Origin of the sequence: Pseudodesulfovibrio hydrargyri, from assembly GCF_001874525.1 — a bacterium.
GTDB lineage: Bacteria > Desulfobacterota > Desulfovibrionia > Desulfovibrionales > Desulfovibrionaceae > Pseudodesulfovibrio > Pseudodesulfovibrio hydrargyri.
The window spans coordinates 2,182,275-2,239,127 of record NZ_LKAQ01000004.1 but is presented as its reverse complement, the minus strand read 5'-3'; the positions used below and the strand labels follow the sequence as shown (position 1 = coordinate 2,239,127).

Annotated in this window: 53 protein-coding genes and 2 tRNA genes (1 of these 55 cut by a window edge); 41 read left to right on the top strand and 14 right to left on the bottom strand. The window is 62.3% G+C overall.

The features are described 5' to 3' along the window. Positions 1-332: the 5' portion of a bifunctional lysophospholipid acyltransferase family protein/GNAT family N-acetyltransferase gene (locus BerOc1_RS14555; RefSeq protein ID WP_071546382.1), read on the bottom strand. The gene continues 1,516 nt to the left of window position 1, outside the view; 332 of the gene's 1,848 nt are visible here — the first part of the coding sequence; it begins with the start codon at positions 330-332; its stop codon lies beyond the left edge, outside the window. Positions 333-566: 234 nt separating this feature from the next. Between BerOc1_RS14555 and BerOc1_RS14550 the strand changes: the two genes are divergently transcribed. From BerOc1_RS14550 to BerOc1_RS18925, 6 genes are all read left to right on the top strand, one after another. Further along, positions 567-1,001 (top strand): bacteriohemerythrin, encoded by a 435-nt coding sequence (locus BerOc1_RS14550; RefSeq protein WP_071546381.1) that lies wholly within the window; start codon positions 567-569, stop codon positions 999-1,001. A 169-nt stretch (positions 1,002-1,170) separates the two neighbouring features. Next, positions 1,171-1,458 carry a co-chaperone GroES gene (gene groES, locus BerOc1_RS14545; RefSeq protein WP_071546380.1) on the top strand — a complete coding sequence of 96 codons (288 nt, stop codon included), beginning with the start codon at positions 1,171-1,173 and terminating at the stop codon, positions 1,456-1,458. 57 nt (positions 1,459-1,515) lie between these two features. Continuing rightward, entirely contained in the window at positions 1,516-3,168 is a 1,653-nt protein-coding gene (gene groL, locus BerOc1_RS14540) for a chaperonin GroEL (RefSeq protein ID WP_071546379.1), read from the top strand. Between the two features lie 210 nt (positions 3,169-3,378). Continuing rightward, the gene (locus BerOc1_RS14535; protein WP_071546378.1) at positions 3,379-3,948 is read left to right on the top strand and encodes a DUF2975 domain-containing protein; all 570 of its coding nucleotides are present in this window, start codon (positions 3,379-3,381) and stop codon (positions 3,946-3,948) included. A 9-nt stretch (positions 3,949-3,957) separates the two neighbouring features. Further along, complete coding sequence (locus BerOc1_RS14530; protein ID WP_071546377.1) at positions 3,958-4,173, top strand: helix-turn-helix domain-containing protein; 216 nt, start codon at positions 3,958-3,960, stop codon at positions 4,171-4,173. 235 nt (positions 4,174-4,408) lie between these two features. After that, entirely contained in the window at positions 4,409-5,215 is an 807-nt protein-coding gene (locus BerOc1_RS18925; protein WP_071546376.1) for a DUF3800 domain-containing protein, read from the top strand. Positions 5,216-5,297: 82 nt separating this feature from the next. Here the strand turns inward: BerOc1_RS18925 and BerOc1_RS14520 are convergent, their stop codons facing one another. Both BerOc1_RS14520 and BerOc1_RS14515 read right to left on the bottom strand, forming a co-directional pair. Continuing rightward, entirely contained in the window at positions 5,298-5,672 is a 375-nt protein-coding gene (locus BerOc1_RS14520; protein WP_071546375.1) for a PH domain-containing protein, read from the bottom strand. Between the two features lie 252 nt (positions 5,673-5,924). Continuing rightward, complete coding sequence (locus tag BerOc1_RS14515) at positions 5,925-6,815, bottom strand: LysR family transcriptional regulator (protein ID WP_071546374.1); 891 nt, start codon at positions 6,813-6,815, stop codon at positions 5,925-5,927. 139 nt (positions 6,816-6,954) lie between these two features. Between BerOc1_RS14515 and BerOc1_RS14510 the strand changes: the two genes are divergently transcribed. Together BerOc1_RS14510 and BerOc1_RS14505 are read left to right on the top strand one after the other, a co-directional pair. Continuing rightward, a complete protein-coding gene (locus tag BerOc1_RS14510) occupies positions 6,955-7,377 on the top strand; it encodes a hypothetical protein (RefSeq protein ID WP_071546373.1) in 423 nt (140 codons plus the stop codon). A 139-nt stretch (positions 7,378-7,516) separates the two neighbouring features. Next, positions 7,517-8,104 carry a hypothetical protein gene (locus BerOc1_RS14505; RefSeq protein WP_071546372.1) on the top strand — a complete coding sequence of 196 codons (588 nt, stop codon included), beginning with the start codon at positions 7,517-7,519 and terminating at the stop codon, positions 8,102-8,104. A 6-nt stretch (positions 8,105-8,110) separates the two neighbouring features. On the opposite strand, the gene BerOc1_RS14500 is transcribed toward BerOc1_RS14505, so the two are convergent. Further along, complete coding sequence (locus BerOc1_RS14500; protein WP_071546371.1) at positions 8,111-8,965, bottom strand: tetratricopeptide repeat protein; 855 nt, start codon at positions 8,963-8,965, stop codon at positions 8,111-8,113. 200 nt (positions 8,966-9,165) lie between these two features. Here BerOc1_RS14500 and BerOc1_RS14495 point away from each other — a divergent pair, with 200 nt between their 5' ends. Together BerOc1_RS14495 and BerOc1_RS14490 are read left to right on the top strand one after the other, a co-directional pair. Next, positions 9,166-10,404, top strand: a complete 1,239-nt coding sequence (locus BerOc1_RS14495) for a M48 family metallopeptidase (protein WP_071546370.1) — start codon at positions 9,166-9,168, stop codon at positions 10,402-10,404. A 165-nt stretch (positions 10,405-10,569) separates the two neighbouring features. Next, positions 10,570-12,249 (top strand): bacteriohemerythrin, encoded by a 1,680-nt coding sequence (locus BerOc1_RS14490; RefSeq protein ID WP_071546369.1) that lies wholly within the window; start codon positions 10,570-10,572, stop codon positions 12,247-12,249. Between the two features lie 296 nt (positions 12,250-12,545). Here BerOc1_RS14490 and BerOc1_RS14485 read toward each other — a convergent pair whose 3' ends face one another. Then, positions 12,546-14,969 (bottom strand): tetratricopeptide repeat-containing diguanylate cyclase, encoded by a 2,424-nt coding sequence (locus BerOc1_RS14485; RefSeq protein ID WP_071546368.1) that lies wholly within the window; start codon positions 14,967-14,969, stop codon positions 12,546-12,548. Between the two features lie 202 nt (positions 14,970-15,171). Between BerOc1_RS14485 and panC the strand changes: the two genes are divergently transcribed. From panC to metK, 3 genes are read left to right on the top strand one after another with little or no spacing between them, the layout of a single operon-like run. Continuing rightward, positions 15,172-16,020, top strand: coding sequence for a pantoate--beta-alanine ligase (panC, locus tag BerOc1_RS14480; RefSeq protein ID WP_071546367.1), 849 nt, complete (start codon positions 15,172-15,174; stop codon positions 16,018-16,020). 4 nt (positions 16,021-16,024) lie between these two features. Further along, positions 16,025-16,405, top strand: a complete 381-nt coding sequence (panD, locus tag BerOc1_RS14475; RefSeq protein WP_071546366.1) for an aspartate 1-decarboxylase — start codon at positions 16,025-16,027, stop codon at positions 16,403-16,405. A gap of 31 nt (positions 16,406-16,436) precedes the next feature. Continuing rightward, positions 16,437-17,606, top strand: a complete 1,170-nt coding sequence (gene metK, locus BerOc1_RS14470) for a methionine adenosyltransferase (RefSeq protein WP_071546365.1) — start codon at positions 16,437-16,439, stop codon at positions 17,604-17,606. An 82-nt stretch (positions 17,607-17,688) separates the two neighbouring features. Here the strand turns inward: metK and BerOc1_RS14465 are convergent, their stop codons facing one another. The 3 genes from BerOc1_RS14465 to BerOc1_RS14455 all read right to left on the bottom strand — a co-directional run bounded on the left by BerOc1_RS14465 (position 17,689) and on the right by BerOc1_RS14455 (position 20,781). After that, a complete protein-coding gene (locus tag BerOc1_RS14465) occupies positions 17,689-18,921 on the bottom strand; it encodes an EAL domain-containing protein (RefSeq protein WP_242653016.1) in 1,233 nt (410 codons plus the stop codon). Positions 18,922-19,051: 130 nt separating this feature from the next. Further along, a complete protein-coding gene (locus BerOc1_RS14460) occupies positions 19,052-19,384 on the bottom strand; it encodes a P-II family nitrogen regulator (protein ID WP_071546363.1) in 333 nt (110 codons plus the stop codon). A 38-nt stretch (positions 19,385-19,422) separates the two neighbouring features. Then, complete coding sequence (locus tag BerOc1_RS14455) at positions 19,423-20,781, bottom strand: ammonium transporter (protein ID WP_071546362.1); 1,359 nt, start codon at positions 20,779-20,781, stop codon at positions 19,423-19,425. Positions 20,782-21,331: 550 nt separating this feature from the next. Here BerOc1_RS14455 and BerOc1_RS14450 point away from each other — a divergent pair. From BerOc1_RS14450 to BerOc1_RS14390, 14 genes are all read left to right on the top strand, one after another. Further along, positions 21,332-22,129: a 2-amino-3,7-dideoxy-D-threo-hept-6-ulosonate synthase gene (locus BerOc1_RS14450; protein ID WP_071546361.1), complete on the top strand. Its 798-nt coding sequence runs from the start codon at positions 21,332-21,334 to the stop codon at positions 22,127-22,129. A 10-nt stretch (positions 22,130-22,139) separates the two neighbouring features. After that, on the top strand, positions 22,140-23,123 hold the full coding sequence (locus tag BerOc1_RS14445) for a 3-dehydroquinate synthase II family protein (RefSeq protein ID WP_071546360.1): 984 nt from the start codon (positions 22,140-22,142) through the stop codon (positions 23,121-23,123). 269 nt (positions 23,124-23,392) lie between these two features. Further along, on the top strand, positions 23,393-24,496 hold the full coding sequence (gene pheA / locus BerOc1_RS14440; RefSeq protein WP_071546359.1) for a prephenate dehydratase: 1,104 nt from the start codon (positions 23,393-23,395) through the stop codon (positions 24,494-24,496). Beyond that, complete coding sequence (gene aroA / locus BerOc1_RS14435) at positions 24,493-25,833, top strand: 3-phosphoshikimate 1-carboxyvinyltransferase (RefSeq protein ID WP_071546358.1); 1,341 nt, start codon at positions 24,493-24,495, stop codon at positions 25,831-25,833. The genes pheA and aroA overlap by 4 nt, the downstream gene beginning before the upstream one ends. 20 nt (positions 25,834-25,853) lie before the next feature. Then, positions 25,854-26,624 (top strand): prephenate dehydrogenase, encoded by a 771-nt coding sequence (locus BerOc1_RS14430; RefSeq protein WP_071546357.1) that lies wholly within the window; start codon positions 25,854-25,856, stop codon positions 26,622-26,624. Positions 26,625-26,869: 245 nt separating this feature from the next. Then, on the top strand, positions 26,870-28,327 hold the full coding sequence (locus BerOc1_RS14425; RefSeq protein WP_071546356.1) for an anthranilate synthase component I family protein: 1,458 nt from the start codon (positions 26,870-26,872) through the stop codon (positions 28,325-28,327). Continuing rightward, entirely contained in the window at positions 28,308-28,880 is a 573-nt protein-coding gene (locus tag BerOc1_RS14420; RefSeq protein ID WP_071546355.1) for an anthranilate synthase component II, read from the top strand. The genes BerOc1_RS14425 and BerOc1_RS14420 overlap by 20 nt, the downstream gene beginning before the upstream one ends. A gap of 4 nt (positions 28,881-28,884) precedes the next feature. Continuing rightward, positions 28,885-29,892, top strand: a complete 1,008-nt coding sequence (gene trpD / locus BerOc1_RS14415; protein WP_071546354.1) for an anthranilate phosphoribosyltransferase — start codon at positions 28,885-28,887, stop codon at positions 29,890-29,892. Beyond that, positions 29,882-30,649: an indole-3-glycerol phosphate synthase TrpC gene (locus tag BerOc1_RS14410; RefSeq protein ID WP_071546353.1), complete on the top strand. Its 768-nt coding sequence runs from the start codon at positions 29,882-29,884 to the stop codon at positions 30,647-30,649. Before trpD ends, BerOc1_RS14410 begins: the two co-directional genes overlap by 11 nt. A 4-nt stretch (positions 30,650-30,653) precedes the next feature. Beyond that, positions 30,654-31,280: a phosphoribosylanthranilate isomerase gene (locus BerOc1_RS14405; RefSeq protein WP_071546352.1), complete on the top strand. Its 627-nt coding sequence runs from the start codon at positions 30,654-30,656 to the stop codon at positions 31,278-31,280. A 9-nt stretch (positions 31,281-31,289) separates the two neighbouring features. Beyond that, positions 31,290-32,453 carry a tryptophan synthase subunit beta gene (gene trpB, locus BerOc1_RS14400; RefSeq protein WP_071546351.1) on the top strand — a complete coding sequence of 388 codons (1,164 nt, stop codon included), beginning with the start codon at positions 31,290-31,292 and terminating at the stop codon, positions 32,451-32,453. A 107-nt stretch (positions 32,454-32,560) separates the two neighbouring features. Beyond that, the gene (gene trpA / locus BerOc1_RS14395; RefSeq protein WP_071546350.1) at positions 32,561-33,322 is read left to right on the top strand and encodes a tryptophan synthase subunit alpha; all 762 of its coding nucleotides are present in this window, start codon (positions 32,561-32,563) and stop codon (positions 33,320-33,322) included. 227 nt (positions 33,323-33,549) lie between these two features. Continuing rightward, positions 33,550-34,470, top strand: coding sequence for a hypothetical protein (locus BerOc1_RS18920; protein ID WP_129586548.1), 921 nt, complete (start codon positions 33,550-33,552; stop codon positions 34,468-34,470). 423 nt (positions 34,471-34,893) lie between these two features. Further along, entirely contained in the window at positions 34,894-35,874 is a 981-nt protein-coding gene (locus BerOc1_RS14390) for a hypothetical protein (protein WP_071546349.1), read from the top strand. Positions 35,875-35,920: 46 nt separating this feature from the next. Here the strand turns inward: BerOc1_RS14390 and BerOc1_RS14385 are convergent, their stop codons facing one another. Together BerOc1_RS14385 and BerOc1_RS14380 are read right to left on the bottom strand one after the other, a co-directional pair. Next, the gene (locus tag BerOc1_RS14385) at positions 35,921-36,922 is read right to left on the bottom strand and encodes a hypothetical protein (RefSeq protein WP_071546348.1); all 1,002 of its coding nucleotides are present in this window, start codon (positions 36,920-36,922) and stop codon (positions 35,921-35,923) included. Positions 36,923-36,924: 2 nt separating this feature from the next. After that, the gene (locus BerOc1_RS14380; RefSeq protein ID WP_207503312.1) at positions 36,925-37,866 is read right to left on the bottom strand and encodes a DNA-methyltransferase; all 942 of its coding nucleotides are present in this window, start codon (positions 37,864-37,866) and stop codon (positions 36,925-36,927) included. Positions 37,867-38,141: 275 nt separating this feature from the next. On the opposite strand from BerOc1_RS14380, the gene BerOc1_RS14375 reads away from it, so the two are divergent. Beyond that, complete coding sequence (locus tag BerOc1_RS14375; RefSeq protein ID WP_071546347.1) at positions 38,142-39,200, top strand: IS1595 family transposase; 1,059 nt, start codon at positions 38,142-38,144, stop codon at positions 39,198-39,200. Here the strand turns inward: BerOc1_RS14375 and BerOc1_RS14370 are convergent. Further along, entirely contained in the window at positions 39,125-39,616 is a 492-nt protein-coding gene (locus BerOc1_RS14370; RefSeq protein ID WP_071546346.1) for a hypothetical protein, read from the bottom strand. The two genes, BerOc1_RS14375 and BerOc1_RS14370, sit on opposite strands and share 76 nt — an antisense overlap. On the opposite strand from BerOc1_RS14370, the gene BerOc1_RS18915 reads away from it, so the two are divergent. From BerOc1_RS18915 to BerOc1_RS14360, 3 genes are all read left to right on the top strand, one after another. After that, positions 39,615-39,956 (top strand): hypothetical protein, encoded by a 342-nt coding sequence (locus BerOc1_RS18915; protein WP_129586547.1) that lies wholly within the window; start codon positions 39,615-39,617, stop codon positions 39,954-39,956. The two genes, BerOc1_RS14370 and BerOc1_RS18915, sit on opposite strands and share 2 nt — an antisense overlap. 195 nt (positions 39,957-40,151) lie before the next feature. Further along, positions 40,152-41,735 carry an ArnT family glycosyltransferase gene (locus BerOc1_RS14365; RefSeq protein ID WP_071547138.1) on the top strand — a complete coding sequence of 528 codons (1,584 nt, stop codon included), beginning with the start codon at positions 40,152-40,154 and terminating at the stop codon, positions 41,733-41,735. Between the two features lie 226 nt (positions 41,736-41,961). Then, positions 41,962-42,753, top strand: a complete 792-nt coding sequence (locus tag BerOc1_RS14360) for a BON domain-containing protein (RefSeq protein ID WP_071547137.1) — start codon at positions 41,962-41,964, stop codon at positions 42,751-42,753. A 112-nt stretch (positions 42,754-42,865) separates the two neighbouring features. Here the strand turns inward: BerOc1_RS14360 and BerOc1_RS14355 are convergent, their stop codons facing one another. After that, the gene (locus BerOc1_RS14355) at positions 42,866-43,648 is read right to left on the bottom strand and encodes a prepilin peptidase (RefSeq protein ID WP_071546345.1); all 783 of its coding nucleotides are present in this window, start codon (positions 43,646-43,648) and stop codon (positions 42,866-42,868) included. Between the two features lie 131 nt (positions 43,649-43,779). Here BerOc1_RS14355 and BerOc1_RS14350 point away from each other — a divergent pair, with 131 nt between their 5' ends. From BerOc1_RS14350 to BerOc1_RS14315, 7 genes are all read left to right on the top strand, one after another. After that, entirely contained in the window at positions 43,780-45,069 is a 1,290-nt protein-coding gene (locus BerOc1_RS14350) for a phenylacetate--CoA ligase family protein (RefSeq protein ID WP_071546344.1), read from the top strand. A gap of 11 nt (positions 45,070-45,080) precedes the next feature. Then, positions 45,081-46,946, top strand: a complete 1,866-nt coding sequence (locus BerOc1_RS19470; RefSeq protein ID WP_341349796.1) for a sialidase family protein — start codon at positions 45,081-45,083, stop codon at positions 46,944-46,946. A gap of 237 nt (positions 46,947-47,183) precedes the next feature. After that, on the top strand, positions 47,184-47,447 hold the full coding sequence (rbp, locus tag BerOc1_RS14335) for an RNA-binding regulator (protein WP_071546343.1): 264 nt from the start codon (positions 47,184-47,186) through the stop codon (positions 47,445-47,447). A gap of 93 nt (positions 47,448-47,540) precedes the next feature. Continuing rightward, positions 47,541-47,759 (top strand): translation initiation factor IF-1, encoded by a 219-nt coding sequence (gene infA, locus BerOc1_RS14330; RefSeq protein ID WP_071546342.1) that lies wholly within the window; start codon positions 47,541-47,543, stop codon positions 47,757-47,759. A gap of 199 nt (positions 47,760-47,958) precedes the next feature. Next, positions 47,959-49,614 carry a DEAD/DEAH box helicase gene (locus BerOc1_RS14325; protein WP_071546341.1) on the top strand — a complete coding sequence of 552 codons (1,656 nt, stop codon included), beginning with the start codon at positions 47,959-47,961 and terminating at the stop codon, positions 49,612-49,614. Between the two features lie 105 nt (positions 49,615-49,719). Beyond that, complete coding sequence (locus tag BerOc1_RS14320) at positions 49,720-52,290, top strand: PAS domain S-box protein (protein ID WP_071546340.1); 2,571 nt, start codon at positions 49,720-49,722, stop codon at positions 52,288-52,290. 188 nt (positions 52,291-52,478) lie between these two features. Then, positions 52,479-53,201: a hypothetical protein gene (locus BerOc1_RS14315; protein WP_071546339.1), complete on the top strand. Its 723-nt coding sequence runs from the start codon at positions 52,479-52,481 to the stop codon at positions 53,199-53,201. A gap of 103 nt (positions 53,202-53,304) precedes the next feature. On the opposite strand, the gene BerOc1_RS14310 is transcribed toward BerOc1_RS14315, so the two are convergent. Both BerOc1_RS14310 and BerOc1_RS14305 read right to left on the bottom strand, forming a co-directional pair. After that, the gene (locus tag BerOc1_RS14310) at positions 53,305-53,700 is read right to left on the bottom strand and encodes a YybH family protein (RefSeq protein ID WP_071546338.1); all 396 of its coding nucleotides are present in this window, start codon (positions 53,698-53,700) and stop codon (positions 53,305-53,307) included. Positions 53,701-53,809: 109 nt separating this feature from the next. Further along, positions 53,810-53,886, bottom strand: a tRNA-Arg gene (locus BerOc1_RS14305). A gap of 234 nt (positions 53,887-54,120) precedes the next feature. On the opposite strand from BerOc1_RS14305, the gene BerOc1_RS14300 reads away from it, so the two are divergent. The 3 genes from BerOc1_RS14300 to BerOc1_RS14290 all read left to right on the top strand — a co-directional run bounded on the left by BerOc1_RS14300 (position 54,121) and on the right by BerOc1_RS14290 (position 56,843). Further along, positions 54,121-55,518, top strand: a complete 1,398-nt coding sequence (locus BerOc1_RS14300) for a Do family serine endopeptidase (RefSeq protein WP_071546337.1) — start codon at positions 54,121-54,123, stop codon at positions 55,516-55,518. Positions 55,519-55,570: 52 nt separating this feature from the next. Beyond that, positions 55,571-56,437 carry a 4-(cytidine 5'-diphospho)-2-C-methyl-D-erythritol kinase gene (ispE, locus tag BerOc1_RS14295; protein WP_071546336.1) on the top strand — a complete coding sequence of 289 codons (867 nt, stop codon included), beginning with the start codon at positions 55,571-55,573 and terminating at the stop codon, positions 56,435-56,437. 331 nt (positions 56,438-56,768) lie between these two features. Next, positions 56,769-56,843: transfer RNA gene (locus BerOc1_RS14290), tRNA-Gln, on the top strand. Positions 56,844-56,853: the final 10 nt, after the last annotated feature.

Sequence of the window (56,853 nt, the reverse complement as noted above, 5' to 3'; positions counted from 1 at the left end):
TCCGTGCGGACCTCGCGCAGGATGCGCACCAGCAGCAGCCCCTCGATCACGCCGAAGGGATGGTTGCACACCGCGACCAGCGGCCCGGTGCGCGGCACACGGTTGACGGGCTGGCCGTCCACCGAGAAGCGCACCCCGAGCAGGTCCATGGCCTTGTCCACGAAACTGCCGCCGCACTCCCCTGCCCGCAGGGCCGAGTAGAGCGAGTTCAGCGTGTCGAGTCGGAGCACTTTGGCCAGCGGGCGCCTGACCATGGAAAAAAGGGTGTGGCGGACAGGGTCGTTGAAGGGCGAATCCAGATTGAACAGCGGACCGGCTAAGCGATCTTCCATTTCCTTCCTCCTGATATGGTTGCCGGACTGTACGCCCTGACGCGCCGTTGTTCGCGCCGCCTCCATGACGATTTGGCGATTTTCGGTGACGCCTGATCGGCGACTGTGTGACGCCCGCCGCCTCTTGCCCGAACCGCCTCCATTTCCCTGAAAAAATCCCGGCCGGGGGTGACAGGCATCGGGATTCCCGGTATATGATGCCTAAAAAAGCAACCCGCGTTACAGGAGAAACGCATGTCAGCCAAACCGAACCCTGCCGGATATTCGCCCGAACTCGCCCTGGGCATTCCCGAACTCGACGACCAACACCAAGGCCTTTTCACCCTGCTCGGCCGCATCGACGCGGTGTCGCCGGACATGTACCGCCAACTCGACGATGACGAGACCGACGAGATGCTCGACATCATGAACGATCTCAAGGACTCGGCCATGCAGCACTTCAGCTTTGAGGAAAACCTCATGGGCGAGGCCGACTACCCCGGGCTGGACGACCAGCAGGACGCCCACGAACGGTTTCTGGACGACATCACCCGCATGGAGGCCGAACTGATGAACGGCACCTCGGTCCCGCCGGTGAAGATCCACGGATTCCTGGCCGACTGGTTCGACGGGCACATCCGGGAGATGGACCTCCCGTTTGCACGATTCCGCAAGGATAACGCCGGGTAGGGCTTCCCCGCCGCCGTTTCCGCCGTCAGCTCCGCCACCTGGGCGCGCCCCCGATTTTTTTTGATTGCCCGGGTTGACACCCGGCATGCCGTGTTTATGTATCAGCAAGCCGGGCGGCACTTGTCGTCCGGCGTACAAATTCAAAAATCCATTTTGGAGGTATAAGAGGATGAAATTGAAACCGCTGAACGACCGCGTCCTGGTCAAGCGTCTGGAAACGGAAGAGAAAACCGCTGGTGGCATCTACATTCCGGATTCCGCCAAGGAAAAGCCCATGAAGGGTGAAGTCGTGGCCGCGGGCCCCGGCAAGCTGGACGAAGCCGGAAAGCGCGTGAAGCCCACCGTCAAGGCGGGTGATCTCGTTCTGTTCGCCAAATACGCGGGCACCGAGATCAGCATCGACGGCGAAGAGCACCTGGTCATGCGCGAGGACGATATCCTCGCCATCGTCGAATAGCTCCATCACGGCACGATCCAACAAAACACCATTCCAAATTCTTAAGGAGAATACACCATGGCGAAAGATATTCTTTTCGATGCCAAGGCCCGCGAAAAACTGAAAGCGGGTGTGGACAAGCTGGCCAACGCGGTCAAGGTCACCCTCGGACCCAAAGGCCGCAACGTCGTGATGGAGAAGTCCTTCGGCTCCCCCGTCATCACCAAGGACGGCGTGTCCGTCGCCAAGGAAATCGAGCTGGAAGACAAGTTCGAGAACATGGGCGCCCAGATGGTCAAGGAAGTCGCCTCCAAAACTTCCGACGTCGCCGGTGACGGCACCACCACCGCCACGGTCCTGGCCCAGGCCATCTTCACCGAAGGCGTGAAGCTGGTCGCCGCCGGCCGCTCCCCCATGTCCATCAAGCGCGGCATCGACAAGGCCGTCGAAGCCATCGTCGAAGACCTCGAGAAGGTCGCCAAGCCCACCCGCGACCAGAAAGAGATCGCCCAGGTCGGCACCATTTCCGCCAACAACGACGCCACCATCGGCAACATCATTGCCGAGGCCATGAACAAGGTCGGCAAGGAAGGCGTCATCACGGTTGAGGAAGCCAAGGGTCTCGAAACCACCCTCGACGTCGTCGAAGGCATGCAGTTCGACCGCGGCTACCTCTCCCCCTACTTCGTGACCAACACCGAGCGCATGACCTGCGAGATGGAAGAGCCCCTGATTCTCATCAACGAGAAGAAGGTCTCCAACATGAAGGAACTGCTGCCCGTGCTCGAGCAGTGCGCCAAGATGTCCAAGCCCCTGGTCATCATCGCCGAGGACATCGAGGGCGAGGCCCTGGCCACCCTGGTGGTCAACAAGCTGCGCGGCACCCTGAACGTGGTCGCCGTCAAGGCCCCCGGCTTCGGCGAGCGCCGCAAGGCCATGCTCAAGGACATCGCCACCCTGACCGGCGGCCAGGTCGTTTCCGAAGACCTCGGCATCAAGATCGAGAACCTGACCGTCAACGACCTCGGTTCCTGCAAGCGCATCGTCGTGGACAAGGAAAACACCGTCATCGTCGACGGCGCGGGCAAGCCCGCCGAGATCAAGGGCCGCATCCAGCAGATCCGCGCCGAGATCGCCGACTCCACCTCCGACTACGACCGCGAGAAGCTCCAGGAGCGTCTGGCCAAGATCGTGGGCGGCGTGGCCGTCATCAATGTCGGTGCCGCCACCGAGACCGAGATGAAGGAGAAGAAGGCCCGCGTGGAAGACGCCCTGAACGCCACCCGCGCGGCTGTCGAGGAAGGCATCGTGCCCGGCGGCGGCGTGGTTCTGGCCCGCTCCGGCAAGGCCTGCGCCAAGGTCAAGGCCGCCGACGACGACGAGCAGGCGGGTATCAACATCATCGCCCGCGCCGTGGAGGAGCCCCTGCGCCAGATCGCTGCCAACGCCGGCCTGGAAGGCTCCATCGTCGTGGAGAAGATCAAGGAAGGCAAGGGCGGCTTCGGCTACAACGCCGCGACCGACAATTACGAGGACCTGATCAAGGCCGGTGTCATCGACCCGAAGAAGGTCACCCGCACCGCCCTACAGAACGCCGCCTCCGTGGCCGGTCTGCTGCTGACCACCGAATGCGCCATCGCCGACAAGCCCGAGAAGGACAGCGGCGCCCCGGCCATGCCCGGCGGCATGGGCGGCATGGGTGGAATGGGCGGCATGGGCGGCATGTACTAAGCCTCCCCGCGCTTCTAACCAAGCCAATATCAAACCGGCCTCGGTCCACACGGACCGGGGCCGTTTTTTTTGTTGCCTTGGAGACCCAAGGCATCCCCCTGGCCGCTCTGGGAAGTCGCCGACACACTCGGCCCGTTTCCCAGGAAATAATTATTGACAAACAATAATAAATCATCGCAAAAGGGAATCTCCAAACAAAAGGAGTTTACCATGGAACAGCGCATACAACGGTTCGCCCGGGTGTTCCGGGTCATATTCGCGGCGGCGTTCGTCCTGAGTCCGGTGATCGTGGCCACCCTGTGGCTTACGGGCGGAGACATCATGTTCAAGGACGGCGGGTCGGCGACGGTCATCGGGCTGGTCAGGGACAACGTCAGCCTGGACGCGGCGCACGCACCCGCATTCCCCCTGGCCTGGAGCCAGCGCTGGCTGGGGCTTGCGGTCAGCCTGATCCCGCTGGGGGCGACCATGCTCTGCCTGTGGTGGCTGGCCCGCCTGTTCGGGCTGTTTTCGGCGGGCGAAATCTTCACCGGCAACACGGTCAAATACATCCGCCGGACCGGCTGGACCATGCTCGCGGGCGTGGCCCTCATGCCGATCCACGAGGCCCTGCTGACCCTGGTCCTGACCATGCGCAACCCGCCGGGCGAGCGGCTGATCTCCATCTCGCTGGAATCGGGCGACATCCGCGACCTGCTCATCGCCGGGATCATCATCCTGGTCAGCTGGATCATGGACGAGGGCCGCAAACTGCGCGAAACCGACGAACTGACGGTCTAGGGGCGCGTCATGGGCATCATCATCGACCTCGACGTCATGCTGGCCAAAAAAAAGACCAGCTCCAAGGAACTGGCCGCCGCCGTGGGCATCACCCCGCAAAACCTGTCCATCCTCAAAACCGGCAAGGCCAAGGCCATCCGCTTCACCACCCTGGACGCCATCTGCCGGACCCTCGACTGCCAACCCGGCGACATCCTCCGCTATGAGGCCGACGAGTCTCACTAGATCGGCAGGTTGGAAGGCACAACGCCTCCCAATACTTTCTCTTTAACAACCAGCCAGCCTCGGTCCAACGAACTCAGGTCTACTTTCTAGAAGCCTCATTTGCCTGCTCTCTTATCATAGCCTCTCAACGCAATAACATTGCTCCCTAAGTGTTAAGCTGCCAGCCTTTTATCGCTAGATATATCATCAAATACAGGCTATCAAACACACAAACTCATTTCCCAAGGAGGAGACTATGTACTTAATGTTTGGCGATGAGGCAGATCCAGAATACACTAAAAATGCTCGTTTTTTCCTTTATGGAGGTGTTTATATTCCTTCAAGGAGGGCTAATCGATTGGACGCTGCAATTCGCAGTATAAGGCGAAATTACGGTTTCAACACTACGGATTCATTAAAATTTTCTGCAAAAGATTGCCCTAATGAGCTTTGTAAAGAAGACTTTGCGAAGGCAAAAGAAGAAGTTCTTCAATCTGCACTAGATAATGATGTCAAGTTTTGTGCCTATGTTGTTTTGCATGAAATCGCGCAAGCACAAGAAATACACACACGAATTCGATGGGGAATGAATTCGATTATAGGTAACTATAATAAATTCCTACGAAATAAAGATAGCCATGGAATCGTATACTTAGACAGATTGTCAGACCCCAATATTTTTAATTACTTTACGGAATGGAACTCTAAAGGGCTAAGTCTTCGAAATAACAACTATCTATACTTAGATAGGATACTGTCATATGGACTTACATGTGATAATGCATCATCATTTGCATCTGTGTCTGATATTGTTCTTGGTTCTTTCAGACACTGTGTGAATGAGGAGCAACGCGATATTGTCGGTAAGAAACTCTTACCGAAAGTCGTAAAACTCATGTGGACAAATACACAAAACAACAAATTACTAATTAGGGAATTTGGACTACTATTAAGGCCAAAAGCAGCAGTAACTAACCCCAAATATGAAGCTCAATATGCCGAGCTTATTGCCAGACTTAACGAATGGCTTCAAGAAGGCAAACAAGAAGTAGATCAGTCATAATTGGCTCTCATTCGCCCCCCATCTGGGTACAATTTAACTAAATCACAAATAGCCAGTCCCCATAGCCAATTACTCCCTATTACTACAGAACCTTGTTCGCCAGCAGCTTCTGAATCCCCACTACATCACTGCCCTTTTTGAGTTCCTTCGTGATGGGTTCGTGCAGGCCGGAGACGTGGAGGGTGAGTTCGGAGTCGAGGTCGAAGTGTCCGGCGGTCTCCACGGAGAAGGCCTTGATGGAACCGTAGGGGAGGGAGAGGTAATCGACCTTTTTGCCGGTCACGCCCTGCTTGTCGATGAGCAGCAGACGGCCGGTGGTGAAGATGTACATGTCGCGGATGACCTTGAAGGCCCGCTCTATGCGCTCGTTGTCGCCCAGGATCGGGGCCAGCTCCTCCTGCACGTCCTCCAGCGAAACCTCGGTCGCGTTGCCTATCAAGCCGTCAAGAAATCCCATGATACTGCCTCATTGTTGCGGTTTACCGAATCCATATCCTTTAACTGAGCAAATCCCCTATCATATCCCCTCCCCTCCCCACAATTGAACCACCCCACAAAAACTCCGTACTTCCGCCCCCGCACCCCGCGAAGCGGCACAAAAAGTTTAGGAAGGGAGAGGGGATGGGGGTCCGGGGGAAGGGGAGAGGGAAACCCTTTTCTCAAAGGGTTTCCCTCTCCCCTTCCCCCGGCCGCCGGAGGCATGCCTTTATCATTGCACCTCGCGGAATTCGCGGGCGACGTCGAGGAACTTCTGGAGGATGACGGACTGGTTCTTCTTTTTCCAGAGGGCGGTGATTTCCCATTGGGGCAGGTCGCCGGTCAGGGGCCGGAAGGCGACGCCGGACCGGTAGCTGGAGGCGCTGGAGGCCGGGACCAGGGCGCAGCCCAGGCCGGTGGCGACCAGGGCCACGGTGGACTGTTCGGTGTTCACTTCCTGGACGATGTTGGGCATGAACCCGGCCTTGTGGAACGAGCCGATAAGCGAACGGTAGAGCGCGGGCTGGGCGATGCGCTGGTTGAAGATGAGCGGCTCGCCCTCGAGGTCGGCGATGTCCAGGGTCTCGCGGTCAGCGAACCGGTGATCCTCGGGGATGGCCAGCACATAGGGTTCGCGAAGGAAGAGCAGCGAGTTCAGGCCCGAGGTGTCGTGGCCGAACAACCGGACAAAGGCGATGTCCAGCCGGTCGCCGCGCAGCAGCGGCAATTGCTCGGATGTGGACTGGGCCGAAAAATCCAGGCGGATGCGCGGGTTACGCTCGCGGAAGGCGCGGATGGCCCGGGGCAGCTTGGACAGGGACGCCGGGCCGATGAAGCCGACCCGAAGCTGGCCTTCCAGCCCCTTGGCCATGTCCTGGATGCAGATCACGGCCTCGTTCAGGCGGTCGCGCACGTCCTTGCAACGTTTGAGGAACTCCTTGCCCTCCGGAGTCAGGACGACCCTCCGGCTGGTCCGCTCCAAAAGCGTCACCCCGAGTTCCTCCTCAAGGCGCTTGATCTGCTGCGATAACGGCGGCTGGGCGATGTGGCACCGCTCGGCCGCCCGCCCGAAATGCAGCTCCTCGGCCACGGCAATGAAATAGGTGATCTGTCTGAGTTCCATTATTCAGAGCTAATGCATATTGATCTTCGTGTAAATATGTATTGGACATATTAATACCGCATTTCTACCGTGTCCTCCAACACAAAGGAGGCACGACATGCAGGGTTGTTCGCGTATTCGATTGTATTTTCTAGGTGTTATGATAACCGCCACGCTCCTGGGCGCAACGGGTGGCCCGGGCCGGGCCCAAGGGGGGCCGAGGGTCGTCGGCACCGGCCTGGCCGGGACCGCCGGGCTGGTCCTGGACGTCCGGGGCTATGCCTACACCGCGGACCGCGCGGCCGGAAAAATCCTGTGCGTGCCGCCGGGCGGCGAGCCCATGGTCTACGCCCGGGTGGACTCCCCCACGGCTCTGGCCGTGGACCGGCTGCGCACGCTGTTCGTGGGCACGGCGTCCGGGGACATCTTTGCGGTCACGCCGGACGGCGCGGTCAGCCGGATATTCCGTTGCGGCAATCCGGTGTCCGGGCTGGACATCGACCGGGACGGCAACCTGCTCGCGGCCACGGGCAAGGGCGCGATCATCCGGGTGACGCGCGACGAGTTCCGCTTTTCCCGCTAGTCCTCCACAAACCGGGCGGGGCCGGAGCTTGCCCGATGCACACTCCCGGCCCTGTCCGCCCTCCTCCGCCGCCCGGTTCCGGGCATGCCCTTTGCACGGATTCGGCCACCGGAAAAAACTGCCGGACAAGGAGGAGAGGATGATCAATCCAGTGGCGCAGGGGTACGGCGTGCAGCCGCTCCAGCCCCCCGCCGAGCGATCGCAGGCGGCCTCGAAGCGGCCCGACCGGGAGGCCGGAGGCGACACGGTGTCCTTCTCCGAGGAGGCGCTGCAACTGAGCAGGACGATTTCCTCGGAACCGGCCGAGCCGGCCGGGGGCGACATCAAGCTGATCGCCCGGGGAATTCCCATGCTCACTCCCGAGGAACTGGCGGACAAGACCGAAAAGGTCGGCAGCCGGGTCACGGCCCTGCTCCTGGAAAACGACATCCCCACCGACCCGCCCGTCGAGCTGTTCGTGGATGAAGCGGGCGCGATCCGGGTCCAGGGGGACCATCCATACAAGGACGAGATAGAAGAGGCCCTGGCCGGGGATGCGTCACTGGGCAACGACTTCAGACAGATCAGCGCCCAAGCCTCTCTCCAAAAGGCCATGGAGGAGCACACCGCCTTTGCCGAGGCCTACGAAGAGGACCCGGATGCTGCGGTGGCCCGGTTTTCTTACCTGTTCGACCAGTCGCCGGACAAGCCGTACACCATGACCATCGGCGGGGAAGAGGACGCCTAGGCCCGCCTAGAAATTGAGGTCGTGGGACTTTTTGCCCCCGGCCTTGCCCGAGGTGAATATCTTGGGCTCCGCCTGCTTCATGAGCTTGGCCGCCTCGGTGTTCAGCGGGTTGCGGTCGTAGGCGGCCTTGGCGTTGTTGAAGACCTCGCCCCACTCGCGTTTTTGCAGGTGCAGCTTGGCCACGCGGAGATAGAGGTTCTCGCTGGGGCCGAGCCAGCGCATGGCGTCCTTGATGGCGGCCATGGCCTTGTCCGGCTCGTGCATGCCCTCATAGCAGAGGATCAGCGCGTTGTGGGCGCGCGCGTCGTTGTTCTGGATCTCCAGGGCCTTGTTCAGGTAGGGCACGGCCTCGGCGAACAGGCCGAAGGAGGCCATGCGGTTGCCGATGTCCGAGTGGATGCCCTCGATGTCCTGGAAGTATTCGGCGATCTTGCTGTACAGCTTACGGGCCTCGAGGGGCTGCCCCGCGTGGATCAGCTGGGCCGCCTTGATGAGGTTGTCGTCCAGCACGCCCAGGCGCTTGCGCAGCTTGGCCACCCGCGCCTTTTCCATGGCCTCGCCCAGCTTCTTGTGCAGCCGCATGAGGGTCTGGTAGAACGCCTTTTCCTTTCCCTTCCGGTAGTTGAGCCCGTCAGGAAAAAGCTTGCGGATCATCTTCATCTTGTTCAGGTCGCGCAGAGCCTCGTCGAGGTGGGCCTGAATCTGGAACTTCTCCGCTCCGAAGACCTGGCTGGTGACCATCCCCCGGATGGCGTTGGCCAGGTACTTGAGGGTCCGCAGGTAATCGCTTTTCTTGGCATAGGCGCGGGCTCGCGCGATGTCTTCGCGGATTTCCTTGGCGGTCATGGGACTTGTTGACATGGCGTCCTTTGTCTCGAAAAAAACACTAAAAGACAACGGCAAATTAATACAGGCCCGGAAAATTGGCAAGCTCCGACCCGATTGTTCCGCATTTCCGGACAACTAGGCCATATGGCCGCCTCCCCGGTTGACGCGCCCGAACGAAACCGTATAGCGTAACCGCGCATTGCGGTCCGTCTCATTACCCCTTGGAGTGCCTCTTGAACATCTATCTCGCCATCATCATCGCTTCCCTGCTCGCGACCTGGTTCCTGGGCGTGCTGTCCGACCGGTTGTCGGCCAAGGCCATGCTGCCCGCCCCGCCCAAGGAGCTGGCCGACGTCTTCGACGAACAGACCTACGCCAAGTCCCAGGCCTACACCCTGGCTTCCATGAAACTGTCCGCGGTGTCCGAAACCTTCAACACCCTGGTGCTGACCCTGGCCATCCTGGCGGGCGGATTCAACCTCCTGGACATCGTGGTCCGCGCGGCCGGTTTCGGGCCGCTGCTCACCGGACTGGGCTACATCGGCGGGCTGGCCCTGATCAGCGGGGTCCTCGGCCTGCCGTTCGAGATCTACCACACCTTCGGGCTGGAGAAACGGTTCGGCTTCAACACCACCACGCCCGGCACCTTTGTCCTGGACCGGATCAAGGGGCTGGTCCTGGCCGCGATCATCGGCAGCGTTCTGGTGGCGGGCCTGCTGCTCTTCCTGCGCGGGACCGGACAGTACGCCTGGCTGCTGTGCTGGGGATTCGCGGTGCTCCTGTCACTTGGCCTGACCTACGTGGCCCCCACCTGGATACTGCCGCTGTTCAACAAATTCACGCCCCTCGGCGAGGGCGAACTGCGCGACAAGCTGGAGCGCTTCGCGGACAAGGCCGGATTCGAGCTGTCCGGCATCTTCGTCATGGACGGGTCCAAACGGTCCACCAAGGGCAACGCCTTTTTCACCGGACTGGGCAAACGAAGGCGCATCGCCCTGTTCGACACGCTCATAGAGGAAATGGACGCCGACGAGATCGTGGCCGTGCTGGCCCACGAGGTGGGCCACGCCAAGCTCGGGCACATCAAGAAGCGGCTGGCCATGGGCATCCTCAAGACCGGCGCGGTCTTCTATCTCATGTCCCTGTTCCTGAATTCCCCGGGGCTGTTCGCGGCCTTCGGCATGGAGCACATGTCCCTGTACGCGGGGCTGGTCTTCTTCGTCCTGCTCTACACCCCCCTCTCCCTGGCCCTGTCCCTGATGGTCAACGCCGTCTCCCGCAAACACGAGTTCGAGGCCGACGCCTTTGCCGCCCGGACCACGGGCCGCCCCACGGACATGATCTCGGCCCTGAAAAAATTGTCGGCCACCAACCTGGCCAACCCGACCCCGCACCCGTTCACGGTCTGGCTCGAATACAGCCATCCCCCGGTCCTGGCCCGCATCCGCGCCCTGGCCGCCCATACCAACTGACCCGACCGGCCACCGGCGAGCGCCCTGTTTCGCCCTACCGTTTTCCACGACAGACCGCAGCGTCGCCCGCAGCGCCGCCGATTACCCGTGCCGAGGAGAATTATCATTTCTCCGGCCACGGCCGTCAGGTACGATTTCGGCAAATTCGGATTTCGGGAGGGATGCATGCGAGTCAAGTACAAGGTAGCCGCTCTCGGCGGCGGCGTGGCCCTGGCCTGCGCCGTCGGCTTCATCGCCGCCATCCATTGGAAGGCCGGCGCGCTCCTGGACGCGGCCGGAGACGGCGCGAACGCCGGAGTGACCGAAAGCATCGCCTCGCTGAAGCTGTGGGCTTGGTCCGTGGGCATCGCCGGACTGATCCTGTCCGCCCTGGCCGGACTGTGGCTGGGCAACCGGTTCAGGAGCGCGGCCCTGCGCGTGGCCGACGTCCTCAAGCAGTTCAACCGGGGCAACCTCGACGTGGAACACATACCCATGGGCAAGGACGAGTTCGAGGAACTCGGCTTGGGCCTGAACGCCATGGGCGGCCGGCTGCGCACCCTGGTCGGCGACATCCGGGCCTCGGCGGCCGACGTGGCCGCGGGCGGCGAAGCGCTGTCCGACTCGGCCGAGGACATGAACTGCGGCTCGTCGGCCCAGGCGGCCGACATAAAGGAAGCCATGGCCTCGGTGGAGGAGATGACCGCCAACATCCGGCACAATGCGGACAACGCCAAACGGACCTCGACCGTGGCCTCCAAGGCCGCCGCCGAGGCCACCGAAAGCGGTAAATCCGTGGCCCGCGCCATGGAGGCCATGCACGTCATCGCCGAGAAGATCACCATCATAGAGGAAATCGCCCGGCAGACCAATCTGCTGGCCCTGAACGCGGCCATCGAGGCGGCCCGGGCGGGCGAACACGGCAAGGGGTTCGCCGTGGTCGCGGCCGAGGTGCGCAAGCTGGCCGAAAAAGCCGGACAGGCCGCCGCCGAGATCGGCGAGGTCTCCCGGGAGAGCCAGGCGATCGCCATCAGCGCGGGCGAAATCCTGGACAAGATGGTCCCGGACATCGCGGCCACGGCGGCGCAACTCGAGGAAATATCGGCCTCCAGCGACGAACAGCGCAGCGGCGCGGACCTCGTTGCCCGGGCCATTCGCCAGATGGACGGCGCGGCGCAGCGGAACACCATGACCTCCTCAGCGCTGGCCTCCACCGCAGAAGAGCTCTCGGCCCAGGCCTCGCGGATACAGAAGGCCATCGGCTCTTTCCAGGCCAGCCGGGAGCACGCCCCGCGCCGGGCCCCGGCTTCCACGCCCCCTGCCCCCGCACCGACGCGCGCCTCGGTGGTCCGCCGTCCCCCGCCCAGGCTGCAACCCGCAGCCGCGCCCAAGCTCCCGACCGCACCGGCGGCCGCCCCCGCTCCGGCGAAACCCGCCTTCAAAGCCTCCGGTGACCGGAAGGACCTGGTCATCTGGGACGACTCCTTTGTCCTGGGTATCGAGAAGATAGACAGCCAGCACCACACCCTGGTGGACATGGTCAACAACCTGTACCACGCCATGCAGGAAGGGAGGGGCCGGGACTACCTCGGCGAGCTGCTGGAACAGTTGAAGAACTACACCGTGACCCACTTCGGCACCGAAGAGGAATACTTCCGCCAGGTAGGCTACAAGGGGGCCGAGTCGCACGAGAAGATTCACAAGGAGCTGGTCCAGACGGTCCTGGACTTCGAGGCGAAGTTCAAGAGCGGCGAAGCGACCGTCACCCGCGAGCTGATGACCTTCCTCCGCGACTGGCTGCAGAACCACATCAAGAAAATCGACAAGAGCTACGTAAAGACGCTGAACGAAGCGGGCATTCGTTGATTCCAAAACCCCTCTTCTGGGTCGGACCATTGTCCTGAGAGCGCCTCCGGCGGCCCCTTCGGGGAGACCAGGGGACCTTTTGAAAAGGTTCCCTGGACCCTCCAAAACTTTTTGTCGCGCCTTCGGCGGATACGCACTCGCATAAACCCCACACGCCCAAACGACCGCCTACGCACCCCGCGCAGCGGCAATAAAAAGTTTAGGAAGGAAGAGGGGATGGGGGTCCGGGGGAAGGGGAGAAGGGAACCCTTTGAGAAAAGGGCTCCCTTCTCCCCTTCCCCCGGCCGCCGGAGGCGCTACCCCGCCGCGCGGGCGGCGACGATGGCGGCTTCCTCGCCCTTGCCCTGGGCTTCGAGGGCCTCGACCAGGGTTTCCCAGTAGGCGGCCGCGCCCGGGGCCAGGGCCGAGGACTGGCGGGCCAGGACCTCGGCGATCTGCGGGTCCTCGCCCTGGTCGAGATAGAGCTTGGCGAGCATGTGCATGGCCTGGTGGTCGTTGTGGTCGGCGTTCAGGGCCAGGTGCAGGTATTCGCGGGTGGCCTCGATGTCGCCCTGGCGGTAGGCCACGCGGGCCAGCGGGCGCAGGACCATGCGTTCGCCGCCGGGCTGGTCGGCGGCCTTCCCGTAGAGATTGGCGGCCTTCTTGAGGTGGTTGGCCTTTTCCTCGATGGAGCCCAGGCGCATGAGCGAATAGACGTGGCCGGGCTCGGCCTTGAGGCACTGGCGGTAGGCCTTTTCAGCGGACTTGAGGTCCCCCAGGCGGTGGTTGGCCCAGCCCAGGTTGTACTGGGCAAGGACATCCTTCTTGTCCAGTTCCACCACGTGTTCGAACTCGTGGCGGGCCTCCTCGAACCGGCCGAGCTGAGCGTAGCAGATGCCGAGCGAGTTGCGGGCCAGGAGGTTGTTGTCGTCGTCGAGCAGAGCCAGCTTGAACTCCTCGATGGCCCCGTAGATGTCGCCGTCCATGAAGCGACGGTCGGCGGAAAGGTTGAGCGAGATGGAGTCGAACACGGCCACGCGCGGGTCGGGCAGGAGCAGGGCGTGCTCCAGGGCCTTGCGGCAATTTTCGAGCATGTCGGCCCGGTCGAAATTCAGGAACGGGTAGCGCGCGGACCCCACGGAAATCTTGAGGCCGAGATTGTCGGCCACGGCCCGCTCGAGCTCCAGGGTACGGTCCATGAGAGTCTGCCGGTCCACGCCCTCGGTGAAGAAGATCATGCCGTTGAGGCCGAACCGGCCGCCGGTGGCCGCGTCGCCGAACACGCCGCGCGCCAGCCTGGCCACGTCGCGGGCCATGTGGTCCATGCCGTCCTGGTAGCGGTCATTCTCCTCGGGTTGGTCCAGGATGCGGACCAGGGACAGGCCGAAGGACTCGGGCTTGAGCCGGGCCTTGGCGAACCAGGAGACGAATTCGCCGTATCGCAGAAGCTGTGTCGCGCCGTCGTGGCTCGGCATGGTGTCGTCCTTTATTTCCTGCTCGGGCGAGAACAGGCTTTCGTCGCCCTCGATGAGATTCAGCCGGTCGCCGGGCTCCACGGCCCAGGCCGCGTCGCCCAGGTGCAGGGCCTCGGCAAAGGCCATGTCGTCCTGGACCTCGACCAGGACCACCTCGCCCTTGTACAAGGCCGGATAGCGGCCGGACAACCGCTCGTCCTCGGTCAGGGAGGCCGAGGCCACCCCGCCGGACTTGGGCGAACGGACCAGGAACCGCTGGCCCACCTTGGCTCCGGAGGCCTCGCCCAGGGACACGACCATGCGGTTCATGGGCAGGGTCTCGAGGACCCGGCCGCCCTTGGACAGGATGTCCGCGTAGCCGAAGACCCGGTTGCGCCCCTGGTCCTTGGCCACGGCCACGCCCTTGCGGGCCTTGCGCACGATCATGCGCGCCTGCTCGGACGGGGTGCGCCGGAACTGCGCGCCCTCCAGCCCCTGCGGGTAGCAGACGTAGCCCAGGCTGCCGGTGACGGAGATGGTGTCGTTGGTGATGTCGTCGGTGAACGAGAGCTTGCTCAGACCCGAGCGGATGACCTCGGACAGCTGGAAGCAGGCGTGCGGCTTGGCGTCGGGCACCAGGATGGCGAACTTGTCGTTGGCGAAGCGGGCCACGGTGGTGTACTTGGGGCAGACCAGGCTGAGCAGCCGTCCGACCTCGCCCAGGATGTCGTCGCCCTTGAGGTAGCCGTAGCGCTCGTTCACGGGCTGGAAGGTGTCGAGGTCGAGGAAAATGACACCGAAGGTCCCGGAAAAGGCCATCTCGGGCTCGCGGGCCTCCACCCCGGACCGGCAGGACCCGGTGGCCAGGCATCCCTGCACCTGGTCGATGGCCTGCTCCAGTTCCTCGAAAAAGAAATTGCGCGAATACAGGCCGGTCAGCGGGTCGGTGACCGCCTTCTTGTACAGGGCCAGCTTCTCGAGCACGGACGCGGCCAGGGCCATGAGGTACTTCGGGGCCGTGGCCGGAGCCTTGAGGCGCACGCCCTTGGCTATGAAGTAGCACATCATCTCGCCCTTGAAGACCAGGGGCAGGATCAGTTCGCTGTCCTCGGCCCGGAACTCGGGCTCGGGAATCCCGGCCGACCGCTCCCTGGGAAAGAACAGGCTGTAGGAGGTGAAGGGAACGAACTCCGCCATGCAATCCTTGATGGTGTGTTCGAAATCGATCAACTCCTGGGGAGTGAGCGACACGGCCCTGTCCGAGAAGATGTCCTTATTTGTCCTCATAATGCGCCACGGTACAACGAGGCCCGTTTTTTCTCAAACAAAAGTTTGGGTAATGGTCCGTGACAACACCGGTTTTTTCACCCTGAACCGCCTCATTCCGGGTCGTTCCCGCCAAACTATATCAATACATCCAGATATAAACATTTTGTTTGACTCCCCCGGGTAAATCTGTCAGGTGTTCAACCAAGCTTCGAGGCGAACCATGAATATCATCACCGATCCGACTGAATTGCAGCGCCAGTGCCTTGCCTGGCGCGGGCAGGGGCACTCCATCGGCCTTGTGCCGACCATGGGCTACCTGCACCACGGCCACACCTCCCTCATCGACCGGGCGCGGCCCGAGTGCGACCGGCTGGTGGTCTCGGTCTTCGTCAACCCGGCCCAGTTCGGCGAGAACGAAGACCTGGACAGCTACCCGCGAGACTTTGAAAGCGACCGCGCCAAGGCCGAGGCCCACGGCGTGGACCTGCTCTTCGCGCCCGAGCCCGGGGCCATGTACGAGGACAACCACGCCACCTGGGTGGAGGTCCCCCGGCTGGGCGAGAACCTCTGCGGAGCCACCCGGCCCATCCATTTCCGGGGCGTGTGCACGGTGGTCACCAAGCTGTTCATGCTGACCCAGGCCGAGGTGGCCGTGTTCGGCGAAAAGGACTGGCAGCAGTTCGCCATCCTGCGCCGCATGGTCCGCGACCTGAACATGCCGGTCAAACTCATCGGCCACCCCATCGTGCGCGAGGAGGACGGCCTGGCCTTAAGCTCCCGCAACGCCTACCTGACCGAGGAGGAGCGCGCCGCGGCCCCGAACATCCGCAAGGGGCTGCTCAAGCTTGCGGACAAGGCCAGGGGCGGGGAGCGCGACTGCGCGGCCCTGAAGCGCTTTTTGGCCGACGAGTACGCCGCCGCCCTGCCCATGGGCCAGGTGGACTACATCGAGATCGTGGATCCGGACGAAATTTCGCCGCTTGGAGCCATCGCCCGCTCCGCACTGGCCGCCGTGGCCGTGCGCATGGGCAAGGCCCGGCTGATAGATAATATACTGATAGAGGTTTAGACCCGTGGCTCAAAGATGTTTCCTGAGCGCCAAGATCCATGGCGCGACCATTACCTGCGCGAACCTGGAATACCGGGGGAGCATTTCCATCGACACCAGGCTGATGAAGACGGTGGGACTGCTGCCCTACGAACAGGTGGACGTGTACAACCTGGACAACGGGGAGCGGCTGACCACCTACGCCATCCCCGGCCAACCGGGCGAGATCTGCCTGAACGGAGCCGCCGCGCACAAGGGCGGCGTCGGCCAGCGCGTGATCATCGCCGCATACATGTGGCTGGACGAAAACGAAGCGAAGACCCGCAAACCCAGGGTCGTCATCGCAGGCAAGAACAATACCGTCGACGAAATCCTCGAGTGCGAACTCATCAACCCGGATTTCTAGACGACATCAAGCATCCCTGAAGGAGGGCCCGATGCAGATCGAAGGCAAATACCTTTTCACTTCCGAGTCCGTGACCGAAGGCCACCCCGACAAGGTGGCCGACCAGATTTCCGACGCCATCCTGGACGCCATCATCGGCCAGGACGCGAACGCCCGCGTGGCCTGCGAGACCCTGGTGACCACCGGCATGGCCTTCATCGCCGGTGAAATCTCCACCACCGCTTTCGCCGACTTTCCGGAGATCGTCCGGAACACCATCAAGGACATCGGCTACAACAGCTCCGACACCATGGGCTTCGACTGGCAGACCTGCGCGGTCATCTCGTCCATCGACAAGCAGTCCCCGGACATCGCCCAGGGCGTGGACCGGGTCAAGCCCGAGGACCAGGGCGCTGGCGACCAGGGCATGATGTTCGGTTTCGCCACCAACGAGACCCCCACCCTCATGCCCACCCCGATCTACTACGCCCACAAGCTGTCCCGCCGCCTGACCTACGTGCGCAAGGAGGGCATCCTCGATTTCCTGCGCCCGGACGGCAAGACCCAGGTCTGCGTCCAGTTCGACAGCGGCAAGCCCGTGCGCATCGACAACGTGGTCGTCTCCTCCCAGCATGACGAGAACATCGCCTACTCCGACCTGAAGGAGGCGATCCTCAAGGAAGTCATCATGCACACCCTGCCCGAGGACCTGATCGACGACAGCCTGAAGACCTACATCAACCCCACCGGCCGGTTCGTCATCGGCGGCCCGGTGGGCGACTGCGGCCTGACCGGACGCAAGATCATCAACGACACCTACGGCGGCGCGGGCGCGCACGGCGGCGGCGCCTTCTCGGGCAAGGACCCGTCCAAGGTGGACCGCTCCGGCGCGTACATGGCCCGCTACGTGGCCAAGAACGTGGTCGCCGCCGGCCTGGCCGACATCTGCGAGGTGCAGATCGCCTACGCCATCGGCGTGGCCGAGCCCGTGTCCGTGGTGGTCAGCGCGCGCGGCACCGGCCAGGTTTCGGACGAGCAGCTGACCAAGGCCGTGACCGAGGTCTTCGACATGCGCCCCTACTTCATCCAGGAGCGCCTCAAGCTGCGCCGCCCCATCTTCCAGAAGACCACCAACTACGGCCACTTCGGCCGCGAGCTGCCCGAGTTCACCTGGGAAGCCACCGACGCCGTGGACGATCTGCGCACCGCCTGCAAGATCTAGCTCCGCGCACCGCCCCAAATATAAACCGCCCGGTCCGGCATATGCCGGACCGGGCGGTTCCCTTTTGAGCGCGCGGCCAACCCTATCGGGGGCCTCCCTCTTCGGCCCGTGACATGTCAACGCACAGGATGCGGTGACGGCCGCTGCTCTTATGGTAAAACATATGGGAGATGGTGATGCACAGATTGCCCGAGGCCAGCGAGATGTACGGCCGGGTGGTGAACTTCTCCAGGCCCGCCTGGATGGGCAGGAAGTATTCCTTGAGCGAGTGGTCCGCGCCCACCTCGGCGGGCTCGTAGAGAAAACGCTTGCTGGTCTTGAGCCGACGCGGGTCGCACACGGTGTCGGTGATCTGGTTGCCGCGCATGTCCAGGACGTACAGGCACTCCACGCTGTCGTAGGTATCGACGAATTTGGCCAGGACCTGGCCCATGTCCTTGGCCTGGGTCTCGGCCAGCTCCTGGCACATGGTCAGCACGGTCAGGTCGTAGCTGGAATACAGCCGCTTGTCGTCCGCGATCTGCTGGGTGCGGTTCTCGCGGTGCCGCTCGGCCAGGGCGTCCACCTTGCTCGCCATGCCGGGCACCGCGTCCAGCCCCGGCGCGGGCCGGGCGAAATAGTATCCCTGGAACACGTCCACCCCGTTGGACAGCAGGCACATGGCCTCCTCCGCGGTCTCCACGCCCTCGGCCAGGACCAGGCAGCCGAGGCGGTTGGACATCTGGACGAAGCTGCGGACCACTTCGAGCTTGTGGAAGTGCTTGTCCACGCCGCTGATGAGCGTGCGGTCCAGCTTGATGACGTCGGGCTTGAGCAGGGGGATGCGGTCGAGGTTGGAAAAACCCGCGCCCACGTCGTCGAGCGCGATGAGAAAGTCGTTTTCCCGGTAGAACTTGACGAAGGCCATGAGGGCGTCCATGTCCTCGCACCGGGATTCGATGATCTCGATGATCACGTTGCTCGGGCTGATGCCGCAGCGGGTGACCAGGTTGAGCACGTGGCAGGAACCGCGCGTCTCCTCGTTGATGCAGGAGGCGTCGATGTTCATGGAGAGCATCATGCTCTTGTCTTTCCTGTGCAGCGCGGCGAAGGACTCCGCCGCGTTGGTTCGGCAGGCCCGGTCCAGGGCGAGCCGGGATGCCCTGTCCCGGGCCTGCTCGAACAGCAGGGTTGGAGGTATGATTTCTCCGCTCTGGGGGTCGAACCCCCTGCTCAGCGCCTCCAGCCCGACAACCGCCTTTCTCTTCAGGGAGACTTGGGGCTGGAAGTGCGTGATCAGCGAACGATTTTCAATGATCTTGCGTATGTCTGGCACTGCGGTCAACACTGAAATACCTTGCCTGTCGGCCGTTACGTTTATCAACCAGAGTGCCTTGACTTAAGCCTAAGGCCGGGGCGGCGGTGGTCGACGCCGCCCCGGCGCCTATATGCTTTCGCAATCCGTTCTAGAGGATGCCGTCCTCACCGGTCCTGATGCGCATGGCCTTGGTCAGTTCGGAGACGAAGATCACGCCGTCGCCTTCGGAACCGGTCTGGCCGGAGGTCAGGATGGCGTCGATGGCCTTCTGCTCGAAGTCGTCGTTGACGCCGATCTCGAGGCGGACCTTCTTGAGCAGGTTCACTTCCATCTGCACGCCGCGGTAGGTCTCGGTGAAACCTTTCTGGCGACCCGAGCCCAGGATGTTGGTCACGGACAGGGAGTAGATCTCCTTGGCGTAAAGGGCCTGCTTCACGTCGTTGAGCTTTTCGGGCCTGATGTATGCTATGATGAGCTTCATTTTATATTCTCCTTGAATGATCTCTGGTTACGCTTCGACTACTCGTTGCTGAAGAGCTGGAAGCCGTTGTAGGACTCGGAACCGTGCTCGGCGATGTCCAGGCCCTTGAGTTCCTCTTCCTTGGTGACGCGGATGCCGAAGACGCCCTTGACGATGTTCATGAGGATGAAGCCGGCGCCGAAGGCCCAGACGAAGAACACGCCCACGCCGATCAGCTGGACGCCGAGCTGGCCCATGCCGCCGCCGTAGAACAGGCCGCCGTCGACGTTGAACAGGCCGCAGGCGATGGTGCCCCAGGCGCCGCAGACGCCGTGGACCGAAGACGCGCCGACCGGATCGTCGATCTTGAGGACCTTGTCGATGAACTCGATGGCCAGGACAACCAGCACGCCGGCGACCAGGCCGATGATGATGGACGGGCCGGGGGTGACGGTGGCGCAGGGCGCGGTGATGCCGACCAGGCCGGCCAGGCAGCCGTTCATGGTCATGGAGATGTCGGGCTTGCCGAAACGGAACCAGGAGAAGATCATGGCACCCAGGGTACCGCCGCAGGCGGCCAGGGAGGTGTTCATGGCGATCAGGCCGATGGTGTCGTCGGCGGTGGTGGTGGAGCCGGGGTTGAAGCCGAACCAGCCGAACCAGAGGATGAAGACGCCCAGACCGGCCAGCGGGATGTTGTGGCCCGGGATGGCGTTGGCCTTGCCGTCCTCGGAGTACTTGCCGATGCGCGGGCCGAGCACCAGGGCGCCGGCCAGGGCGATCCAGCCGCCCACGGAGTGGACCACGGAGGAACCGGCGAAGTCGCAGAAGCCCAGGGCTTCCAGCCAACCGGCGCCGTCATCGCCCAGCCACAGGGAACCCCAGGCCCAGTGGCCGGAGATGGGGTAGATCAAACCGGAAATAACGATGGAGACGACGACGTAGCTGCCGAACTTGGTGCGCTCGGCCATGCCGCCCGAGACGATGGTGGCGGCGGTGGCGGCAAACACGGACTGGAAGAACCAGAAGGTGTAGGTCCACATCATGTCGCCTTCGGCCACACCGCCCAGGGCGAAACCGGAGGTACCCATGAACCCGCCCGCGTCCAGGCCGAACATGACGCCGAAACCGAACAGGAAGAAGACGATCGACCCGGCGGCGAAGTCCAGGAAGTTCTTCATCATGATGTTACCGGCGGATTTGGCGCGGGTGAAACCGCACTCGACGCAGGCGAAGCCGGCCTGCATGATCATGACCAGACAGGCGGCGATCAACGTCCACAGGATGTTGGCGTTGGACTGGGTGAGGACCTCCACTTCCTGGGCGTAGGCGAAGGTGGGGGCCAGGGCTGCTACCAAAGCGGCCGCGCCGATGGCGAGCCTCTTGGAAACATGGGTCGGGGACTTTCTCGAAAACATTGCAATACTCCTCTTTGAATGGAATGCGTTTCTAACCTGCGCCTCTCTTATCAAGAGTCGTGCCAATCACGGTTTTTATTGCTATTGGCGTAAAATCAAGCCTTTCTCCTCTGTTTTCATAGTCTGATTTTATCATTTTTGTGATAAATTACATTTTTGCAGGATGAAATTTACCCCAAAATTGTCAATATGTAAAAAATTGTCAAAAATAGCTAAAAATGACCGCCGGTCGCAAGAATATAATGCATCATAGGCTATCTCCTCGAAATCGTGACAAAAGTTTTAGTTGACAGCATCGCCTTGAGAGTGTAGCTCTATTTGCCATGAACTGCACCACCGTTTCCAACGCATACTTTTCCAACTTTTACTTTTGGTATTGGTTTAGCCACGCCTGCGGGCTTGGAAGAGGTGCTGTGTAACCAAACGGTGGATCACGGGATAGCAAGAACTTCTTCAAGGGCCGCAGGCGAAAGCCGGCGGCCCTTGTTTTTTCCCGGCCGCCGACCATGAGTCGGCTCCTTGAGGCAAACAACTTCAAAGGAGAGAGAACATGCACATCGGTAAAGCCATCAGGTTGGAGCGCATCTTCAACCGCAACACGGGCAGGACCATCGTGGTCCCCATGGACCACGGCGTGACCGTCGGCCCCATCGACGGGCTGGTCGACATGCGCGAGGCCGTTGGCCGGGTCGTGGACGGCGGGGCCAACGCCGTCATCGAACACAAGGGGCTGGTCCGCTGCGGCCACCGGGCCCAGGGCAAGGACATCGGGCTCATCGTCCACCTGTCCGCCTCGACCACCCTTTCCCCCTTCCCCAACGCCAAATCCCTGGTCGCCTCGGTGGAGGACGCCATCCGGCTGGGCGCGGACGCCGTGTCCATCCACTGCAACCTCGGCGACGAGACCGAGGCCGCCATGCTGGGCGATTTCGGCAGGATGTCCTCCGAGGCCGCCAACTGGGGCATCCCGCTCCTGGCCATGGTCTACGCGCGCGGCCCCAAGGTGAAGAACGAGTACGACCCCGAGATCGTGGCCCACTGCGCCCGCGTGGGCACCGAGCTGGGCGCGGACGTGGTCAAGGTCAACTACACCGGCGACAAGGAGACCTTCGCCCGCGTGTGCGACGCCTGCTGCATCCCGGTGGTCATCGCGGGGGGCCCCAAGCTCGACAGCACCGAAGCCTTCCTGCGGATGGTCCACGACTCCCTGGAAGCGGGCGGCGCGGGCCTGTCCGTGGGCCGCAACGTCTTCCAGCACGAGAACCCCACCCGCCTGGTGGAGGCCCTGAACATGATCGTCCACGGCGACGAGTCCGTCGAGGCCGCCCTCAACCACCTTAACGCATAGCGGAACCATCATGAAAAAAGTCATCTTCAAATCCGTGCCCTTCGACAAGACCCTGGTCACCCTGGCCCTGGAATCCGGCGTGGACGCCGTCATGGTCGAGAAGGACAAGGCGGACGCCGTCCGGGCGCTCGGCCGGGTCACCGTCATCACCCCCGAGGACATGCCCGTGGTCGAGCTGACCAAGAAGGCCGACGAGGACGTGGCCGTCAAGGCCATCCAGGCGGGCAAGAACGTGGTCCTCAAGAAGGGCTGGGAGATCATTCCGGTGGAGAACATCCTGGCCCAGGTGGACACCCTGGCCCTGGAATGCGAATCCCTGGACCGGGCCCTGCTCGCCGCGGGCATCCTGGAGCGGGGCTGCGACACCATCGTGGTCCTGCCCGAGGGGGCCGCCGACCTGAAGCGAATCGTCGCCGAACTCAAACTCTCCCAGGGGACCATGGAACTTTCCACCGCCACCGTCACCGCCATCGAATCCACCGGCCTGGGCCACCGCGTCTGCGTGGACACCATCTCCATGCTGAAGAAGGGCCAGGGCATGCTCATCGGCAATTCCAGCGCCTTCTCCTTCCTGGTCCACGCCGAGACCGAATCCAACCCCTACGTGGCCGCCCGCCCCTTCCGGGTCAACGCGGGCGCGGTCCACGCCTACGCCCAGATGCCCGGCGACAAGACCACCTATCTCGAGGAACTCTCCTCGGGCACGGACGTGCTCATCGTGGGCGCGGACGGGGCCACCTCCCTGGCCACCGTGGGCCGCGTCAAGGTCGAGGTCCGGCCCATGCTGCTGATCTCCGCCGAGGTCAAGACCGCCGGCGGCGTGAAGAGCGGCCAGGTGTTCCTGCAGAACGCCGAAACCATCCGAGTGGTCTCGGACAAGGGCGAACCCGTGTCCGTGGTCACCCTCAAGGTCGGGGACAAGATTCTCGTGCGCACCGACGAGGCAGGACGCCACTTCGGCATGCGCATCAAGGAAGACATCAAGGAAGGGTAGCGCCTGCGGCGCTCCCGGGGGAAGGGTTTCTCCCTCCCCTTCCCCCGGCCCCCCATCCCCTCCCTCTTCCTAAACTTTTTATGCCGCTTCGCGGAGGGTGGGGGTTGAGAAAATGCGGTCAATGAAGCATGACAATAATAAAATGAGCGAAAACCACCGCGCTCAAACGGCCCCGCCGAAGGCGCGATAAAAAGTTTCGGATGGGGGTCCGGGGGAAACCCTATTCAAAGGGTTTCCCCCGGCCGCCGGAGGCTTTCCCTGGAGACAGTATGGCTGACACGAAAGACCAGAACGACATCCCCGATCTCGGGGAGCTGCGCGAATCCATCGACGAACTCGACAAGCGGATCGTGGACCTGCTCAACAAGCGGGCCGAGGTGTCCCTGAGCGTGGGCCGGTACAAGGCGGCCACGGGCGAGGCCATCTACAAGCCGTTCCGCGAGCAGGAGGTCATGGACAAAATCGCCAACTCCTCGCCCGGCCCGCTGCCGGACAGGCACCTGCGGACCATCTACCGCGAGATCATGAGCTCGTCGCGCCATTTGCAGCGGCCCGAGCGCGTGGTCTACCTCGGCCCCGAAGGCACCTTTTCCTATTTCGCGGCCATCGAGCACATGGGCTCGTCCGCCTCGCTGACGCCCAAGTCCAATTTCGAGGAGATATTCCGGGCCGTGGCCGAGGAAGGGGCCGAGCTGGGGGTCATCCCGCTGGAGAACTCCATCGAGGGCACCGTGGGCCAGGTGGTGGACCTGTTCATGAAGTACAAGGTCTACATCCAGGCCGAGGTCTTCAGCCGCATCAGCCATTGCCTCATCTCCCACGCCGACAAGGTGGACGACGTGGAGGTCATCTACTCCCACCCGCAGCCGCTGGGCCAGTGCCGCGACTGGCTGCACTCGAACCTGCGCGACGTGCCGACCATCCCCATGGAGTCCACGGCCGAGGCCGCCGAGGTGGTGGCGGGCAAGAAATCCGCCGCCGTGATCGGCCACCGCAAGCTGGCGGACATGCACGGCATGAACGTGCTGGCCGAATCCATCGAGGATTTGCCGGACAACTGGACCCGCTTCGTGATCATCGGCGCGGCTCCGTCCCGGGAGGACCGGCGCGACAAGACCTCGATCCTGTTCACCACGCCCAACCGCCCGGGCGCGCTGGCCCGGGTGTTGACCACCCTGGCCCACCAGGGCATCAATGTGACCAAGCTCGAATCCCGTCCCTTCCGGGGCGAGAAGTGGAAATACGTCTTTTTCGCCGACCTGGCCTGCGACCTGGGCGGCGGCCGGTACGAGGACGTGCTGGAAGACATCCGCGAACAATGCCTGACCCTGCGCGTGCTCGGCACGTACCCCACCCAGGAGGAACTGCAATGACCAAGGACCCGATCATCATCAACGCCCCGGCCAGCAAGTCACTCTCCCACCGCACCCTGATCGCGGCCGCCCTGGCCAAGGGGGTGTCCGAGATATCCTCGGCGCTCGACTCCGATGACATCACCCGCACCCGGGGCTGCCTGACCGCCTGCGGCGCGTCCATCGTGGAAAAGGACGGCGTGCTCGTGGTCACGGGCATGGAGGACGGACCCGAGGGGGGCAACGCGGACGGCAAGCGCAAGGACGAGGCCCCGCACGAACTGTTCATGCACGAGTCCGGGACCACCTGCCGGTTGATGACCGCCGTGGCCGCCGCGGGCAAGGGGACCTTCCGGGTCCACGGCGCGCCGCGCATGCACGAGCGGCCCATGGCCGAGCTGACCGGCGCCCTGTCCGGACTGGGAACCAAATTCGACTTCGAGGGCGAGAAGGGCTTCCTGCCCTTTGTCATGACCGCCAACGGATACAAGAAAAAAAATGTGGAAATCACCCTGGAGGAGAGCAGCCAGTATTTGTCCGGCCTGCTCCTGGGCGCACCCATGGCCGACCATGAGGTCACCATCACCGTGACCGGCAAAAAGGCCGTGTCCTGGCCCTACGTGGCCCTGACCCTGCGGATCATGGAGGACTTCAAGGCGGGCTTTTCCGTGGAGGTCCTAGAAGGCAGGGAGTGGAAGCCCGTACCCTGGCGCTCCATCAAGCACGTGACCCCGGGCCACGTCCGGTTCATCGTCCGGCCCACCGGGTACCAGAACACCGGCTACGCGGTGGAGGGCGACTGGTCCAACGCCAGCTATTTCCTGGCCGCCGGGGCCGTTGGACCGCGCCCGGTGATGATCAAGGGGTTGGCCGCCGACTCCCTCCAGGGCGACCGGGCGATCATGGACATCCTCAGCCAGATGGGGGCGTCCATCAAGGTCAATTTCGACGGCATCCTGGTGGAGCCGGGCAGGCTGCGCGGCGTGGAGGTGGACATGGGCCGCTGCCCGGACCTGGTGCCCACCGTGTCCGCCGTGGCCGCCTTCGCCTCCTCACCGACCACCATCACGAACGTGGCCCATCTGCGCATCAAGGAGACGGACCGGCTGGCGGCCTGCGCCGCGGAAGTGGCCCGCACCGGGTGCGAGACCGAGACCACCGACGATTCGCTGATCATCCGGCCCAGCGCCCTGCCGCGCGGCCGCGAAGTGGAGTTCAAGACCTACAACGACCATCGGCTGGCCATGTCCATGTCCCTGTTCGAGCTGGCCGACATGAAGGTCTCCCTTGACAATCCGGCCTGCGTCGGCAAATCATTCCCGGGCTTCTTCGACGAGTGGAAGAAGATCACCGGCTAACCTGAACGAACCGGAAGACCATGGCAAAGGCAATCGACCATATCACCATCGTGGGTGCGGACGGGCAGATGGGCAGCCGCTTCTCGGCGGACTTCGCCGGACTCGGCCTGACCGTGACCGGGCTGGGCCGCAAGTCCTCGGACGAGGACGTGCGCTCGGCGCTCGTTGGCTGCGACATGCTCCTGCTCAGCGTGCCGGTCACGGCCATGGACGCCGTGCTCGACCGCGTCTCGCCCCACCTTGAGGCCCCGACCATCCTGTGCGACGTGGGCTCGGTGAAGGTCAGGCCGGTCAAGGCCATGGTCAAACGCTACCAGGGACCGGTGGTCGGCACCCACCCCCTGTTCGGCGCGGTCATCCCCGAGGGATTCGAGCCCAGGGTGGCGGTCATGCCCGGCCGCGACCGGGACAAGGGGGCGGCCTCCCTGGTCGCCGACCTGTTCACCCGCTGCGGCTACACCTGCTTCGACTCCACGCCCGAGGGCCACGACCGGGCCATGGCCTACATCCAGGGGCTGAACTACACCTCCACCGTGGCCTTCCTGGCCGCGGCCCGCGACGTGGACGGCATCCGGGATTTCGTCACCCCGTCCTTCAAGCGCAGGCTCGACGCGGCGGCCAAGATGCTCACCCAGGACACCGAGCTGTTCGAGATCATCTCCGAGGCCAACCCCTTTTTGCAGGAAGTCAGCCGCAAGTTCATGTCCTACCTCAGCCTGGCCGCCGGCGGCGATCTCGACCTGCTGGCCGACCGGGCCCAGTGGTGGTGGCGTAACGAAGAATCATATTAATGGGGTGCGGCGATCACGCCAGGCACACGATTACATCAGTAACCGGAGCCGCACCCCGACCCAGGGTGCGGCTTCATTTTTTCAAGGAGAACGCAGATGAACGGTACGTGAAGGAAATCGGAAAACCGCAAGAAGATCAAGGGATGGCAGGTCATCCCCCGGCCATACAATTAATAACACGTTTTAACGAACGCCGCAGCGCGCAGGGCCCGTTGCCCGCACGCAACCGGTGTGAAGGATAGACAATGCAGAAAATCACCCTCACGCAGCACGGCAAATGGTTGCCTGCCGACGTGCAGACCACCATCTCCCTGTACATGGGACTGGTGGGCGACCAGCCCGGCATCCTCCTAGAATCCGCCGAGGTGGACGGGCGGCTCGGCCGCTACTCCCTCATCGCTTTCGACTACCGGCTCATGCTCCACCCCGTGGACGGCAAGCTGGTGGTGGACATCAAGGACGACCGCCTGGCCCCGCTCAAGGAACTGGAGGGCATGGACTACCTCCCGGGCCTGAAGGAAGTCCTCAAGAATCTGACCATCGAACAGCGCACCACGGGCGGCAATCCCAGGGACGGCCTGCCCGGCCTGACGCGCGGCCTGTACGGCTACTTCGGCTACGGCACGGCGGGCATGTTCGAACGCAAGCTCAAGGACGTGTGCAAACCCGAGGACGCCGAAGCGTGCCTGATCCTGCCCGGCCAGCTGGTCCTCTTCGACCACCTGCGCCACTCCTGCTGCTACCTGAGCCTGGACGAAGGCGCGACCCCAAGGCCCGCCCCGGTCCAATGGAGCGCGGACCTGAACGCCCCGGAGGCGGGCGAGCCCACGGTGTTCCCCGGCAAGGAGGCGCACATGGCCACGGTCGAGCGCTGCAAGGAGCTCATCACCGAGGGCGAGTGCATCCAGGTAGTTCCGTCCATCCGGTTCTCGGTGCCCCTGTCCGACGAGCCGTTCAAGATCTACCGCAGGCTCCGGCAGGCCAACCCCTCGCCGTTTTTGTTCTACATGAAGTTCCCGGACAGCCCGACCATGGGCAAGACCCGCAACACCACCCTGCTCGGCTCCTCTCCCGAGATGATGGCCCGCAGCGCGGCCGGCCAGCTGGAAGTCCGGCCCATCGCCGGGACCCGGTGGCGCGGCGAGACCGAGGAGGAGGACAACCGGTTGGAAGCCGACCTCCTGGCCGATCCCAAGGAGCGGGCCGAGCACGTCATGCTCGTGGACCTCGGGCGCAACGACCTGGGGCGCATCTCCAAGCCCGGCACCGTGACCGTGGAGAAGTTCATGAACGTGGAGCGGTTCTCCCATGTCATGCACCTGACCTCCTACGTCCGGGGCCAGCTCAAGGACGGGCTGGACGCCATCGACGTGCTCCAGGCCACCTTCCCGGCGGGCACCCTGTCCGGCGCGCCCAAAATCCGGGCCATGGAGATCATCGCCGACGTGGAACCCCAGGAACGCGGCCCCTACGGCGGCTGCATCGGCTGGCTGGGCCTGGACGACGACGTGGTCTCGCTGGACACCGGCATCACCATCCGCTCCATGTGGATCCGCGACGGCCAGTGCCATTGGCAGGCCGGCGGCGGCATCGTCTACGACTCCGATCCCGAGGCGGAATGGAACGAATGCAACAACAAGGCCCGCGTGATCCTCGAGGTCATCACCGGCAAGGGAGGCACCGATGTTTTTGCTGATCGATAATTTCGACTCCTTCACCTTCAATCTGGTGCAGGCCTTCCAGCAGCTCGGCGCCGACCCGGTGGTCATCCGCAACGACCGCGAAAAGGTCCTGGAACTGGCCGGAAGCGGCGAGCTCGAACGCGTCTGCCTGTCGCCCGGCCCGAGCAACCCGCAGAACGCGGGCTTCTGCCTGGAGTTCCTGGCCCGGCTGCCCAAGGAGGTCCCGGTGCTCGGCGTCTGCCTGGGGCACCAGACCCTGGGGCACTTCGCGGGCGCGCCGGTTAAGCGCGCCGAGCGGATCATGCACGGCAAGACCTCCGAGGTCTTCCACGAGGGCCAGAGCGTGTTCAAGGGACTGCCCTCGCCGTTCACGGTCTGCCGCTACCACTCGCTCATCGTCCCGGCCGAGAAGGCCGCGGACAGGATCGAGGTCACGGCCCGCACCGACCAGGGCGAGGTCATGGGGCTGCAGTACAAGGACCGCCCCTGGCACGGCGTGCAGTTCCACCCGGAATCCATCCTCACCCCCGAAGGCCCCAAGCTTCTGCAAAACTTCCTGAACATCAAAGGATAAGATCATGACCATATCCGAAATACTCGACACCCTGGCCCAGGGCAAAGCCCTGCGCGACGACCAGGCGGACTTCATGTTCGCCGAGCTCATGGGCGGCAAGATGACCGAGGCCCAGGCCGGGGCCTTCCTCATGGGGCTGCGCGCCAAGGGCGAGGACTCCACCGATCTGGCCGCGGGCGTGCGCGCGGTGGTCTCCCACGCGCGCAAGATCCCCGGCTTCGACGGCAACCGGCCCGAGCCGGTGGTCGACACCTGCGGCACGGGCGGCGACGGCCAGTGCTCCTTCAACTGCTCCACGGCCGTGTCCCTGTTCCTGGCGGACATGGGCTACACCATCGCCAAGCACGGCAACCGCGCCCTGTCCTCGTCCTGCGGCTCGGCCGACGCCCTGGAGGCCCTGGGCATCCCCCTGGAGCAGACCCCGGAAGAGGCCGCAGCTGGGCTTGAGAAATACCACTTCGCCTTCCTGTTCGCGCCCGCCTACCACCCGGCCTTCAAGTACATCATGCCCGTGCGCAAGCAGCTCGGCATCCGCACCCTGTTCAACTTCATGGGCCCGCTGACCAACCCGGCCCGGCCCTCGCACCAGCTGCTCGGCGTGGGCGACGCGGAACGCCTCTTCCTCATGGGCGAGACCCTGCTGCTGACCGGCGTGAAGCGGGCGCTCATCTTCGCGGGCGCGGGCGGCTTCGACGAGCTGACCACCTGGGGCGTGAACCGGGGCTACGTCATCGACGACGGCCGCATGGACAAGGCCGTGGTCGATCCGGCCGCCCTGGGCTTCCCGCGCCACGCCCCCGAGGACGTGCGCGTGGACGGCAAGGACGACGCCGTGGCCAAGCTCCGGGACATCCTGGCGGGCAACGGCCCGGAACCCATGATGGACATGGTGGCCCTCAATCTGGCAGGCTGCCTCAACCTGTTGGACAAGGGCACCATGGCCGAATGCGCGGACATCGCCCGCGACGTGGTTCACGAAGGTTTGAAGAAAGGACTTCCCTATGCTGGATAAATTCAGAGAAGCCAAGCGGCTCGAGATCGAGTCGCTGCACAAGGACTTCGCTGCCGGACGCATCCCGGCCGCCTACCAGGGCGAGCGCCCCTCGTTCGTCGAGGCCATCCGGGCCAAGGGCCCGGGCGCGATCATCGCCGAGTTCAAGCCCGCCAGTCCCAGCCGGGGCGTACTCGGCGAGAACCTGAACCCCCTCGACTATGCGGACACCTACGCCGCCAACGGGGCCGCGGCCATCTCCGTGCTGACCGAACACGTCTACTTCAAGGGCTCCCCGGACTTCCTGTTCATGATGAACGGGCCGGGCCTGCCCCTGCTGCGCAAGGACTTCATCTTCGATCCGCTCCAGGTGGCCATGACCGCCTCCAGTCCGGCCTCGGCCGTGCTGCTCATCGCCCGCATGTGCGACGACGCCGCCCACCTCAGGCAGCTCATCGACATCGCCCGCATGCCCGGCCTGGCCCCGGTGGTCGAGATATTCGACCAAGCGGACCTGGACCGGGCCCGCGAGGCCGGGGCCGACATCATCCAGGTCAACAACCGCGACCTGGACACCCTGACCACCACCCTCGACCAGGGCCGCCGCTTCATCAAGCAGAAGCGCGAAGGCGAGCTGTGGATCTGCGCCAGCGGCGTGGACACCCGCGCCCAGGTCGAGGAAATGGCTGCCCTGGGCTTCGACGCCATCCTCATCGGCACCTCCCTGATGGAGGCCGACGACCCGGGCGCCAAGCTGGCCGAACTGACGGGGGTTTAGCAGAATGGCACGCCCCCTGGTCAAGGTCTGCGGCATGACCCGCATGCAAGACGTCGAGCTCTGCGTAAGCCTCGGCGTGGACCTGCTCGGGTTCATCTTCCACCCCAAGAGCCCCCGCAACGCGGACCCGGACTTCGTGGCCTCGGTCAAGACCGGCAGGGCCTCCAAGGTCGGGGTGTTCGTCAACCAGACCGCCGAAGAGGTCCTTGAGACCATGGACCGCTGCGGGCTGCACGCGGCCCAGCTGCACGGCGGACAGGACGTGGACTTCTGCTGGAAGATCGGCCCGGACCGGGTCATCCGGGCCTTCTGGCCCGACACCTACCCCTCGCCCCAGGCCCTGCTGCGGGACCTCGAGAACTACTCCGAGACCTGCGGCCACTTCCTCCTGGACGCGGGGACCAAAGGCCAGGGCGGCACCGGCAAATCCATTGATCTTGCGATGCTGCAAGACATTGAAATACAAACACCTTGGTTCCTTGCGGGCGGCCTCGGCCCGGACAATATCCGCGAGGCCCTGGCCGTGAACCCATCCGGCCTGGACATCAATTCCGGCGTGGAAAAGACGCCGGGCATCAAGGACGAGACCAAGCTGCGGGAAGTCTTCCGGATTCTCGCGGAAATGGAATAAGGATTCATCATGAAGAAAGGATACTTCGGCGATTTCGGCGGGCAGTTCATCCCCGAGCTGCTCATGCCGCCGCTCATCGAGCTCGAAGAGGCCATGAAGACCATCCTCCCCAGCGAGGAGTTTCAGACCCGCTTCACGAACATGCTCAAGGAAAACGTGGGCCGCCCGTCGGCCATCACCTACTGCCCGAACCTGTCCAAGGACCTCGGCCTGGACCTCTGGCTCAAGCGCGAGGACCTCAACCACTCGGGCGCGCACAAGATCAACAACACCCTGGGCCAGGGGCTGCTGGCCAAGATGATGGGCAAGGACGTCCTCCTGGCCGAGACCGGCGCGGGCATGCACGGCGTGGCCACCACGGTCGCCGCCGCCATGCTCGACATGAAGGCCGTCATCTACATGGGGGCCACCGACGTGGTCCGCCAGGCCCCCAACGTGGGCCGCATGCGCCTCATGGGCGCGGAGATCGTGGCCGTGGAGTCCGGCACCAAGACCCTCAAGGACGCCATCAACGCGGCCCTGCGCCGCTGGCTGTCCGACCAGGAGACCACCCACTACTGCTTCGGCACCGCCGCCGGGCCGCACCCCTTCCCCACCCTGGTCCGCGAGTTCCAGCAGATCATTTCCAAGGAGGCGCGCGAACAGTTCATGGCCCGCAATGAAGGCAAGCTGCCCGACGTGGTCGTGGCCTGCGTGGGCGGCGGGTCCAACGCCATCGGCATGTTCCACAACTTCGTCCCGGACGAATCCGTCAGGATCGTGGGCGTCGAGGCCGCCGGAACCGGCGAGCCGGGCTGCTACAGCTCCGCGCCCATCGACCACGGCACCGACGGCGTGCTGCACGGCATGATGACCAAGCTGCTCCAGACCAAGGACGGCCAGATCGAGCCGTCCCACTCCATCGCGCCCGGGCTGGACTACCCCGGCGTGGGCCCGGAACACGCCCACCTCGACGCCATCGGCCGCGTGGACTACACGACCATCAACGATTCCCAGGCCATCAACGCCTTCAAGGTCCTGTCAAGGCGCGAAGGCATCATCCCGGCCCTGGAATCGTCCCACGCCGTGGCCTACGCCATCGAGAACCGGGAACAACTGCAAGGCAAGTCCGTGCTCGTCTGCCTGTCCGGACGCGGCGACAAGGACCTGGGGATACTCGACCAGATTCTGTAAAGAATGCCTCCGGCGGCTTAAGAACCTTTTGGAAAAGGTTCTTAAGAATCTCCAAAACTTTTTGGGTGCGCTTCGCGCAAGCGGGTGCGCCGGGAAAAGGATAAAAAATGAATAAAATGCAAGTGAAGATAGAAGAGGCCCGGAGCCAAGGGAAGGTCGGGCTCATTCCGTTCCTGCCCGCCGGGTTTCCGGACCGCGAGCAATTCTGGAAGGAGATGGAGGAGCTCGACGCGGCGGGCGCGTCCGTCATCGAGATCGGCATGCCCTTCTCCGACCCCGTGGCCGACGGCCCGGTGGTCGAAAAGGCGTCTCTCCAATGTCTTGAGGACGGCATCAACCTGACCTGGATTCTGACCGAGCTCAAGAAGCGCAAGGGCCAATTCAAGGCCGCCCTGCTGCTCATGGGCTATCTCAACCCGGTCTACCAGTACGGCCTGGACAAGTTCGGCGCGGACTGCGAAGCCGCCGGGGTGTCCGGACTGATCATCGCGGACATGCCCCTTGAGGAATCCCAATTCGTCAAGGACGCGATAGAACCCCACAACGTCGCCCTCGTCCCCCTGGTCGGCCTGAACACCACCAAGGAGCGCATGAAGCTCTACGCCGACGGCGCCCAAGGGTTCTGCTACTTCGTGTCCGTGCTCGGCACCACCGGCCAGCGCGAGTCCCTGCCCGCGCGCATCAAGGAAAAACTGGCCGAGGCCAAGGAAGTCTTCGACATCCCCGTCGCCCTCGGCTTCGGCATCAAGCACCCGGACCAGCTCAAAGAGTTCGACGGCCTCATGGACGCCGCCGTGTTCGGCTCCGCCCTCATCTCCCACATCGAATCCGGCCACTCCAGCGACTCCTTTATGGAGCCGTGGAAGTAAGAAGGCCTCCGGCGGCCGGGGGAAGGGGAGAGGGAAACCCTTTGAAAAGGGTTGTCCCTCTCCCCTTCCCCCGGACCCCCATCCTCTCTCCCTTCCTAAACTTCTTATAGCCGCTTCGCGGGTGAGCTCACTCCCTAATCCAACACAAATTCGCCATACCTTTACACAGCAACGCTTTGTGTATAAAATATAATAATTATTTCTTAATAACTTTTTAGGGAGTATGTATGGATCCCTCGACCCAAGCAGCTATTATTGGTGCAGGAGCAGCGATACTTACGACTTTAGTAAAAGACATCTCCCTACCGTATTTAAAACATAAAAAATCAAAAGCTGAGGAAATTAAATCTCTAACAGAACGATATTCTTACCCCTTGGCAAACTCTGCACTTAGTCTTTTCTATAGATTGCGTGAAATGATAGTAGACCAAAGGCATGACTATCTTAAACAAGTTAATAGAACTAATACATTTAATGAATACAAATTCAATAGCTCTGTATACAGATTAGCAAGTCTTATTGGTTGGATTAGAGCACTAAAGTTAGAACAATCTAGCATCTTACTAAACCATTCCACCAGAGACTCCACACTAAGTCATCTTGTTGCAAAATTTGAATCATCTCTTGCAGACGGTCCACATGTTGAAGTTGCTATTATTAGAGGCTTATCCTCGCTTTGGGCAATCGATTTACCCAATGAACCGGGCGAATTAGCTTCGATTGCTAGAAAATGCGACCAAGCCAGAAATCTCATTTTTGGCAATACCCTTCGAGATAGCAGCAAAACAGAATTAAAAGAATCTATCCGCGATGTCGCAAACGCTCTATGTTCTTGTACTAGATCACAATTCTTGTCTGATGAAATACTTTTTGAGACCATAGAACGAGCTAAAAATATTTTATCACCAAAGCAAGCTCTGATTTACAGAGATTGGCAAAGCGCAATTGGTGATACTGTTATTTATGAAGTTAAACGGTATTATGTAGGATTCACACAAATCAATGATGACGGCAGGTTGCCGCCTATTTTTTTCCCATTTCCCACCAATACGACCCTAGCTCGACAAGAAAAAAGAGTCGAGCAAAAAACAGGATCAGTGAGCGATTACAGGCTGTTCCGCCCTATCGATGGGAGATCAAGCCCCTGATATATGCCTAGCCGGGACATCCGCAAAGGTGGGGCGCAAGGAGGACTGCATCCTGTGACATGAGTCAACCCTGATGCCCTGCTTGCAAGGCCGTTGAAGTTCATTTGGCTCTGACCACATTGAAAGCGTTCGCCGGGACAATCGGGATCAGGCCCACCTGATCTTCGACGGTCGGGAAGACCGGCTAGGGAAGTAGCAAGAACGCCCCGGAAACGGTGCGTTCTTGCTATATGACTACACTTTCTATTCGACCGTCATCTTAAAGCAGAACATCTCGTTTTTCTTGATAAATTCGCCATTTCAAAACTTGCTTTTCGCTTGTTCGTAATGCGAAAATAGACATAGTGGCCGAACGATTCGACCACCATCGTCTTCACTTTCCTTTTCGGGCGGGAAAGGAACAACACACCGCAGGAGTTTCCTATGCGAAAAGCCATTTCCCTTTGTCTGATGCTGGTCATCATCATGACCATGGCAGTCTCCGCCCAAGCTGAAAAATACTCCCCTGGGGACAGGCCGGAGTTCATCCTTACTCACGATTACAAATACGCAATGAAACACTTCCTCGTCGAACCCAAGCTCTCCGGTGTGGTCAAGGACGGGACCAAATATTCCCTGATGAAGGGGTATTTTGAAAGTGACGGCCCCCCCACCATGGTTTTGGGCATTTTCCCATACCACAAGGTCGTCATGGAAAACGGAGACGTGCTGTATTACAAAATGACTCTGGATGCCGATATCGACAGCCTATTCACGGAAGACCAGATCCAGTGGTATTCCGACTATAAGGCTGCCATGGACGAAAAAGGCAAACCGCTCGTTCCCGGAAGCTCCGTCGTGATCAAGGATTACAACCCCCATTGGAGGATGGTGATTCTCGCCGACGGCACGAAACACGGACTTGAAAAAATTACGCAAATCCGCCGTTTCGTATCCACGCTAAAAAGGAATCAAGTCAGGATCGCCGAAGCCCTCCTCGCCTACGACCTCGAATACCATAAGTTCGACGACAAGTTCTTCATTAAGGACAATACCGGCTACAAGACAAACGTGTCCGTCTACTTGGGCAGGATGGGCAATGACGTGTGGGGCCGCCTGAAAATTCGCTACCATGCCGACAGTTGGCTCTTCATCGACCAGTTCGGCGTCTTGGCCGACGATTACCGCTATACATCACCCGTCGGGGCCTTCGAGCGATTCAACAGCGACAGTATATGGGAATACCGGGACGAAAGCCTGGAAGGCGAATACGGCATCCTGGCCGACAAGATCGCCGGTTCCAGAGAATGCATCATCCGCTTTCAGGGAAGCAGGGGGATCCGCGATTTCACGGTTCCCAAGGTTCAAAAAAAGAAGATGAGGGAGGCGCTGGATCTCCTGGCCCTGATCAGGATCTCCATTTGACACAAGGGAGGGACAGGCACTGCGCTTGTCCCCCCCTCTTTTCGCATTAAGATTCGATATCGTTTTTGATACCGTCTAGAAAATTCTTGATGCGCTCTGACAGCGAAGCATTTTTTTCCACATGGTTTGCATAATATTCGAAAGAAGACATTGCCGTCCGTTGCTTCAATGGATCCCACAAGTTTACTATCGTCAACATCCCGCGAATATCTAATGGAAACAGTCCCATTTCGATTATTTGATCTTCCGCTTCTTTCTCAAAACCCAAAGCGACGATCATTCCAATAGCACCACGGACGGTTACTTCATTTGCGAATGATGCAAAATCGGGAATATCGCTTTCTTGGACATGGAAATGCTTTACTTCAGCAGAAATGGCGAGTCGCTTACCTTCCCATCCGTCGATATCCCCGATCCGTTGGAGTCGCTTGGATCCAGTCCTGACTTTTTCAATCTCGATCTGTAAATGGGGATTGTCGGCCCTAAGGAACCCAAAAACAACACCCTGGTACCCTGCGCCGGTGGGTTCCCCCTTACGGGCAGAAAAGTCAAATTGCGTGAGCAATATCTTAAAAACGGGTGGCTCCAACGAGATTGATGCCGGGTCGAAGGCATGGCTTTTTAGAACTCCCAGGACATAGTCGACAATTTGCTTTCTTAAATCTGTTAACTCTTTTTCGTCAAAGCGGGCCAAAGAATTCAACCAGCCAACGTAATCTCCCCATGCTTGGGTGGCATGAGGAGCACACTTGGGGTAATCGAACCTTTTCTTGTCCGCCAAAAAGAACCTTTCTATCTCATCGTAAAACTTGCGAACGCTGACTTGGGTTCCATCTTCCTTTTCGACGATTAAAGTATTAGCTCTCCTTCCCCCTTTCAGTTCAGTTACCTGGGGAAATGTTTTGAAGAGTTCATCCAGTGAGTTCGCATCTATTTTGTGGATTTCAAGATGTAAAAATAGGTCAATAAAGGCGATTAGTAGTCCTGCAATAAATTTTCTATTTTTGAATTCTTCCTGGAATTGCTGGAAAATATCTTCTGGCGACATCACTAACTCACCTTTATTTCGACCAACTTTGCAAATGCTTCACAACCCATTTGATAATATGAAAAATCCCGATCCGTTCCTATGGCGTGATACCCCAGAGCTTCGGCCGCCGCAAGGGTGGACCCACTGCCAGCGAAAGGATCGTATATTATCCCTTCCCCCATCGGCAAAGCCGCTCTAACAATTTGCCGTAAAAAGCGTTGGGGCTTGAGAGATGGATGCGGAGCAATCTTTTTTTCAATACCCCGTGTAGGAGAGCAGGTAATCACGTCCTTAAAAGGTTCCCTTTTCGATTTCCTTCGTAATCCACCGGTTCCCCACTTACGCAAGTTTTTCGCCACAGTCCCTTCAAGAGGCTTTCTGAATACTCCCCATGGTTCCCAGCACGATCTTGGCATCACGGAAATGTCGGGAAATTCCTTTTCAGCGTTTTTCGGCCGATCGCCCCCCCGTAATGTTTGGACAAGGCGAATGACCTCGGCCCGTTTTTCTAGGCCGGTCTGCTGAAACGCATGAAAGGTGTATGATGACAAAAGTGGGTTCGAGGCAATGAAGATGTGTCCGCCAGGCACAAGCGCTCGTTGTAAGCCGTATGCCAGTGCGCCAAAAAAGTTATACAGCCCTGCAATTTCCTCTTTCGACAAGACGGTAAACCGGGGCAAGGGATTTCGCTTTGCGCCATCAAAAGACGGAGGAATTCTCCAAACGCCACCGTTGCCCTTCTTTAGTTTCTCGTGGTCTTTATCTTGGTATTCAATCAATCCATACGGCGGATCTGTCACAACGGCGTGAAGTGTATTGGGTTCAATTTCCGTCAGCCACTGGATCGCATCCGACAGGATATAGGTCACTTTGTCAGATAAATCTTTCTTCTCGTGGTTTCCCATTGACCGCAACTGTTCCCAATCGCGTGCGATATTTGAAAAAGCCTTTTTGTTTGGCACCCAAGGTTCCTTCTATTATGTTTCACTGTAAGCATATTCGCCTAATATTCAAGACAGTTTAGCCTATCTCCCAACACGACAACGAGTCAACATGCTGGTAGCGATTAAAGGGTGACATGGTAAAGTGGATACAACCCGCCGGAAATAAAGAAAAAGATAAACTCTTCGCCGGTATTTCAACCGGTTACCCGACTTGTTCCACATTTCACAATGCACACAACTAACAGCTCGCAATAGTTGACAAAAGTTAAAAAATATGCTTTATACTGACCGTAATGCCCTCGAAAAACCACACGCACGAGCAGCACTTCCTGCTGTCGGCGAAAGCCCGCAGCCTGTCCATCCCGCAGATCGCGGAATGGGACGAGGAAACCGTCTTCAAGACCTTCCGCGAATTGCGGTGGCCGAAGACCGGCGGCGAACCGTATTGTCCGATTTGCGGAAGCGTGGACCACTATTTCATCAAGGGGCGGCGGCAGTGGCGGTGCAAGGATTGCGGACGCACCTATTCGGTGACCAGCGGGACCTGGCTGCATTCCTCCAACCTGCCCCTCAAGACCATCCTGATCGCCATGGTCCTGCTGGCGAATGCGGTCAAAGGTGTGTCCGCATCCCAGCTCATGCGCCACTTGGATGTCCAGTACAAGACGGCGTACACCCTGTACCACAAGTTGCGGAGCGCGCTTCTGGGGACCCGGTATGACCAACCGGCCATGAAGGGCGAAATCCAGACCGACGGGGCATACCTCAATCCGTACAAGCGGCCGGCCAACAGGGCCATGGACAGGCCCGATGGGGACCGGGAGTCCTCCATGCCCGAATCCTGCATCCTGGTCATCAGGCAAGCCGGGGAAAAGGGCAAAGGCGCGACCAGGACGCTCACGTATGTGATCGACAAGGAAAACGCCAAGGACATCCAATATCACGTCGAGGACAATGTCCAGCCGGGATCCACCATTGTTTCGGACGAGCACTCGGCCTACGGCAATCTTCAGGTCAACTTCGAACGGGTGGTGGTCAACCACAAGATCTGCTATTGCGGCCCCGAGGGCGAGAACACCAACCAGGCGGAAAGCTTCTTCGCCCGGTTCCGGCGCATGTTCAAGGGGCAGATCCACCGGGCCAGCCGGGAATATCTCGAACTCTACGCCAACGAAGTGGCCTACCGGGAGGACACCCGGCGCTGGGACAACGGCAGAATCGCCTTCGACATGCTTGGCCGCATGCTCACCCTGGCCGATGATTCCCCGTTCAGGGGCTACTGGTCACGCAGCAGACGCAACCCCGCGGTCGCTTCCTTGGAATCGCCGCCATCCTTTCCCTTGGCGGCGTAGCCCACTAGGGACCAGTATTCCATATGGTCGTCGGGATCGCCGTCGATCTTTTCCACGACATCATAGTTGATCAGCGCCCGGCGGACTTCGGTCCAGCAGTCGTCGGCCATGCCCTTGCGTTCCATGACCTGGTCGGTGATGGCCCTGGTGGACAGGGGGCCGCCTTCGGCCGCCTTCAGCGTCCGGATGATCAGGGATTTCAGTTCGCCTCGATTGAACTTCTTGGTGTACTGGCGCTTGGGCAGGACCGTGCCGGGATCGAAGGCGGGGTCCATCAGGCCGATGGCCGTGTCCAGGGCCTTGATGTAGCCGTCGTTCAGCCGGATGTGTTCCCGCATCGCTTGGTTGTCGGCGATCAGTTCCGCCCGGCGCTTGGCCAGGGCCGATGTGGTGTGGGGATGGGTGTTCTCGCTCATGCAGCCAGATTACGCTGCGTGGAGAACCGGGGGCAAGGTGGGCTTTGTGCGAATGCTACATAATACCGAAGTTAAAGATTCAATAAGAAAATTTGATGTAATTGGATATGCTGAATTTGAAAGCAAAATTGAATTAAAAAACAAATGGATTAATATTGTTATTGAATTATTTAACAATGTTGATCTGTATTGTATACAAAATGACTATCGTGTAAAACAGTTATATGAAATATTAAGAGCATCCGCATCAATTATAATCGAGATTAATAACCTCAATATAGACTCAAGACCATTTACAAGCCAAAACATTAATGATGCCAAGCTAGTGATTGAAAATTAGGTATATACTCATGCAACGAAAATTCGTGCAGACTTTTCCCACAATACATACATTTTGACATAACCACACGGAACTTACCGCGTTAGTATGAATTTGCCCGTTCCGTTAGGAATGTGCAGATGGCCCGCTATCAAAAGCCGCCCCCCGCACCCTCAACTTGCCACCCCCCTCTGAATAATATAGTTGATGCGCGTCATGACTACGCCCCGCGATACATATGTTCCCCGGCTGGATGTCCTCGCCTTTTTCATCATTCTGGCGTCCTTTCTGGTCCGCTATTGGTTCGTGGCCTCGGGCCAGCTGAACCTGGTGCAGGACGAGGCGCAGTATTGGGATTGGATCAGGCGACCGCAGTTGTCCTATTATTCCAAGGGGCCGCTCATCGCCTGGATCATCAGCCTGTGGACCTGGGTCTTCGGGAATACCGAGTTGGGCGTGCGGTTTGGGTCCATCCTGGGCATGACCGGCATCCAGGCCGCGCTCTACGTCGGGGTGTCGCGCGTCTGGCGGGAGTACCGGCTGGCCGTGTTCGTGCTCTTCGCGGCCGCGACCATGCCCCTGCTCAACGGGCTGGGCATCCTGGCCACCACGGACTGTCCACTGATCCTCTGCTGGACCGTGGCCTTCTTCGCCCTGGCCGCGGCCACGCGCCACGAACCGGACCGAGCCGTATCCAATTGGCCTTTCGTGATCCTGGGCGCATGCATGGCCGTGGGCATCCTGGCCAAATACATGATGCTTGCCTTCCTGGCTCTGGGCCTGGTCTACGCGGTCATCCTGCACTGCCGGGGGCAGCTGCCCGAGCGGTTCTGGGTGCGTTTCGCCCTCGCCGGGATCATCGGCTCCGCCGTCGGGCTCGCGCCCATCGTCCTCTGGAACATGGACAACGGCTGGGTGGCCTACAAGCACGTGGCCAAGCTGACCTCGGGCGTGGGCGGCAGCGACTGGCTACCCGACCGCGTCGGCCCGTTCTTCGAGATGCTCGGCGCGCAGATCGGCCTGCTCGCGCCGTGGTGGTTCTGGTTCATCGTCGCGGCCACCCCGGGCGCGGTGCGCAAGGCGTGGGTCGGCCCGGTGGGCCGGTTCGACGCGAACTACCGCCGCGACCTGCTGACCGCGCTCTTCTTCTGGCCCCTGTGGGGTGCGATCACCCTCAAGGCGCTCTTCTCCAAGGTGGAGGCCAACTGGACCGCCGCGGCCTTCGCCACGGGCGCGATCCTGGCGGGCATGGCCTTCAAGGCGTGGTGGGACGCCCCTGGGCGCAAAACGCGCGGCCGGGCGATCCTGGCCGGAGCGGCCGTGTTCATGACCCTGGCCGTCTTCGTCTCCCCGCTCCTGCCGCTGCCGGACTCCATGAACATCACCCTCCGGCTCAAGGGCTGGGGCGACCTGGGCCGCAAGGTGGACGGGATCATCGCCACCGAGTTCGACGACCCGTCCAGGGTCTTCGCCATGTCCGACAACTACGGCTTCACCTCGGAACTGGCCTTCTACCTCGAGGGCCAGCCCTTCACCTACTGCGCCTGGACCGAGAACCGGCGCATGAACCAGTACGACCTCTGGCCCGTGCCGGGCGGGGACAAGCTCGGCTGGGACGCGGTCATGGTCCGCAAGCGGTTCCAGAAGCACCCCGTGGCCGACCTGAAAAAGATGTTCGAATACGTCAGCGACCCCATCTTCTACCGCTCCTCCTTCAACGGCGGCCAGGGACGCAAGTTCACCATCATCGTCTGCAAGGGGTTCACCGGGTACTGGCCCCGCCACGCGGGCAAGTTCTAGCCCGACCATGATCTATTTTTAATAGACGCATGGCGCCGGTCGCGCCTCATTAGTCCACGATTTTTCGATTACGAATTCCCTCTGACGGAAGGCCCTGAAATCACAATTCCTTCGGCCCCCAAGGGCTGCGGCGGATCGACGCCGTGCCGCCCGGCCGGTGGCAGGCTTCTTGCTGACCTCTGGCCTGGGTGGAGCCTGAGCACCTTAAAAGGGGGGGATGGTCAGCATGTTCAGACTCAAATCGTTGGTTGTGGTTTCCATCATCTTTTTCCTGCCGGGCTGCGCCATGGTGCCGTTCGGCATCGGGCTCATTCCCGGCGCGCCCGCCTACGTCTCGTCGATCATCGGCGGCGGTCAGTCCGCGTACGAAACGGCCGTGGACGAGCGGACCACCGAGCAGCAGATGCTCGACGCCATCGTGGCCGGACACGCCCAGGCCGAGTTGTACAAGAACAAGGACATCCGCGCGGACCAGATCACCACCTACTGCTATTTCGGCAAGCTCTACCTGGTGGGCGAATACGATTCCCAGGAACAGCTGCGGACCATCTACGAATGCGTGAACAAGGTCGACGGCAAACGCCAGGTCATCAGCAGGCTGTATCTGCGCGACGCGGACAAGGAAAACGACTTCTTCGGCGACCAGGCCATGTACACGGAGCTGCGCACGCAGCTCATGGCCGACTTCGAGGTCACCAGCACGCCCGTGGAGGTCCAGATCGTCCAGGGCGACATCATCCTTCTCGGCGTGATCCACGACAAGGAGGAGCGCGACCGCATCATGGCCCACGCCTTGGGCATGAAAGGGGTGAACCGGGTGGTCTCCTACCTCTACCACCAGGAGAACGCCGGTCCCGAGCCGCAGATCATGACCGCCCAGCTGGCCCCGGCGCCAAAGCCGCCCAAGGATATTCCGCCGCCCCCCAAGACCAAACCCAAGCAGACCAGGCCCAAGGTCGCGAAGAAGCCGGATATACGTCCGGTACTGGCCGTCTCCAACCCCGACAGGGGCCGGTGACGCATCCCCCCTCTCATCGGGACCAAAGGCCTTCCCTACAAAACCGCCCGACCGCCACGGGCGGTTTTTCTTTGGGCAACGGTGCGGGATATGAATGGAAGCGCAAAAACGGCTAGGAATTCCACCAGCGCATGATCTCCGGCCCGTAGAGCAGGTAGAGCATGCAGCCGAGGCTCAGGAACGGGCCGTAGGGAACGCGGCCCCGGATGCCGCCCTTGCCCGGGCGGAACATGTAGTAGATGGAGCCGAGCGCCCCGGTCAGGCTGCCTATCAGGATGGTCGGGGGCAGCCCGCCCAGGCCGACCATGGCCCCGATCATGGCCATGAGCTTGACGTCGCCGGTGCCCAATCCCTCCTGCTTGCGCCACAGCCGGTAAAGCTGCTGCAGGGCCCAGAACAGGCCCGCGCCCACGGCCGCGCCGAGCAGGGCGTCCTGCCAGGTGGGGCCTTCGCGAAGCAGGGAGCTGGCCGCCAGGGCGATCACCGTGCCGCCCAACGTGATGCGGTCGGGCAGCAGGAAGGTCTCGAAGTCTATGAAGCTGCCCGCGATGAGCATGACCCCGAGGACCAGGTACACGCCCCATTCGGGCGACAATCCAAAGGTGTAGGCCGAGGCCAGGGCCCAGGCCAGGCAGGACAGTTCGACCAGCAGGTACTGCGGACCGATGGCCGTGCCGCAGTGGCGGCAGCGCCCCTTGAGGAGCAGGAAGCTGAACAGCGGGATGGTGTCGCGGAAGGTGAGTTTCGCGCCGCAGGCGGGGCATCTGGACCCGCCCGGCTTGCAGATGGGCTCCTCGTCGATCCAGCGCTGGATGAAGATGGTGGCAAGGCCGCCGAGTTCGAGTCCGGCCACGGCGGCGGCGAGGTAAAAGGCCCAGGTGGGGAAGGTGTCCATGGCGTCCTTGGGGCTTGAAGATTCGCGGCTTTTGCTGCATGAATACCGCTGGCGCAACACTTCACAGACTACCGGATTTCCCCTCCCGGCACAAGGGACGCGCCGCCGCACACGCATCAAGGGAGCCCCAGATGGACCACCGTTTCATACCGAATTTGACCGAGGAACAGATCGCCGACATCCAGCTCGATGGGCTGAAATGGACCGTGGGCCACACCCACGCCAACAGCCCCTTCTACCAGGCGCGTTTCAAGGAAAAGGGCGTGGAGCCGGGCGACATCACCTCCCTGGACGATCTGCGCAGGCTCCCCTTCACCACGGCCGAGGACCTCAAGGACGGCTACCCCATGCCGCTTTTGTCCGTGCCCGAACGGGACGTGGTCCGCATCCACGGGTCCAGCGGGACCACGGGCAAGCGCAAGATCCTGGCCTACACCCAAAACGACATCGATGTCTGGAAGGACATGTTCGCCCGCTGCTACGAGATGGCCGGGCTGACCGTGGAGGACCGGGTCCAGATCTGCGTGGGCTACGGACTGTGGACGGCGGGCGCGGGCTTCCAGCTCGGCTGCGAGCGGTTCGGCGCCATGGCCCTGCCCGTGGGGCCGGGGCTGCTGGAAATCCAGCTCCAGATGCTGACCGACCTGAAGGCCACCTGCATGTGCTCCACCGCCTCCATGGCCCTGCTCATGGGCGAGGAGGTCCAGAAGCAAGGGCTCGCCGATAAAATCAGCCTGAAAAAGGCGATCTTCGGCTCCGAGGCCCACACCCCCAAGATGCGCCGCCAGTTCGAGCAGGCCCTGGGGCTGGAGGACAGCTTCGACATCATCGGCATGACCGAGCTCTACGGTCCTGGCACCGGCCTGGAGTGCGCGGCCCACGACGGCATCCACTACTGGGCGGACATGTACATCACCGAGATCATCGATCCGGAGACCCTTCAGCCCGTGGCTCCCGGCGAGGTCGGCGAGATGGTCGTCACCTCGCTGAGAAAGGAGGCCTCCCCGCTCATCCGCTACCGGACCCACGACCTGACCCGGCTCATCCCCGGGACCTGCGCCTGCGGGGTGACCATGCCGCGCGTGGACAAGATTCTGGGCCGGTCCGACGACATGTTCATCTTCCGGGGCGTGAACATCTACCCCGGCCAGATCGGCTCCGTGCTCGAGCACTTCAAGGAGCTGTCCGCCGAATACCGAATCTTCCTCAGCCGCAAGGACGGCCTGGACCACATGGCCGTGCACGTGGAGCGCGCGCCCGGCGCGCCGGCTGGCAACGACGAGGGGCTGGCCCGAGCGCTGGCCGACGAAATCCGCAAGAACATCCTGGTGCGCGGCGAGGTGTCCATCCTCGGCCCCGGCGAGCTGCCCCGCAGCTTCTCCAAGACCAAGCGGGTGGAAGACTCGCGCGGCGAAGAGTGACCGGAGCCCGCATGCCCAGCCTGTCGGACCAAGCGGACCGCCATGTGGTCATCGACCGCAGGGAAGGGAACTACCTGGCCTTCCCGGACGTGATCCGGGCGCGGGACGGCACGCTCATAACCGCCTACAACGAGGCCGACCGGCACGTGCGCCCGAACCGCCGCGTGCTCGTGATCAAGACCAGCCGCGACAACGGCGCGACCTGGTCCGCGCCCGTCTATCCCGATTCCCCGCGCAGCCACAGCCCGCGCCTGAAACTTTTCCCGGACGGAACCATCGTCCTGTCCGACAGCTCGCGCGTCTTTTTCGAGAGCTTTGACAACGGCCGCACGTGGCTCCCCTTTGCGGCCAGGGGCCTGACCCACGACATGCACGACCGCATCCTGGTCCTGGACGACGGGAGCTGGCTGACCGCCGGACACCGGCACGTGGGCGGCGAGGAGCACCCGGCCATCCGCCAGCCGCCCACCGAACAGATCGTCTTCCCCTCCACGAATCGTGGACGCGACTGGGAGCGGCTGTCGGTCATGGCCGCCGAGCGCAACCTGGTCCTGTGCGAGGCCTCCACGACCAAACTTCCGACCGGCCGCATCCTGGCCCTGCTGCGCGAGAACAGCTTCGTGTTCGAGCCCATGTACCTGGTCCACAGCGACGACGACGGGGCCACCTGGTCGCGGCCCGAGCCCACCGCGCTCATGGGCCACCGCCCGACCATGGGGCTGCTGGACGACGGGCGGCTGCTGGTCACCTACCGCAACACCGGCCCGGACTGGGGCACCTGCGCCTGGCTCGGCACGGTGGAGGAACTGGCCTCGGGATTCCAGGTTCACGGGCGGGCCGCCGACCCGGCCAACCCGATTTTCACGGCCGACGGCATGCGCGTCCGAAACGGCCCGGGCAACGAGTCCGTGGTGCGCTACGCCCTGCGGCCCATGACCGATCCGCGCACCGCCAGCCTGACGCTTACGGCCGAGGTCCGGGTGGACGAGGCCGGGCCCAACGGCTGCGCCGTGCGCGTGGGCACATGGTGGCGGCTGACCCCGGACCGCATGGTCCCGGACGCCGAGGGGACGCAGGCCGTCCCTTTGCCGCGAGGGCGGTTCAACCGGCTGCGCTTCGAATACGCGGACGGCAGGGTCACGGCCTTTGTCAACGGCGAGCGGCGGGCCGTGGCCGAGGTGGATCCAGACCACGCCGAGACCCGGCCGGTCATGTTCGGCGCGCCCTACCCCTTTGAGGACAACGCGGTGGACTGCACCTGGAGGCGCGTTTCCCTGAACATCCTTGAACCCGCCTATGAGCGGGTGTATGCTTGGAACTGGACCGCCGAGGACGGGCGGCCCGACGCCCGGGTCCGGGACCGCGTCCTGGAACTGCGCAACGACCGGCACGCGGCGGCTCCGGATTTCGGCTACTCCGGGTGGACGCGGCTCGCGGACGGAAGCCTTTTCTGCGCCTACCACCACGGCGGGGCGGGAGAGCCGGGCTACGAGCCGCTCAAGACCGCGCACATCGCCGGGACCCGGTTCCGCCTGGACGACTTCAGGCCCCGAGCACCGCAAACAAGGACGGGAGACATGGAACGCGCCGACATCGAACGGATTTTCGAGGCCTATTTCGAGAAGTACAAGAAGACCGAGGGCGACCGCACCTCCTGGTCCGCCTTCTGGACCGAGATGACCGGTGAGGGCGTGCTCGAGCTCAATCTGACCAAGTGCCCCCGGGGGACCATCTTCAAGATATTCGTGGACAAGAAAAAGGTGGCCGAGGTGGCCGGTTGGGACGCGTTTTTCCAGACCATGGAGGAGATGGCCGACGAGCGGCCCGGATTGTGCGATCCGGACAGGATCTTTTCGGATATGGAGGCGATTATCTAGGAGATATTCCTGTTCAAAACATTTTTCCCTTGACGGATGCCCCTGCCCCCACGTAAGGGGCTCTACTACAGTAGTCGGTGGTGTCCACGGGGACGCAGCCGGTTTCGGTCGGCCCGCACCGACAAGGGTGGAATGGCTTCAGGTTCTGCAAGGCTTGCGCGCTTTCGCTTCCTCGATCGAGTTTCACCAGGCGTTGTTCGCCGTTTTATCACACCATTTTTCGGAGTTTGGTACGTAATGGCTAAGAATATCTATGTGGGCAACCTGCCCTGGAGCGCCACGGAAGAGGATGTCCGCGCAGCGTTTGAGACCTTTGGCGAGGTCATTTCCGTCAAGCTGATCAACGATCGCGAGACCGGCCGCCCGCGCGGCTTCGGTTTTGTCGAGATGGATGACCAGGGGGCCCTTGCCGCCATTGAAAGCCTGGACGGCTCCGACTTCGGCGGCCGCAACCTCAAGGTCAACGAGGCCCGCCCCCGTCCCGAGCGCCCGCGCTGGTAGCGCAGGTCGCCCGCGGTTAGAAGACATAAGCCAGCCCGCCCCGGTCCGGGGCGGGCTTTTCCCGTCCCCTGCAACAAGAGGTTAAAGAAGTATATGCCTAAAGAAGAAGGAATCGTCGTCCAGGGCACCGTCGAAGAAGCCCTGCCCAACGCCATGTTCCGCGTTGAACTCGAAAACGGCCACACCGTGCTCGCCCACATCTCCGGCAAGATGCGCAAGTTCCGCATCCGCGTCATGCCCGGCGACACCGTGACCGTGGAACTCTCCCCCTACGATCTCACCCGGGGCCGCATCACCTTCCGTCCCAGGTAGCCGCCTCCCCCGGCGGCCGGGGGAAGGCGAAACGAGGAGTTCCGCACGAGGCGCTCCCCCTTTCCCCTTCCCCCGGACACCCTCCTCCCCCTCCCTCTTCGAGACCCCACGCAGGCGCGGGCGCGACTGCGCCGTTTTCGTACGGCGCGCTGTCAGGTGGAACGAAATTTCCGTTTTTACTTTTTACCAAAGGCGAATCATGACCAGTTTCAAGGAGCTGGGGCTTTCGGGCTCGACCCTGGACGCCCTGGAATCCAAGGGGTTCACCGCCCCCACCCCCATCCAGGCCCTGACCATCCCCAAGCTGCTCTCGGGCGACAGGGACATCGTGGGCCAGGCCCAGACCGGCACGGGCAAGACCGCGGCCTTCGGCCTGCCCGTCATCGAGGCCGCCCGGGAGGGCGCGCGCCGCGTCCAGTCGCTCATCCTGGCCCCCACCCGGGAGCTGGCCATCCAGGTGGCCGAGGAGATCGACTCCCTCAAGGGCGGCAAGCGCATCCGCGTGCTCCCGGTGTACGGCGGCCAGGCGATCCACATGCAGCTCAAGGCGCTGCGGCGCGGCGTGGACGTGGTCGTGGGCACGCCCGGCCGGATCATGGACCATCTGGAGCGCGGCTCGCTGAAGATCGACGAGCTGTCCTACTTCATCCTCGATGAGGCGGACGAGATGTGCAACATGGGCTTCGTGGACGACGTGCGCGCCATCCTGGCCTCGGCCAACGAAGACCGGCGCACCCTGATGTTCTCCGCGACCATGGCCCGCGAGGTTATGGCCATCGCCAAGGAGTTCATGGGCGACTTCGACGTGGTCACGGTCAAGCCCGAAACCTCGGACGCGCCCCTGACCCGCCAGATATTCCACGAGATGGCCGACTCGGACCGCTTCGAGGCCCTGTGCCGGGTCATCGACGCCCGGCCGGACTTCTACGGCCTGGTCTTCGTGCGCACCCGGGCCGACGCCGACCAGGTGGCCTCGCGGCTGACCCAGCGCGGCTATCCGGCCGAGCCCATCCACGGCGACCTGAACCAGGCCCAGCGCGAAAAGATTTTAAACGGCTTCCGCAACCGCAAGGCCACCATCCTGGTGGCCACGGACGTGGCCGCGCGCGGCATCGACGTGCCGGACCTGACCCACGTGGTCAACTTCGCCCTGCCCCAGGACCCGCAGACCTTCGTGCACCGCACCGGGCGCACCGGCCGGGCGGGCAAACAGGGCGTGGCCATCACCCTGATCGGGCCCGGCGAGTTCCGTAAGCTCATGTACATCTCCAAGAGCGCGGGCATCGAGATCGCCAAGGAGCCCCTGCCGCGCATCGAGGACGTCATCCACTCCAAGAAGCGCAAGGTCATGAACGAGTTGAGCGACATCCTCGAGGCCGACGGGCACAGCGCCTACCTGGCCATGGCCGGGGAGTTGCTCGTGGACCGGCCCGCCGAACAGGTGGTCGCCGCCCTGCTGCGCAACGCCTTCGGCGAGGAGCTGGTGGAGTCCGGCTACCGCCGCATCGACGCCGTGGGCCCCGCCGGACGGGGCCGAGCGGACCTGGTCTGCGCGCTGGGCCGCACCCACGGCATGAACCCCAAGCGGTTCGTGGACTTCATCGCCACGGCCGCGCGCATCAAGCCGTGGGCCATCCAGCATGTCCGCGTCCAGGGCGAGCGGACCACCTTCACGGTCCCGGCCGCCGAGGCCGACAAGGTCGTCAACGCGGTCAACAGCCGGGAGGGCGCGGCCGTGGTCTCCCGGGACCAGTCGCGACGCAAGCCCCCGGCCCGGAAATATCCCCCGAAAGGGGCCCGGCCGGGCGGAAAACCCGCCTACAAGACGCGCTTCAAGCCCAAACAGGGGCGCTGACCGGGCAAAGGCCCGTCCGGAATGCCTCCGAACCCGGACGGGCAGCGTTTTTCATTGCTTCTTTTCCGGCTCCCCGCTACCGTTGCCGAGGCCGCAGGAGGAAGCATGACCGGCGACGAACGCAAGACCAAGAAAGAGCTCATCGAGGAGCTTGACGCCCTCCGCGCCCTGGTTGACGACGTGCGCGCCGAGGCCGGTTGTTTCGTCGCCGACGACCTCCCGCTGTTCATCTTCGAGATGGACCTTGAAGGGAACTTCCGGTTCGCCAACCGCCACGCCCTGGAGAACTTCGGCTACACCGGGGCCGACATCCGGGCCGGGCTCACCCTGACCGACATCATCCACCCGGACTCCATCCACCGCGTCCGCCACAATCTCGCCCGGCTTCTTTCCGGCAAGGACTTCGAGCACGAGGAATACATGGCCGTGCGCAAGGACGGCAACGCCCTGCCCATCAAGGTCTATTCCCAGCCCATCAGGCGGGGCGGGGAGATCGCCGGGGTGCGCGGCGTGGTCATCGACGTGTCCGAGATCCGCCAGGTGGAGGACGCCCTGCGCAAAAGCGAAAGCCACTACCGCACCCTGTTCGAGACCACGGGCACGGCCATGGTCCTGCTGGGCAAGGACGCGGTCATCAAGAACTGCAATTCGCAATTCTGCGTCATGTCCGGCTGCGCGCGCGAGGAGGTCGAGGGCCGGAAGACCTGGATGGATTTCGTGCCCCCGGCGGAGCGGGAACGCATGGGCCGGTACCAGGAACTGCGCGACAAAAAGATCGGCAATCCGCCCTCGGACTATGAATTCGATTTCCTGACCTACGGCGGCGAGCACCGGCGCATCCACCTGTTCGTGCGCAACGTCCCGGGCACGGACGACCGGGTCTGTTCCCTGATCGACGTCACCGAGCGTGACGAGGCCCTGCGAGCCCTGCGCAAAAGCGAGGAGCGCTACCAGCTCATGGCCCGAGGCGCCAACGACGGCCTCTGGGACTGGTACCTGGACAGCGACGAGTGCTTCTACTCCCCCCGCTACCGGGAAATCCTCGGCTATTCCGAGGAGGAATTCCCCAACCACGTGGCCTCCTGGCTGAAGAGCGTGCACCCGGACGACCGCGAACGGGCCCTGGCCGCCAACAAGGAATGCATCGACGGCAAGGTCGAGCAATTCCAGGTGGAATTCCGCCAGATCCACAAGGACGGCTCCGTCCGCTGGATTCTGGGCCGGGGCGCCAGCAGCCGGGACGAGAACGGCAACGTCTACCGGATTTCCGGGTCGCACACGGACATCACCCAGCGCAAGCTCAACGAGCGCACCACCCACGCCTTGTACGCCATCTCCACGGCGGTCAACACCACCCGCGACCTGCGGGAACTGTACCAGACCATCCACGCCATCATCGGCGAGGTCATCGAGGCCGAGAATTTCTTCATCGCCATGCTGGACGAGGAACAGGACATGCTCCGCTTCGTCTACTTCCAGGACGAGATGGACGACTATTTCGACATCCCCAACATCAGCGACCCGGGACAGAGCAGCCTGACCATCCACGTCTTCAGGACCGCCGCGCCCCTGTATCTTTCCCAGGCCGACCCCGACGTCGAGGCCCGGATGGCCGCCATCGGGGTCATCGGCACCCCGCCGGCCGCATGGCTGGGCGTGCCGCTGCGCCAGGGCGACCGCATGGTCGGGGCCATGGCCGTGCAGGACTACGCCAACCCCAAGCAGTACTCAGACGAAGCCGTCACCTTCCTGACCGCCGTGTCCGAGCAGGTGGCCATGGCCATCGAGCGCAAGGCCATCGAGGAGGCCTTGACCCGGCTCAACGAGGAGCTGGAGGACAAGGTCGAACAGCGCACCGCCGAGATCGAGGCCCGCCAGGCCGAACTCGAGGAGGCCAACCGGCGGCTGATGACGCTGGACGAGATCAAGTCGTCCATGGTCTCGTCGGTCTCCCACGAACTGCGCACCCCGCTGACCTCCATCCGGGGGTTCGCCAAGCTCTGCGCCAAGGACTTCTCCCGCCATTTCCTGCCCCTGGCCCAGGGGGAGACGCTGTCCGCCAAGGGCGCGCGCATCCAGGGCAACCTGGGGATCATCGACACCGAGGGCGAGCGGCTGACCAGGCTGATCAACGACTTCCTGGACATCAACCGCATCGAATCGGGCAAGGCGTGCTGGAACGACGATACCCTCAACCCGGCCGAAATCATCCGCGACGCCGTGGCCTCGGCCTCGGGCGGCTTCAAGGCCTCCAGGGGCGTGGAGCTGGTCACGGTCCTGCCCGAGACCGACCGGCGCATCCAGGCCGATCCGGACAAGATCAAGCAGCTGCTCATCAACCTGCTGAACAACGCCTACAAGTTCACCCGCCAGGGCCGCGTAACCGTGGCCATGCGCGAACAGGACGGCCTGCTGACCGTGTCCGTCGGCGACACCGGCGCGGGCATCCCGGAAGACGAACTGAGCTACATCTTCGAGAAGTTCCACAAGTCCCGCCTGGGCGACACCGTGCGCAACGAGGAACAGGGCACCGGCCTGGGGCTGGCCATCTGCAAGGAGATCGTCGAGCATTACGGCGGCATCATCCGCGTGGAATCCACCCTGGGCCAGGGCAGCGTGTTCACCTTCACCCTGCCCACGGTTCCGGCCAACGGCAACGCCTGCCCCGAGCCCTGACGCCTTCCGGTTGCCGCGAAGCACGGGCCCCACCCCGCGGGCGCCCTCCATCCGAAGGGATCGCGTCCGCGCCCCGGCAGCGCAGGCATTGCCGCAGCCACGAATATCTATTTTTCCCCACCCCGGAATGTGTTATCCGATACACAAAGGCAAAACAGCATCCCATCGAATGCCAAGGGGGTTAACACATGCTAGCGTTCATAGAGAAATTTCTCCAAAACGTCCTGCCCGGATTGTCCGTGTCTCACCGCTCCATCCTTCTGCTCTTGCTCCTTTGCCTGGTGGGGACATCGCCTCTGGCGGCTGTGGCGTTTCCGGAGCTGGCCGCGGCCATTCCCCAGCTGATCGGCCCATGGCCCAATTTCGCGGCATCGGTCGTCCTCACGTTCTATTTCATGTTCCTCGTCAAAGACACCACCTCCGCCGCGGGGCCGGGCGGCCGGGCCGGGGACGCGATCTTCTCCGTGGGCAAGGCGGCGGGCTGCCTGACCGTGAACGCGGACCTGCGGGAACTGGGCGAAGTCTTTGTCGAGTCCTTCACCTACGACGACAGCAGGAAGAAGTGGATGTCGTATGAGATGTTCAGGATGGACTACCGCAACAACCAGTACAAGGCCGACGCGAGCGCCATCCGGTCGCACCTGAAAAACGAGGGCGACCCCTTCAAGCCATTCCTGCTCGTGGACGGCAACGACGAGGCCACGCTCGGAAGGGCGTACTACGCGCTGTTCAACATCGCCGACGTCATCGTCACGGAGCGCGGCGACGCAAACCGATCCGCCACCGGCGAGGACTCGACGGGCTGGCGGATATACTTCCTAGCCAAGAACCAGTTCCCGCTGCACCCGGTCCAGGGCGACTTCGCCAGCCTCAACCACACGCTCCTGGCGAGCGCCGGGCTGGTGGGCTGATCGAGGCGTTGCGAACGCGCAAAGAAAACCCGCTCTCAAATGAAAGCGGGTTCCCTCCATGCGCCTCCCGGCGCGAGCGGCTCGGGCCGTCCTCGCCCCTTGCCTAACTCTCCGTGCCGTCGGCCACTATCTCGTTGCCGTATGAGTTGTCTATGGCGCACCGCCATATCCCGTCCTCTTCCTTGTGGAAGACGTACACGGCCTTTCGCTCCGCTTCCGGCGAACCGGGCGCGGAGACCACCGTGTTGGCGTGGACCAGGGCGATTCGTCCCGATTCCAGAATCTCCATGCCGTTCTGTCTCACCTCGAGGCCGTGCCGGAAATACGCGGCAATCGCTTCGAACGCCTTGCGGATTCCCGCCTTGCCCCGGACGGTGCGGCCGGGCTCGATGACCAGGACCGCATCCTCCGTATAGATATCGAGCAACGTATCGAACTCTTCGGCAACGATCGCCTTGTCGGCCCTTTCAATCTGGATTTCCACTGGATGTCGTCCCATTGTGCTCCTCTCCGGACGGATTTCGCCAGGGGGCGGCCGCCACCCCGGCGGGTGATGCCGTTCAAAAACAAAGGGGCCGGTCCATGGACCGGCCCCTTTGAAATATCCGTGGTGCCCCCAGCGCGATTCGAACACGCGGCACCAGGATTAGGAATCCTGTGCTCTATCCACCTGAGCTATGGGGGCACGTTCCGGCAGGTGCCGGGGAATCGTTCCTAGCCAATGGCGGGTGAAAAGGCAAGCCTTTCGTCGCTTCGGGGGACGCGATATCCGCGTTGCGGGAAAGGGAATGCGGGGACGGACCCGGGAAATGCGTGTGCAAGTTCAGGCACACTATTTACAATGGGAAAAAAAGGTCTATATACGGGAGAGGCGGTGCGAGCCGCCATCCTGTTTTCCGCATCCTGTATGGAGGCAAATATGAATCGTAAGGCTAATCTTCTCACCCTTGTCCTGACCCTTGTGCTGTCTGTGCCGGCTATTGCACAGGCGCGGAGCCTGCCCGACTTCACGGAGCTGGCCGCCAAGGCGGGCAAGGCCGTGGTCTTCATTTCCATGGAAAAGACCACTCAGGACAGTCCAATGGGACCGTTCCGCGGGCGAAGCCCGGAAGAGTTCTTCGAGCACTTCTTCGGACCGAGGCAAAAGCCGCAGCCGCGCAAGATGCTCGGCCAGGGTTCCGGCTTCGTCATCTCTAACGACGGGCTCATCGTTACCAATTACCACGTCGTCAACGGCGCGGACAAGGTGACCGTGCGCTTCCAGGACGACAAGAAGGAATACCCGGCCACGGTCGTGGGCGCGGACCAGGAGACCGACCTGGCCGTCATCCGCATCAAGACCGACCATTCCCTGTCGCCCCTGAAGTTCGGCGATTCCGACGACGTCCAGGTGGGCGAATGGGTGCTGGCCATCGGCAACCCCTTCGGACTGGACAATACGGTCACCGCAGGCATCATCTCGGCCAAGCACCGGATCATCGGCGCGGGCCCGTTCGACAACTTCCTGCAGACCGACGCGTCCATCAACCCCGGCAACTCCGGCGGCCCGCTCCTGAACATGGACGGCGAGGTCATCGGCATCAATACGGCCATCAACCCCGACGCCGACAACATCGGCTTCGCCATCCCTTCCACCCAGGCCGCCAAGATCATCGCCCTGCTCAAGGAGGGCAAGACGCCCCAGCGCGGCTGGCTCGGCGTGACCATCCAGGATGTCAGCGAGACCCAGGCCAAGGCCCTTGGCCTACCCGAACCCACCGGCGCGCTGGTCGCTTCCGTGGGCAAGGGCGCCCCTGCCGACAAGGGCGGCGTCAGGCAGGGCGACGTGATCCTCGAGGTCAACGGCCAGAAGGCCGAGGACAACAACGACCTGCTCAAGAAGATCGCGGGCCTGGCTCCCGGCGACGAGGCCGCCCTCGTGCTCTGGCGCAACGGTGAAAAGGTGACCAAGACCGTCACCCTGGGCCAGCGCAATGAAAAGGCCATGGCCGCCATGGGCCCGGACCATCAGGATCAGGGACAGGCCGCCACCGTGCTCGGCATGTCGCTCAAGCCGATCAGCGACCAGGAAGCCCAGGCGCTGGGCCTGGACAAGCCCCAGGGTCTGCTCGTGGTCGACGTCGACCCCAACACGCCCGCCGGCGAGGAAGGCATCCGCCAGGGCGACGTCATCCTCCAGGCCAACCAGAAGGACGTGAACTCCGTGGCCGACCTGAACAGCGTGATCAAGAACGCCGAAAAGCGCGGCGCGGTCATGCTCCTGGTCAAGCGCCAGGGACGCAACAGCTTCGTCGCCCTGCCCCTGGACAACAAGTAAACCATCGATCAACCGGGGGGCTCCGCAGGGAGCCCCCCTTTTTTTATACCCCATGCAAGCAGCCACCCTCATCGCCCCGGCCAAGATCAACCTGCATCTCGAAATCCTCGGCCTGCGGGGCGACGGCTACCACGAGCTGCGCACCCTCTTCTATCCGGTCCCCCTGCCCTGCGACCTCATCGAGGTCATGCCGAGTCCCGACGACGACTTCTACATCCGTTGTGCCGAGCGCCCCGAGTTGGAGACCACCTCCAACCTGCTCTACAAGGCATGGAAGGCATTCGGCGAGGCCACCGGTTTTCGCCCCGGCATCTTCGTGGCCCTGACCAAACGCATCCCCATGGGCGGCGGCCTGGGCGGGGGCAGCTCGGACGCGGCCGCCCTGCTCAGGTGGCTCAACCGGGAGGCCGGAGACAAGGGGCTGCCCCTGCAGGCCCTCATCGGACTGGCCGCCAACCTCGGCGCGGACGTGCCCTTCTTCCTCCTGGACGGCCCGGCCTGGGCAAGCGGCATAGGCGAGGAACTGACCCCGGCCGAGGTGGACCTGTCCGGCGCGACCCTGGTCCTGGCCTGCCCGGACATCCACGTGGACACGGCCTGGGCCTTTCGTGCCTGGGACGAAAAATACGCCGCGGCCGATTCCCATGAATCCTTGACATCCGACATGGGGGATACTAAGAATCCTTCTCCCGTTTTGCCCCGGGAGATGACGAACGACTTTGAGCCGATCGTCTTCGAGAAGCATCCATCCCTTCGGGATATCAAGCGGACACTCCTCGACCACGGGGCCGAACACGCCGCCATGAGCGGCTCGGGAGCCTCCCTGTTCGGCATATTCCGGGACAGGGGTTCTGCCACGTCCGCAGTCCAGGCTCTCGAAAAACAGGGAATTGAAATTTTCCAGGTGGACTGCCCCTAGGGCACGAAACCGGATAAGGGCCGGACCACTCGACGTCGCCGCCCCCGCCGCAAAAAGCGCCGGGAGCCACCCCACTCCGCGACACCCGCAAGGGGCAATCGACAGGTCAAGCAAGCGCCAGCCGCTTACCGACAGCCCCCAAGCCGACGAGTTTGCATGCACCGCATGCAAACGAGAAGGCGCTCCCCCACAAGGAGCAGGGCAAAAAATGTCGAGAAGTGGTCGAGCGCGAGGCGCAAGCGGAAATCAGGACCGCCGCGTATCTTAATACGCACGGGTCTGATTTCCGCGCCACAACGAAGCGAGCGGCCGCTTATCGACATTTTTTTGCTGGGGCGTCGTCAAGTGGTAAGACATCAGGTTTTGGTCCTGACATTCGGGGGTTCGAATCCTCCCGCCCCAGCCAAAAATTCAAA

Bases quoted from the DNA above. Each gene is read 5' to 3' on its own strand.
- BerOc1_RS14530 (WP_071546377.1), top strand. From the start codon at position 3,958: ATGGGCATCATCATCGACCTCGACGTCATGCTGGCCAAAAAAAAGACC.
- BerOc1_RS14460 (WP_071546363.1), bottom strand. From the start codon at position 19,384: ATGAAGCTCATCATAGCATACATCAGGCCCGAAAAGCTCAACGACGTG.
- BerOc1_RS14510 (WP_071546373.1), top strand. From the start codon at position 6,955: ATGATAACCGCCACGCTCCTGGGCGCAACGGGTGGCCCGGGCCGGGCC.
- BerOc1_RS18915 (WP_129586547.1), top strand. From the start codon at position 39,615: ATGCAGCCAGATTACGCTGCGTGGAGAACCGGGGGCAAGGTGGGCTTT.
- BerOc1_RS14320 (WP_071546340.1), top strand. From the start codon at position 49,720: ATGACCGGCGACGAACGCAAGACCAAGAAAGAGCTCATCGAGGAGCTT.
- BerOc1_RS14315 (WP_071546339.1), top strand. From the start codon at position 52,479: ATGCTAGCGTTCATAGAGAAATTTCTCCAAAACGTCCTGCCCGGATTG.
- BerOc1_RS14355 (WP_071546345.1), bottom strand. From the start codon at position 43,648: ATGGACACCTTCCCCACCTGGGCCTTTTACCTCGCCGCCGCCGTGGCC.
- BerOc1_RS14490 (WP_071546369.1), top strand. From the start codon at position 10,570: ATGCGAGTCAAGTACAAGGTAGCCGCTCTCGGCGGCGGCGTGGCCCTG.
- BerOc1_RS14485 (WP_071546368.1), bottom strand. From the start codon at position 14,969: ATGAGGACAAATAAGGACATCTTCTCGGACAGGGCCGTGTCGCTCACT.
- rbp (WP_071546343.1), top strand. From the start codon at position 47,184: ATGGCTAAGAATATCTATGTGGGCAACCTGCCCTGGAGCGCCACGGAA.
- infA (WP_071546342.1), top strand. From the start codon at position 47,541: ATGCCTAAAGAAGAAGGAATCGTCGTCCAGGGCACCGTCGAAGAAGCC.
- BerOc1_RS14405 (WP_071546352.1), top strand. From the start codon at position 30,654: ATGGCACGCCCCCTGGTCAAGGTCTGCGGCATGACCCGCATGCAAGAC.
- BerOc1_RS14385 (WP_071546348.1), bottom strand. From the start codon at position 36,922: ATGTCGCCAGAAGATATTTTCCAGCAATTCCAGGAAGAATTCAAAAAT.
- BerOc1_RS14375 (WP_071546347.1), top strand. From the start codon at position 38,142: ATGCCCTCGAAAAACCACACGCACGAGCAGCACTTCCTGCTGTCGGCG.
- BerOc1_RS14505 (WP_071546372.1), top strand. From the start codon at position 7,517: ATGATCAATCCAGTGGCGCAGGGGTACGGCGTGCAGCCGCTCCAGCCC.
- BerOc1_RS14425 (WP_071546356.1), top strand. From the start codon at position 26,870: ATGCAGAAAATCACCCTCACGCAGCACGGCAAATGGTTGCCTGCCGAC.
- BerOc1_RS14450 (WP_071546361.1), top strand. From the start codon at position 21,332: ATGCACATCGGTAAAGCCATCAGGTTGGAGCGCATCTTCAACCGCAAC.
- trpB (WP_071546351.1), top strand. From the start codon at position 31,290: ATGAAGAAAGGATACTTCGGCGATTTCGGCGGGCAGTTCATCCCCGAG.
- BerOc1_RS14310 (WP_071546338.1), bottom strand. From the start codon at position 53,700: ATGGGACGACATCCAGTGGAAATCCAGATTGAAAGGGCCGACAAGGCG.
- BerOc1_RS14365 (WP_071547138.1), top strand. From the start codon at position 40,152: ATGACTACGCCCCGCGATACATATGTTCCCCGGCTGGATGTCCTCGCC.
- BerOc1_RS14390 (WP_071546349.1), top strand. From the start codon at position 34,894: ATGCGAAAAGCCATTTCCCTTTGTCTGATGCTGGTCATCATCATGACC.
- BerOc1_RS14370 (WP_071546346.1), bottom strand. From the start codon at position 39,616: ATGAGCGAGAACACCCATCCCCACACCACATCGGCCCTGGCCAAGCGC.
- BerOc1_RS14360 (WP_071547137.1), top strand. From the start codon at position 41,962: ATGTTCAGACTCAAATCGTTGGTTGTGGTTTCCATCATCTTTTTCCTG.
- ispE (WP_071546336.1), top strand. From the start codon at position 55,571: ATGCAAGCAGCCACCCTCATCGCCCCGGCCAAGATCAACCTGCATCTC.
- panC (WP_071546367.1), top strand. From the start codon at position 15,172: ATGAATATCATCACCGATCCGACTGAATTGCAGCGCCAGTGCCTTGCC.
- BerOc1_RS14515 (WP_071546374.1), bottom strand. From the start codon at position 6,815: ATGGAACTCAGACAGATCACCTATTTCATTGCCGTGGCCGAGGAGCTG.
- aroA (WP_071546358.1), top strand. From the start codon at position 24,493: ATGACCAAGGACCCGATCATCATCAACGCCCCGGCCAGCAAGTCACTC.
- BerOc1_RS18925 (WP_071546376.1), top strand. From the start codon at position 4,409: ATGTACTTAATGTTTGGCGATGAGGCAGATCCAGAATACACTAAAAAT.
- groES (WP_071546380.1), top strand. From the start codon at position 1,171: ATGAAATTGAAACCGCTGAACGACCGCGTCCTGGTCAAGCGTCTGGAA.
- BerOc1_RS14455 (WP_071546362.1), bottom strand. From the start codon at position 20,781: ATGTTTTCGAGAAAGTCCCCGACCCATGTTTCCAAGAGGCTCGCCATC.
- trpA (WP_071546350.1), top strand. From the start codon at position 32,561: ATGAATAAAATGCAAGTGAAGATAGAAGAGGCCCGGAGCCAAGGGAAG.
- metK (WP_071546365.1), top strand. From the start codon at position 16,437: ATGCAGATCGAAGGCAAATACCTTTTCACTTCCGAGTCCGTGACCGAA.
- BerOc1_RS19470 (WP_341349796.1), top strand. From the start codon at position 45,081: ATGCCCAGCCTGTCGGACCAAGCGGACCGCCATGTGGTCATCGACCGC.
- groL (WP_071546379.1), top strand. From the start codon at position 1,516: ATGGCGAAAGATATTCTTTTCGATGCCAAGGCCCGCGAAAAACTGAAA.
- BerOc1_RS14350 (WP_071546344.1), top strand. From the start codon at position 43,780: ATGGACCACCGTTTCATACCGAATTTGACCGAGGAACAGATCGCCGAC.
- BerOc1_RS14325 (WP_071546341.1), top strand. From the start codon at position 47,959: ATGACCAGTTTCAAGGAGCTGGGGCTTTCGGGCTCGACCCTGGACGCC.
- BerOc1_RS14445 (WP_071546360.1), top strand. From the start codon at position 22,140: ATGAAAAAAGTCATCTTCAAATCCGTGCCCTTCGACAAGACCCTGGTC.
- BerOc1_RS14520 (WP_071546375.1), bottom strand. From the start codon at position 5,672: ATGGGATTTCTTGACGGCTTGATAGGCAACGCGACCGAGGTTTCGCTG.
- BerOc1_RS14300 (WP_071546337.1), top strand. From the start codon at position 54,121: ATGAATCGTAAGGCTAATCTTCTCACCCTTGTCCTGACCCTTGTGCTG.
- pheA (WP_071546359.1), top strand. From the start codon at position 23,393: ATGGCTGACACGAAAGACCAGAACGACATCCCCGATCTCGGGGAGCTG.
- trpD (WP_071546354.1), top strand. From the start codon at position 28,885: ATGACCATATCCGAAATACTCGACACCCTGGCCCAGGGCAAAGCCCTG.
- BerOc1_RS14535 (WP_071546378.1), top strand. From the start codon at position 3,379: ATGGAACAGCGCATACAACGGTTCGCCCGGGTGTTCCGGGTCATATTC.
- BerOc1_RS14550 (WP_071546381.1), top strand. From the start codon at position 567: ATGTCAGCCAAACCGAACCCTGCCGGATATTCGCCCGAACTCGCCCTG.
- BerOc1_RS14500 (WP_071546371.1), bottom strand. From the start codon at position 8,965: ATGTCAACAAGTCCCATGACCGCCAAGGAAATCCGCGAAGACATCGCG.
- BerOc1_RS18920 (WP_129586548.1), top strand. From the start codon at position 33,550: ATGGATCCCTCGACCCAAGCAGCTATTATTGGTGCAGGAGCAGCGATA.
- BerOc1_RS14430 (WP_071546357.1), top strand. From the start codon at position 25,854: ATGGCAAAGGCAATCGACCATATCACCATCGTGGGTGCGGACGGGCAG.
- BerOc1_RS14410 (WP_071546353.1), top strand. From the start codon at position 29,882: ATGCTGGATAAATTCAGAGAAGCCAAGCGGCTCGAGATCGAGTCGCTG.
- BerOc1_RS14420 (WP_071546355.1), top strand. From the start codon at position 28,308: ATGTTTTTGCTGATCGATAATTTCGACTCCTTCACCTTCAATCTGGTG.